The organism is Thermosynechococcus sp. TG215 (assembly GCF_031583455.1).
In the GTDB taxonomy this organism is placed as follows: domain Bacteria; phylum Cyanobacteriota; class Cyanobacteriia; order Thermosynechococcales; family Thermosynechococcaceae; genus Thermosynechococcus.
The window spans coordinates 345,515-401,314 of record NZ_CP134178.1 but is presented as its reverse complement, the minus strand read 5'-3'; the positions used below and the strand labels follow the sequence as shown (position 1 = coordinate 401,314).

The window sequence follows — 55,800 nt, the reverse complement described above, 5'->3', positions numbered from 1 at the left end:
TTTTGAGCGCCTTTAGTCGCCAAATTACGCCGATTTTCTCGCCAATGGGGATTCAGTCCGACAACTGGCCAGCAACCGTAGGACTCTTTACGGGGATCTTTGCCAAGGAAGTGATGGTGGGAACGATGGATGCCCTCTATACAGAGTTAGCTCGCCAAGAAGCCCAAAGCACTGAAGCTGGGGATACACCAGAAGAACCCTTTTCAGTTTGGGGGGGATTAAAGGAAGCAGTGCTCAGCATTCCCAAAAATCTCAGTGAGCTAGGGCAACGGGTGCTTGATCCTTTAGGGTTCCATGTGTTGCAAGAGGCAGATAACCCCGAAGCCGCAGCTGAACTTCAGAGCGTGCACTACACAACATTTGGCCAGATGGCACAACGGTTTGGCACGACAACGGCAGCGATCGCCTTCCTGCTCTTTGTTTTGCTCTACTTTCCCTGTGTATCGGCCACTGCCGCCGTCTATCGAGAAACCAATTTGGGCTGGACTATCTTTGTAGCGGCTTGGACAACGGGATTGGCCTACTGGGTCGCCACTGCTTACTACCAACTCATGACCTTTGCGGCGCATCCGATGTTCTCGCTAATTTGGTTACTGGCTCTAGGGGCAGTGATGGGGATGGTAATCATGGCCTTGAAATATTGGGGCGATCGCCAGCGGTTTTCCTCGCCACAGGGGACATAATTATGCTCTTGCAACTGCAGGACTATATTCAGAAGCACCACGTGGTTTCCTTGGAAGAATTGGTTGCCCATTTTCAGGTACCGCCAGCGATGATTGAACTGATCCTTAGCCAACTCATCCGCAAAGGACGGGTGAAAAAAATCATCCCTAGCCACTGTGGCGGCTGTCATCAGTGTGGTTTTTACCCTCTTGAACTTTACGAATGGAGAATCAACAATGCTATCCCAAGCAATGACCAACCGGCTCAATGAGCAAATCAACCTTGAGATTTATTCAGCACATCTCTACTTGCAGATGAGTTCCTGGTGTGCCCACAAAGCCCTTGAGGGTTGTGCGGCGTTCCTCAGTCAACATGCTGATGAAGAAATGGCACACATGCGGCGGCTTTTGAACTACATGCATGAAACCGGTGCCTTGGCAATCCTAGGCGGTATGGAAGCTCCCCCACACACATTTCAGTCCCTGCGGGAGATGTTCAGTAAAGTTTATGAGCATGAACAGTTTGTAACTCACAAAATTAATGAGTTAGTGCAGTTAGCGGATACGGAGCCTGACTATGCGACGTTGCAATTTTTGCAGTGGTATGTGGCCGAGCAGCACCAAGAAGAGTTTTTGTTCAAGAGTATCCTTGACAAGATTGAACTGATTGGCACGGAGGGGCAAGGACTCTTCTTTATTGATCAGGAAATTGGCAGGCTTGCCCAAACCAAAGGAACCACGACAATGCAGTCAACGCCCGCAGCCTAAAGCCAAAAGGGTGCCGCTTCAGAAAGTGTCATGTGTCGCTACAGGAGTTCCCAAGGACTCAGAGTATCTTGTAGGTAGTGAGGAGTGATTCGCAAACAAAAGTCCTGGGGTCGAAACACGGCAAGACTCCCGGGGCTTTTTATTTTGGGCGAAAGCCGTTACCTTAAGCGTATGCCTCTGCGAATTTCTGGCCAGCGATCGCTCAAAACCCTTTCCGGTCACAGTACCCGTCCCACCCGTGCCAAAGTTCGCCAAGCCATTTTCAATATTTGGCAGGGTCGCCTCCAAGGATGTTGCTGGCTGGATTTGTGTGCTGGTACCGGTGCCATGGGAGCAGAAGCCCTGCTGCGGGGTGCCCAGTGGGTGGTGGCGATCGAACAGTCTCCCCAAGCCTGTCAAGTCATCCGCCAAAACTGGTCAACCCTTGCCCAGCCCCATCAGCACACTTTAGTTTTGCGGGGAGATGTGCGCCAGAAATTGACCCAAGTCCCTGTGCCTCAGTTTGACTTCATCTACTTTGATCCTCCCTATAATAGTGACTTATATCTACCCGTTCTCCAGTTAATTTGGCAGCAAAAGTGTCTTAGCCCTGAGGGAGAAATTGCTGTTGAGTGTCGCACAAAAAATCCACCAGATTTAGAGGCGATCTTGGCGATCGGCTGGCAGCAGCAACGCATTAAAATCTATGGCAGCACGACAGTACTCTTCTTGGTTTGTCACAAAAATTGACATTTACAGACATTGGTGGTGCGGAGTTGGTGGCGTGGCAGTTGCAGGAGGCGATTCAAGCGAGATACATTGTCCATGAATATTCTTCAGCGGGTTGCTGTGGGAGACTGAGCTTTGGGGTGGCCTTACTGATTCCGCGGGGAAATGATTCCCCCTTAGAGCTGTTTAATGCAGCGGATTAGGCGCTTTATGAAGCCAAGCACCAAGAGCGCAATCACGTCATCGTCAAACCCATTGTGCAGTCTCCCACCATCCCCCCTAGCTGTTCCTTTAAGAGAAGGATTGTATGCAAACTCGTCCCCTTGGTCGTACAGATATCCAAATTACGCCACTCATTCTTGGCACGTGGCAAGCGGGCAAGCGTTGGTGGGTCGGTATAGAAGATGAGATGTCCATTCGCACGATCCGCACGGCTGTGGAAGCAGGGATGACTACCATTGATACGGCTGAGGTCTATGGCGATGGGCATTCAGAGCGGATTGTGGCCGCAGCGGTCGGTGATTTGCGCGATCGCTGTGTCTATGCAACAAAGGTGTTTGCTAACCACTTGCGCTACAAGGAGGTCATTGCCGCCTGCGAGCGATCGCTGCGCAACCTGAACACTGATTACATTGACCTCTACCAAATTCACTGGCCTGCCGGCTCCTTTGGCTCAGAAATCGTGCCCATCGAGGAAACCATGCAAGCCATGGTGGAGTTGCAAGTGGCGGGCAAAATCCGTGCCATTGGGGTCTCCAACTTTTCCCGTGCTCAACTGGCGGAGGCGATGCAGTACGGACGCATTGAGAGTGTCCAGCCCCCCTATTCCCTCTTTTGGCGCTGGGCAGAAACAGAACTCATCCCCTTCTGTATTGAGCATGAGATTACCGTTTTGGCCTACTCCTCTCTCGCCCAAGGGTTGCTCACGGGTCGCTTTGGTCCCGGCCACCAGTTTGACCCTGAGGATAACCGTGCTAAAAACCAGCTCTTTCAGGGAGAAACCTACGACCGTGCCCTTGAAGCGATTGAGTTGATGAAACCGATTGCCCAGAGCTTGGGCAGCAGTGTCGGGAATTTGGCGTTGGCTTGGCTACTGCATCAACCGCAAACCTGTGCCATTGTTGGTGCCCGCCATCCGGAACAAGTGCTAGAAAATATCAAAGCGGCTGACCTTCAGTTAGATAAGTCCATTTTGGCCATGCTCGATGAAATTAGCCGGCCGGTCATTGCTACCCTTGATCCGGAGAATCCAGTAATGTGGAAGTGGTAGTTCAGATCCACTAACGTCTTTATGGAACTCCTCGGTCTGGGTGCAATTGTTCTCTACTTCTTGATTGCGCTGCGCTTTTGGCAAGGGTTTCACCGCACCTACTACACACAATCGCGCTTTGTTCTCAGCGTGCTGTGGCTACCGCTACTGATGAATAAGTCCTATCGAGAAAACTTTCGCCGAGCGTTGCTGGGCTAGGTGACTGGAGCGATTTGGCTGATTGGCGGCACCCAAGAGAGTCGCTGGATTGCCCAATTAATTGTCTGCCAAGGGTTTCCCTGCTGGGTGAGCGTGACCACAGCGGCGGCCTGCCATCTTTATGACGCGCATCCGTTGTTGAGTTGCCATATCGAGCGCTTGACCCCTGAGCGTGCCCGTGAGTTTATCGAGCAACATTCGATTCAAGCCGTGGTGGATGCGTCCCATCCCTTTGCGGTGGCAATCTCTGCCCTTGCCATTGCCATCAGCCAAGAATTTGGCTTGCCCTACCTGCGCTTTGAACGCCCAGCATTTCCGCCAGCTCTTGGCATCTATACTGATTTGCCAACACTGCTGCAAGGGGATCTCCTCATGGGTGAGCGGGTGTTGCTGACCCTAGGAGTCAAACATTTGGCAGCTTTTGCGCCCCTCCAGCGTCAGGCTACCCTCTTTGCACGGATTTTGCCCACAACAAGCGCACTGGAGGCTGCCTTGGCGGCGGGGTTCGATCGCCAGCGCTTAATTGCCATTTTCCCCCCCGTATCGCGAGAGTTAGAGCGCGCCCTCTGGCAACAGTGGCAGATTACAACGGTGGTGACCAAGGCCTCGGGTACCGAGAGTGAGCAGATCAAGCAGACCCTTGCCCGTGAGCTGGGGGTGAAGCTGATTACCCTGCAACGCCCTGCTCTGGTCTATCCGCGCCAAACGAGCGATCGCGCCGGTATCGAGGCCTTTTTGCAGGAATTAGCCACCTCTAAACAAAGCGATCAGTCACTGCCCCCAGACTACTAGAAGACACGAGTTTGGCATACTTGGCCAATACCCCACGGGTATAGCGAGGTGCCGGGGGCTGCCATTTAGACCGCCGCGCTGCCAGTTCTTCCTCACTGACATTCAGTTGCAGCAGCCGCTGATGGGCATCAATGGTGATCGAGTCTCCTTCTTCCACAAGGGCGATCGTGCCACCTACTGCCGCCTCTGGGGCAACGTGACCCACGACCATGCCATAGGTTCCACCAGAGAAGCGACCATCGGTAATGAGGCCAACACTATCCCCTAAACCGGCACCAATAATGGCAGAGGTGGGAGCCAGCATTTCTCGCATCCCCGGACCACCCACAGGGCCTTCATAGCGAATGACAATGACATCGCCGCGGTTGATCTTACCGGCCAAAATGGCCTCTAAACAGGCCTCCTCAGAGTCAAAGACCCGCGCCGGACCGGTAATCTGCGGATTTTTTACCCCAGAGATTTTGGCGACAGCGCCCTCAGTGGCTAAATTCCCTTTGAGAATGGTCAGGTGGCCGGTGGCGTAGAGAGGCTTGTCAAACGGACGAATCACCTCTTGGTTGGGGTCGGGGGTATCGGGCACATCCCGCAGCCGCTCGGCAATGGTTTCCCCCGTAATCGTGAGGCAATCCCCGTGGAGTAGGCCAGCATTGAGGAGCATTTTCATTACTTGGGGAATGCCCCCTGCCCGATGTAGATCCGCAGTCACGTATTTACCCGAGGGCTTGAGATCGCAGAGGACGGGCACCCGCTGGCGAATGGTTTCAAAGTCATCAATGGTGAGGGGAACCTCGGCACTGTGGGCGATCGCCAGAAAGTGCAGCACGGCATTTGTCGAGCCACCGATCGCCATAATCACACTGAGGGCATTTTCAATGGATTTGCGGGTGATAATATCACGGGGTCGAATATTCTTACGAATCGCCTCCACCAGCACCTTGCCCGCCAACTCTGTATTGTCGGCTTTTTCAGCATCCTCCGCTGTCATTGTTGACGAGTACATTAGGCTCATGCCCATGGCTTCAAAGGCTGAGGACATTGTGTTGGCCGTGAACATACCGCCGCAGGAACCCGCCCCCGGACAAGCATGGTGCTCGATGGCATGGAGCGTCGCCTCATCCATTTTGCCGGCACTAAACTGACCCACCGCTTCAAAGGCGCTAACCACCGTCAGGTCTTGACCCTGCCAATGACCGGGCTTAATCGTGCCCCCATAGACAAAAATGGCGGGAATGTTCATCCGTGCCATGGCAATCATCGCGCCGGGCATATTTTTGTCGCAGCCACCGATCGCCAGCACCCCATCCATACTTTGGGCATTACAGGCGGTCTCAATCGAATCAGCAATCACATCCCGCGAGACGAGAGAGTATTTCATCCCCTCCGTGCCCATGGAAATACCATCGCTGACCGTAATTGTGCCAAACAACTGCGGCATTCCCCCCGCTGCCCGAATGCCTGCTTCGGCACGACTGGCAAGGGCAGCAATCCCCATATTGCAGGGGGTAATCGTACTGTGGGCACTGGCCACCCCAACAATCGGCTTGTTGAAATCCTCATCGCCAAAGCCCACGGCTCGCAGCATGGCTCGGTTGGGGGTGCGTTGAACGCCTTCTGTAATGATGCGACTGCGCCAGTTTTCTGCCATAGTGTTCTCGCGATCGGCCTAAACGTCAATAAAGCATCCTTCTATTTTCCCTCACCCGTGGGCGATCGCTCTAGCGGCCAAGCCAAATAGAGCACTAAAGCCGCAAATAACCCTAAGCCAGAAAGATATTTAACGCTGTTGGGAATTAGCGGATTGGGCGACCAAAAGCCCTCGATAATACCGGCAATCACCAAGAGGGGAACAATGCCAAACATCAGTTGTGCTGCCAAGGCGCCATTGCCTTTGAGTGCGCTCAGGCGACGGTAACGCCCCGGCAAGAGAATCGCTTGCCCCAACAACAGACCCGCAGCACCGGCCAGAAAAATTGCAGGCAGCTCCAAAGCACCATGGGGACTGACAAAAGCCCAAAAGGGATACCCTAGATTGTTTTGAGCCACTAAGGCAGCGATCGCCCCCATGTGCAGACCGTTATTCCAGAGGATATAAAGCGTCCCTAGCCCCCCTAGGATACCTCCCGCTAGCATTGCAAAAGCCACACTCAGGTTATTGGTCATAATGGCACTGGAGGCTAGGGGTTCAACCCCGACGATCGATCCCATCCAGAGCTTGCCCTCCTCTTCCACAAGGGAAAGGATGTCTGCGGGTACCACTAGTTCCAAAAATTGGCGATCGCTCCACGCATACCACCAAGCGATCGCCGCCGCCACCAGAAATACCCCCAAGGCAAAGGCCGTATAGACCCATGTTTGCTGGACAACCGCTGGGAAGCCCCGCTGGAAAAACCACCAAACTTTGCGCCAATCTTGGGAGCGCTGACCCTGATAGACTTGGCTGTAGCTCCGCAAGGTGAGACCCTGCAAATAGTTGACGATGCTACTGCCCAAGCGGCGAGTTTTTGCCCGCGCTAAATCCGCACTAACCAAGCGGTACAACTGACTGAGGCGGCAAATCTCCGTTGCCGATAGCGCTTGAATCCCCTCTGTCTCAGCACGGTTGAGGAGGTGTTCTAGCTCTAGCCACTGCGGCTCTTGGCGGATCAGCCAGCGTTCAACATTCATGACTATCTGATTCCTCTTGAATTGCCCCCAAAAAAGACTCTAGGCGTTTGCGGGGAATGTAGGGCCAGCCGCCATTGGTTTCAATATCCCGCAGTAGTTGATAGAGCGCTTGGCGGTTGGTGGGCAAGGCCGCTTGAAACTGATTGTCACAAATTTCGCGATGCAATTGCTCTAAAAGCCGCAGCAATGCCAACAGGTCATGGACATTTCCATTGGCTCGCTCAGCCGCGATACGGATCCGTTCAGCAAGGGCGTTGAGGTCGGTTGTACTTAAAGAGGATGGCGAGGAAATCATCTTTTCTATAAAGCTTTTTGAATTGGGAATAACGATTTTCTACCACAGTTGCTACGATCGTGTTAGCAAAAAAAGAGGTTTTGTGACCATGTTTCGGACACCTGTTGCCCTTGTGGGGGCAGCAACGTTGAGCCTCAGTCTGGCGATCGCCCCGCCTGCTTTCGCAGAAATGGAAGTGGAAGTGGCTCGCGACAGTAGAGGCCGTGTTTACACTGTGGATATGGATTCCCGTCGCTTTTATAGAAATAGGAATGGCATTATCCAAGTGGATTTTAGCCTCTCGACCCTTGGCGACGATTACTGGCATCGGGCAACGGCGTCCTGTAATCCCTACGATGTTAAGAGTGATTATTACGGTTGGGATTGGACGGGAACCAAAAGCTATCCTCCCGGTACGATAGCGGGTGATATTGCCCGTGCAGTCTGCCGCCGTTAACCTGCTGCTGCACCAATACCCTGTGCAAGGTCAGCGGGAGCAAAAACCCCTAGCTCCGTAATAATGCCACTAATTAAATGGGCAGGGGTGACATCAAAAGCCGGATTGTAAAAATCTACCCCAGCGGGTGTAATGCGGCTAAACCCCACCTGATAAATTTCTTGGGGGTGGCGCTCCTCAATGGGAATTTCCGCCCCAGTAGCAATTTTAGTATCAATTGTAGAAAGGGGGGCGGCGACAAAGAAGGGAATGTTGTGGGCTTTGGCGGCGAGGGCAACACTATAGGTACCAATTTTGTTGGCGGTGTCCCCATTCAAGGCAATGCGATCGGCGCCCACCACCACCGCATCAATCATCCCCCGCTGCATACAGTGCGCCGCCATCGTATCCGCCAGCAGGGTGACAGGAATGCCCTCTTGCACACATTCCCAAGCGGTTAATTTCGCTCCCTGAAGACGAGGACGAGTTTCATCGGCATAGACTCGCTCCAAGCGACCCGCCGCCCAAGCCGCACGAACCACCCCTAACGCTGTTCCATAGCCTGCTGTCGCTAGGGCACCGGCATTGCAGTGGGTAAGCAGGCGCAACTTCTCGGGCGTTTTCGGCAGGACACTAAGGCCGTTTTCACCAATGGCTTGACAGGTTTGCACATCTTCACGGGCAATGGTTTGGGCGGTTTCAAGAAGGTGCTGCTGCAGTTCCTCAAGGCTGGCTGTGGCTTGCTGGGCTGCCCCAAGCATGCGATCGATGGCCCAAAATAAATTCACTGCCGTTGGGCGGGTTTGCCGCAATTCGGAAGCGACATTCTCTAGGTGAGCCAAGAAGCCCTTGCGATCGCTCCCTGTGTATTCCCGTGCCCCCAAGACCATGCCAAAGGCAGCGGCAACCCCAATCGCTGGCGCACCGCGCACAACCATTGTCCGAATGGCGGTGGCCATCTCCGCTGCGGTGGTGATGTCCTTGAGTTCATACTGTTCTGGCAAGCGGGTTTGGTCAATTAACTGCACGCGATCGCCCGCCCACACCACAGGAAAGATGGTTCCGACATTTGCTGTGACAGCCACAACAGCCTCCGTGCTCACTAAAATTGAATACAAATCATAACCCAAGGGAGAACCTATTCAGGCTAGAATTTAGCCCCCTAGGCAAAGGTCAGTTCACCATTCACCTCGAGACGGGTAAATTGGTTGGGAATCAGAAACTGCTCCCCCAAAGCTTCCGCCACACTGGGAGTAATCCAGCCCAGTTGCTTCAACAATTGAATAGCAACGGCATATTTAGCACGCTTCGCACCATCACTCACCTTAATCGCCAATCCCATCCCTTCGCCCACACGACCCACACACTGAATCCCCTCAGCTCCGGACTTACTGAGGATTTCCCCCTCCGTGAGGCGCATCAGCTCGCTATCAAAGGCACCGGGACCGGCAACAAAATCAGGGTGGTGGGTCATGGCACGAACGACGCGCTCCATTGCCCAGTCATTGCCCGAGGCCAGTTGGCCGTAAAGGGTGGCCATCTGCACCAGTTGCATCAAATACGTGGGCGCCCCACAGTCGTCGTGGGCACAGATAAATTCTGCGGCGGGCATCTTCAGTAGTTCCGCCACCTTGGAGAGGATCAGAGCCTGAACGGGGTGATTTTTGTGCAGATAACTTGCCAATGGCCAATTGCGCTGTTGACAAACCGCCAGCATCCCCGCATGTTTACCCGAACAGTTGTGCTGCAGTGCCCCTTGGCGGCCGGGGGGAACGGGACATTGCAAGGCAGTGGGATCCACATCGGCACGCCAGAGGATGTTAAAGACTTGGCGGACTTGCTCAATACGCCCTTGGTGGGAACTACAGATAATCGCGAGGTCGCGATCGCTCAAGTCAAACCGCTCCATCGTTCCCGTGGTGGTCACTGCCAAGGCTTGAAAGGGCTTGAGGGCAGAGCGGATAAAAGCAGCGGTTTCCGCATTTCCTGCAAGGGCAAGAATTCGGCCACGGGCATCACAGACCACGGCATGGGCATGGTGGCGCGACTCAACAATCCCTTCCCGCAGTAAGCAAACATCGAGCAGAGGGGCTTGGGTGCGTTTGGACATAGGTTCGGTCATGCAGGTCAATGAGCAACAATATCAGCAGCAGCTACAGGAGTGCCCAAGCAAGGGTCAGTCCCAAAGAAAAGATCACGAGCGCCAAAAGGGTTACCTGTAACCGTTGTAAAATCGGGCGCAACTCGTAGGTATAGATCAGGCGATCTTGAGCCAATTCAGTTTCGGGTTTTTGCCACTCCTGACCGTCGTACCAGCCCGTTTCCTCATAAATGACCGTGGGACGGTGCAGCCGATCGCCCACATAAGCCCAACCGAGTACAAGGCGCAAAAGAATCAGCAACAGCAGGAAGTTTGCTCCTAGCACCCCAGCGAAGAAAACATGTAGGGGTGCCTCTTGCACTGAAAAGCTGGCGATCGCCACCGGACCACTAATGAGCCAAGCCATCCCCCACAGCAGTAGCAAACGCCTTTGAAAACGCGGCCGCGGCCAACTCGACCATTCAAAAAACCAAGAGGCTTTGAGGTCACGATATTCGTTGATCGGTCGTTGATCTGCCGGGACAGGACAGAAAATCTGAGACACAGTGGCACAAGTTCAAGGACGCTGTTTCCAGCATACCAGTCTCGCTGAAATCGTGGATCGCCACACCATGCATGAAATCGGGCGATCGCCTCGTACACTAGAGGATGTCACGGCTCCACCTCGCCTAGTGGGGCAGAAATTTTGTTGGTATATTGATTATTCCCTAGCTCCCTTGCGGCACCTTTGATGGAATGGCACCAGTCTGACGTTGCACAACTACGGGTTATTGACCAGTTGCTGGCCGGGCACAACCTGAGTCCAGCACAGTACGATATTACGCGCCGTGTGATTTATGCGACGGGGGATTTAGAGTATCTGAATTTGATTATTTACTCAGAGCAGGCCCTGCAATCCGGTGTGGCTGCCCTTGCCGCTCATACCCCGATTGTGGTGGATGTGACGATGGTGCAGGTGGGGGTGCTCTCCTACACCCAAAACACCTTTGGCAATCCCATTTACTGTGGGGCAGAAACCTTCACCCGTCCGCAGCAGGAAAAGTCCCGCATTGCTTTTGGCATAGAAACCTTGGCACGACGCCATCCCACGGCTATTTTTGTCCTCAGTAGTGATCATTCAGCCCTAGAACCCCTCCTGACTTTAGTGGAGGCTCAGGAAATTCGCCCTGCCTTGATTATTGACGCTGCCCCCAATTTTCTCCCCCCCATTTTGGATCGCCTGCAAAAGTCTTGGGTGCCCCACATCTCCATTAAGGGTTGCAAGGGGGGCGTGAGCGTTGCCACAGCAATTATGAACGGTTTACTCAAGTTGGCTTGGACGGCCTATGGTGACCCCCTTCCCTGAGACAAGTGAATGGCTCTGTATCGGCCAAATTGTCGGTGCCCACGGCCTGCGGGGGGAGGTTAAGGTCAAGCCCTTTAGCGATTTTCCCGAACGCTTTACCGTGGCGGGTTCTCGTTGGTTGCGATCGCCCCGGCAGCCCCAACCCCATGCGGTTACCCTCGTGCGCGGGCGATTTTTACCCCGTGCCGAACAGTTTGTGGTTACCTTTGCCGAAGTCAGCGATCGCACCGCAGCGGAGGCACTCAAGGGGGCAGAAATTTTAGTCCCCGCCAGCGATCGCCCACCCCTTGCCGCAAATGAATACCACCTCATGGACTTGATTGGACTTGCCGTGTATCACCAAGGTGAGCGAGTTGGCGAAGTGGTGGGCTTGGTCAATGCCGGCAATGACTTACTAGAAGTGCAGTTACTCGACCCAGCGCAAGAAGCCCGCCGATCAGTGTATATTCCCTTTGTGCCAGCCATCGTGCCGGTGGTTGATCTAGCAGCCCGCAGAATTGAAATTGATCCCCCCTTGGGGCTGTTGCCCTGATCAATCCCTACCAAAATCGTTAATAATAGGGATACTTCTATTTTTTTAGCCCTGACTCTTGAGATTGTTGTTGAGTGAGTTGCCCCAACCCATCCCTTAAAACCCATTAATTCCACCTTGACGGTAGCCTTTACCTGAGCGATCGCGATCGCCCTACCGTTTGCCCCTTCGTAGAGATTTCAGAGCCTTTGAGAGACAGCATGAGCATTGGTAAAGTTCGCATTTATGACCTATCAAAAGAACTCAACCTAGATAATCGAGATTTATTGGCGATCTGTGAACAGTTGGGAATTGCCTATAAAAGTCACAGCAGCACAATTTCCGATGCCGATGCCGATCGCATTCGCGAAGCGGCCAAAACCTATCAACCCCATAGTGCCTCACCCCGTAAAGTTTCAAAAACACCTCCTCCTGTGAAGAAAGCCCCAGCCCCTCCAAAAACGCAGCAAATTGTTGCTGTCCACACTCAACCCCGCTCTGAGACGCCAGAAGCGCCCAAGCCTCAATTACAACAACCTCCCGCTCGTCCCCAAGCACCGCAGCCCCCTGCGCGACCCACACCCCCTGCACCAGTTGCCACCAAGGCAGTGGAACCTGTGGCGCCCAAACCCCCTACACCTCCCGCAAAACCCGAACCGACACCACCGCGTCCAGCGCCTACTTTAGTCCCTCCGCCCGCCCGCCCCACCAAGAAAGTGGAAAAAGTCGCTGCGGCTCCCCCACCCCGCAAAGAGCTAAAGGAACCCCCCAAAAAAGAAAAGGTGGCGATCGCTCCTGCGAAACCCAGCAGTCAAGATCGCATTGAAATTGTCCAGCGGGCAGTTCCCCCGGCACCCGTCAACCCCCCGGAAATGGCGCCCAAGCCAGCTTTACCAGAGCTACAACCGCCACCCAAACCCGTTGCGCCAGTCCTGCGGGCACCCAATCCACCCAAGCCCGTCACCGAAACCGTTGAGGTACTCGATGACAAGTCCGTTAGCAAAGTCATCAAAGACCGCCACCGTCACAAAGACTTTGATGATGAGGAGAACAAACGGAAATCCTCCCGCGTCGTCAAGTTGCGTGAAGAAGTCATTGACGAAGAGGAAGAACTAGAACTCACCAGCCGTTTGGTCGGGGTACACCAAGTAACCGTTGATGTCAGCCAATCGCTGCAACGGCCACCCAAGCCCAAGGCGCCTCGTCCCGCCCGTCCCGTTACACCAGCGGCGAAAACCGAAAAAAGCAGCGAGAAAAAACAACCCCGGCATCGCGATCGCCGTCACGAAGAGCCAGCCGAAGCACCACCGCCCGATCACATTACGATTGAAGGCCCGATGTCAGTGCAGGAGTTGGCCAGTTTAGTGCGTCGCCCCGAAGCGGAAATCATTAAAATTCTCTTCTTTAAGGGAATTGCCGCCACCATCAACCAAACCCTTGAGGTGGAAACAATTGAACTCGTGGCCAAGGAATTGGGGATTACGGTGGAAACGGCACAGCAGAAAGCCGAGGCCACAAAAGTCACCGAAATGCTGGAGTCGAGCGACCTCGATCACCTGCAACGGCGTCCACCCGTGGTCACGATTATGGGTCACGTGGATCATGGCAAAACCAGCCTTCTCGATGCCATTCGCAATGCCAAAGTGGCTCAAGGGGAAGCAGGCGGCATCACCCAACACATTGGCGCCTACCACGTGGATGTCGAACACAACGGCGAAAAACATCAGGTAGTCTTTCTCGATACCCCCGGTCACGAAGCCTTTACCGCCATGCGGGCACGGGGGGCACGGGTCACCGATATTGCTGTTCTCGTGGTTGCTGCCGATGATGGGGTGCAACCTCAAACCATTGAAGCCATTAGCCACGCCAAAGCAGCTAAAGTGCCGATCATTGTCGCCATTAACAAAATTGACAAAGAGTCTGCCCAACCGGAGCGGGTCAAGCAGGAACTCACTGAATACGGCTTGGTGCCCGAAGAGTGGGGCGGCGACACGATTATGGTGCCTGTCAGTGCCCTGCAACAGCAAAATCTCGATACGCTCCTAGAAATGATCCTGCTGGTGGCTGAGGTGGAGGATCTCTACGCCAATCCCGATCGCCCTGCCAAAGGCACCGTCATTGAAGCCCACTTGGATCGGGCACGGGGACCTGTGGCCACATTGCTGGTACAAAACGGTACCCTGCGGGTCGGCGATATTCTGGTGGCAGGTGCCTGTTTTGGTCGGGTTCGCGCCATGATTGACGATCGCGGGCAGCGTGTCGAGGCAGCAACCCCCTCCTTTGCTGTCGAAGTCTTGGGTCTGGCGGATGTCCCTGCTGCCGGGGATGAATTTGAAGTCCTCAGCGATGAAAAAGCCGCCCGTGCCCTTGCGGAGGAGCGAGCCGCCGCTCAACGCCAATCCCGCCTTGCCCAAGCCGCAGCCGCCCGGCGGGTCTCCCTTACCTCGTTGTCCAGTCAAGCCCGCGAAGGGGAACTCAAAGAACTCAATCTCATTCTCAAAGCCGACGTTCAAGGTTCCGTCGAGGCGATTTTGGCGGCCCTCAACCAACTGCCCCAAGATCAAGTACAGTTGCGAGTCTTGTTGGCTGCCCCCGGCGAAATTACTGAAACCGATGTTGACCTTGCCGCCGCCAGTAGTGCCGTCATCATTGGCTTTAATACCACCCTTGCCTCAGGGGCACGCCAAGCGGCTGAGCAGCACAACGTTGATGTCCGCGAATACAACATCATCTATAAGCTCCTCGATGATATTCAAGGGGCAATGGAGGGGATGCTGGAACCCGAACTGGTCGAGGAAGAACTGGGTCAAGCCGAAGTGCGAGCTATCTTCCCCCTCAGCAAAGGAGCTGTGGCCGGTTGTTATGTCCTCAATGGCAAGCTCGTGCGCAACTGCAAAGTACGGGTGCTGCGCCAGCAAAGTGTCATTCACACAGGCATCTTGAGTTCGCTAAAACGCATGAAGGACGATGTCCGCGAAGTTGCGGCGGGCTACGAATGTGGTGTGCGCTTGGATGATTTTCAACAATGGCAGGAAGGAGATATTATTTACGCCTTCCAAACAGTAACAAAACGTCGTAGTCTTGGCGGCAGTAGCGATAAAAAGTAGCACCCCTTAGCCTCCATGGATTCTCTGGCGGGGGGTGCTGCCTGCCGATGTGCTAAACTGAGTTGGGGTTGAGCAATGGGTAGCCTCAAGCCCGATCAACTGCAAAGATGAAAGTCGGTATGGGATGGCAGCGTCGTACCTTTTTGCGCCATGTCTCTCAAGGAATCGCGATATCTATAATTGCCACAGCCAGCAAGAGCCTGCTGACGGCCTGTGGCGGGAAGGCGGATTCCTTGTCTGGATCTACGGCGACAGGGATCATCTCAAGCAATGGCCTGCTCAGTCCCGGTACATTGACTTGGGGGGCGGATCCGATTGAGGGTGCCCCCTACGTTTTTTACGATCCAGCGGATCGCCGCAGGTTGATTGGCTTTGAGGTGGAAATTGCTGAAGCAATCGCACGCCTGATGGGAGTCAGGGCATTTTTTTTTGAGGTGTCCTATGATCAACTGTTCGCTGCCCTTGCCGCCAATCGCTTTGACATGATTCTTAACGGTTGGGAAATCACCACTGATCGCAAGCGCATCCAATGGTTTTCCCAGCCCTACTACCGCTACGGCCAACAGATTGTAGTGCGAGCAGATGACCCCCGCTTCGAAAAATACACTGCCACCAGTGAAGTTACCCTAGCCAATCTGGCTGGCATGACCGTTGGCACTGGTATGAGCTACAAGGCGCAGGAAATTCTAGAGAAAGACCCCCGCATCAAAACCCGTCTCTATGATGATGCAACGGGGTTTATGAATGCTCTAGCCATCGGGCATGTTGATGCTCTGCTCGTCGACTTCCCGATAGTGGCCTACTACGTTCTTGGTGCCGGTTCGGGGGGCACAGTGAACAATAGCCTGCGCCCAATTGGTGTCCCGATCTTTTTGGATAACTATGTGATTGCCTTTAATAAGAACAACCCCAAAGGAGAAACCCTCAAAACAGAAGTTGATCAAGCCATCGACATCCTCAAGAAGGACGGCACATTACGCCGCATCTACGAAAAATGGAAAATATGGAATGATCAACAGACCCAAATTGGGATTGTGTGACATCCTCCCGACGCTGACCCTACGGTTCTCAACCTCACTTCTCGATTGTGGGGCGAGGGATGACTAAATAAAATTGTGAGGATGGTATTAGGGAGTAGGGCAAGCAGGTTAATCCAGCGGCTCATACTTGGATCCTACTCCCTTGTATCCAGTATTAACCCAGTTGATTGAGGGGAGGCTGGCCACGCATTTGCCGTAGGGCATTTAGACACAGGGGACAATCACAGCCAAATAGCGCGATCGCGGTATTACTTTCTTCCTCAGTAAACTCTAGTACAGGAGGGGGCAGCGAACCATTATCACGGCTAGCTTGCAGTTTCGTTTCCTGAGCGCCTAGGCGAGTACAGACCAGTTGAAACTTCTGGTGGGGATTAGTGACACACTCACTGCTTTCTGGAGGTGGCACGGGAATGGGGGTACTGAGTTGGGCATGGGCAGGTGCAATCAATGGGACCAAGCTCAGGACGGATGCAAAAAAGGTAGGGCTGACTAAAAGAGCGAGACGCAAAGCTGACATAGGGTTTCCTCACAACTTGTTACTTGATTTTGGAAAAGGTCTGTATCGCTAGTCTAACGATGATTGCTTGATTTGGCGCAGCCGCGCAATATTCTGAATGCGAAAGCTCATCTTGCTCTTAGGATTGAGATTGTCGTTGCTGGCAATTTGTCGTAGGGCAGGGGATGCGATCGCCCACAATCAGGGTACGCCACTGTTCTGGTTTTAGGCGGGTTTGTGCCACCCGTTGCAGATCTGCTGCCGTTGCGGCTTTAACGGCTCGCTGATAGCGGAAGATAAAATCCTTGGGCAAATCGTAGTATTCGTAGCGCAGGAGACGATTGAGAATTTGCAGGCGATCGCGAAAATTAAAGACAAAGGAGTTGAGAATACTGTCTTTGGCGTAGTTCAGTTCTGCGGCACTAACGGGTTCCTGTTGCAGTCGCTGGATTTCCTGCCGTAGGGCGCTGAGAAACTTGGCTGTAGTCTGGGTTTGGGTTTGTCCCACCCCATAGAAGACCCCTGGATAGTCAAATTCGGGACTCCAAGCGGCATAGACACTATAGGCCAAGCCTTGGCGCGATCGCACTTCATTGAAAAGACGCCCGCCAAAGCCATTGAGAACCCCATTGAGAACATAGAGGTTAAACACGTCCGGATCTTTGAGCGTCCCCCCCAATTGCCCCGTGTAGATGTAGCTTTGGGAGAGATGGGGGCGATTAATCACCACCGTTGTTGGCGACGTATCAACTGTTACCCTAGGTAAGGGGGGCAAAGGAGGTAAGTTCGGTGGATCTTGCCATGAGCCAAAAATTGTTTCAAGGCGATCGCCCATTTGTGAGGCATCAAAGTCGCCCACCAAGCCCAAAATACAGCGGGAGGGAGCGAGGTACCTGCGGTAAAACTGCTGCACATCCGCCGGTGTGATCTTGGCAAGGGTTTCTAACTCTTGGGTGCGGGCATAGGGACTCTCCGCACCGTAGATCAGCTTGTAAAATTCCCGTTCTGCTTGGGCATTGGGTTGATCATCGCGGCGTTGAATGATCCCCTGTCGGCGCCGAATCGCCAGTTCAAATCGCTCTGGTTCTACTGCTGGCGCTTGGAGCATCTCCGCTAGTTGGCTTAGAACCGCTTCACTGTGTTCCTTGAGGCTGTTGAAATTAATCCGCCCTAAACTTTTGCCGACACCCGATTCAATGGCTGCTGCTCGATCCTCAAGCCATTGGTCAATTTCAGCGGCACGATGAACTTGGGTGCCACCCGTGCGAATCAGGTCGCCACTGACTTCTGCCAAACCCACCTGAGCCGGCGGATCCCAACGACTACCTGCCCGAAAGATTAAGGTGCCTCGCACCAAGGGCCACTCGTGATCCTCTAGGAGATAGACCACCATCCCATTGGCCAACTGACGGCGTTCATAGGCCGGCACTTGAATTTCCGGTAAGGGGGGAAATGTCAGCTCAGTGTAGTGCTTGGGGGTCATGGCTGCTGCCAAAGAGGGTGGGATCAACCATAGCAGGAGAGCCGCTACGAGTCCAAGGCAAAGCGATCGCCCCACTGGACGGCGTCTTTGGAGCCAGACAGCCATCGAGAGAAAAAGAATAAAAATAATCCGATAGGATGAAGCCAACATATAACGGTTTTCCAAATTATGGGATATGTGAGGGGGATATCATCCTCTCCCAGAGCAGCTTTCACAGTTTTAAGTGTGTTCCATCGATGTGAAAAAGACTGCCACCCATGAAAATCACATTACACTGTTAAGAAATGCTTAACTTATTCTAAGTATTGTCAGGATAAAGACTGCACTGCAACCCAGTAAATTTTCTGTAAACAGGATAAAATCTCACGTCCTAGAATAGCAAGTGAGTCTCTTCATCAATACCGGTTTGATTGAGGAGTTTCTAGTGAAAACCGTTTCCTCATGACAATTTGCCGAGGCCATTGATGTGAAGTCTGATCCGCCGAAGAAGTGGCGCCATCTCCTCGTTATTGAGGATCAGGAGGGTCGGCGTACCATTCCCTTGGAAGCCAGTACCTATACAATTGGGCGACATCCTAGCAATACGATTGTTCTTAAGTCGCCAATGGTTTCCCGTCAGCACGCTGTTTTGCTACGGGTTTTGGATCCCAGCAGTGGTAATTTTTTCTTTCGCCTCATTGATGGCGATTTACAAGGGAAGCGCAGTGTCAATGGTCTGACGGTCAATGGCAAGCCCTGTCAATCCCACATTCTTCAGCATAAGGATTTGATCGTCTTTGGCGGTGATGTGCGCGCCCGCTACCACGCGATCGCCAATATTTCTGACTCCGGGTTCAATCGCTACACCCGCGCCCTCGAAGCATCAAGTATCTCAGATCAAGACGTGGCCTCTTGGGGGGGTGCCTTCGTCAGCAGTGAAATGTCTGAGGTGACCGAAATCCAACTGCTGCGGTTGTCCTCCTTTCCAGAGTTAAGTCCCTATCCGATCATTGAACTGGCCCCCAATGGCCAAATTACCTATCTCAACCCAGCGGCCATTCAGGAATTTCCCGATCTTGGGGAACCAGATGTGCAGCATCCGCTGCTATCGCGCCTCAAAAGCTGGTCGTTGCAGGAAAAGCGATTTTCTGTTGAAGAAATCAACGTTGGCGATCGCACCTACGAAGTGACAATCCATCTGCTGCGGGAGAGCCAATTAATTCGCTGCTACATTACTGACATTACTGAACGCAAACGTTCTGAACTCGCCCTGCGCATTAGTGAAGAACGCTATGCTCTGGCAGCTGAGGGCGCCAATGATGGCCTTTGGGATTGGCAGATTAGCGATCGCTCGATGTATTATTCTCCCCGCTGGGAACTGCTGGTTGGCGAAACCCCCGGTACCCTACAACCCACCATCGAGGAATGGTGGCGGCGTGTCCACCCCGATGACCTAGAGCGGCTACGCCAGAGCATGAAGGAGCATCTTCTCGGTACCCGTCCCCATTTTGAGTGTGAGTTTCGGATTAAACACGCCGATGGCAGTTACCGTTGGATGCGATCGCGGGGCAAAGCCCTGCGCAATGAAGAGGGACAGCCCTATCGCATGGCCGGTTCGATGACCGATGTCACAGAGTACCACTTGATTCAGGAGCAAATTCTCCACGATGCCCTCCACGATGCCATGACGGGGCTACCCAACCGGGTGCTCTTTATGGATCGGCTGACGCAAGCCATTACCCGTCGCGTGCGGCGCCCCAACTCCCTCTTTGCGGTGCTGTTTTTAGATGTGGATCGCTTTAAGGTGATCAACGATAGCTTGGGGCACTTAGCTGGGGATCAACTCCTGATTGGCATTGGCCAGCGACTGACGGCCTGTACCCGCGCTGAGGACACGATCGCCCGCCTTGGGGGTGATGAATTTGCCATTCTCTTGGAGGAGTTAACGACTCCCGCCCAAGCGATCGAAGTGGCAGAACGAGTGCTAGTGGCTCTGAGCCGTCCTTTTCTCCTTGAGGGGCATGAAGTCTTTACCAGTGCCAGTATTGGCATTGCCTTCCCCAGCGAGGAAAGCAAAACGGCTGAGGACTTGTTGCGGGATGCGGATACCGCCATGTACCGCGCGAAATCCTTGGGCAAAGCTCGCTATGAAGTCTTTAGCATGACGATGCGTGCCCAGAGCATTGCCCTGATGCAAATGGAAACTGATCTGCGACGGGCGGCAGAGCGCGATGAATTTTTGGTGTACTATCAACCGATTGTTGATCTATCAACGCTCAATATTGTCGGCTTTGAAACGCTGCTGCGCTGGCAACATCCCGAACGGGGAATCGTCTCCCCCGGTGAATTCATGACTGTCGCCGAAGAAACGGGTCTGATCCTACCCATTAGTTGGTGGGTGATGGCAGAAGCCTGTCGGCAAATGCAACGCTGGTCAAAGGTGTTTCCCCGCAGTCGCAGTTTAAGCATTAGTGTCAACCTCAGCGGTCGTCATTTCCAGCAAGCGGATCTGCTGCTCAACTTAAGATCAATTTTGTCAGAAACAGAATTTCCCGCTGAGCGATTGCGCCTTGAGGTGACCGAGGGCATCTTGATTGACAACAAGGAGGTGGCGATCGCCACCCTTGAGGAAATTCGCGCCATGGGCATTGGCCTGTATATGGATGATTTTGGCACGGGCTATTCTTCCCTGAGTTATTTGCACCGTTTTCCCATTGATACACTAAAAATTGATCGCACGTTTATTTCCGCCCTCAATAGTGAGGAATCTTCGGCGACAATTGTGCACACGATTCTCATGCTGGCGCATTCTTTGCGACTAAAGGTGGTGGCGGAGGGCATCGAAACCCGTCAACAATATCGTGTGCTCCAAGCCCTCGGCTGTAACTATGGCCAAGGTTATTTCTTTGCCCGCCCCCTCTCAGCTCAACAGGTGGAACAGTTATTTGCCAGCCAATTGTTGCCGCACCTAATACGCCCCACTACCAAAGAGCACAATGTGCACGGTCTCCACTAGAATTTCCAAATCCAGATTCAAAGACCAGTTATCGATGTAGTAAAGGTCAAGGCGGGCGGCTTCATCAAAATTGCCAATTTGAGAGCGGCCAGAAATTTGCCACAGCCCGGTAATCCCCGGCATCACCTGATGGCGAATATGGTGCCAAGAATGAAAACGGGCAACATCCCGCAGGGGTAGCGGACGCGGCCCCACTAAGCTCATATCTCCCCAAAGGACATTAAACAGTTGCGGCAGTTCATCAATGCTGGTCTTGCGCAGGAAACTGCCGAGGCGCGTGCGGCGAGGGTCGTTTTTTACCTTGAAGAGAATGCCATCGGCGGATTCATTTTGCGCTTCCAACTGCGCTTGGAGTTGCGGGGCATCGGCACGCATGGTGCGAAATTTCCACATCTGAAAGACTTGGCCGTGGAGTCCTACCCGCTCTTGGCGGAAAAAGACAGGCCCTGGGGAGGTGAGTTTGATGGCGATCGCCACCACAATAAAGAGGGGTGCCAGCACCACGATGCCAAAGAGTGCCAAAATCACGTCCAAATAGCGCTTCAGCCGATATTCCCAACCATTGAGATACGTCATATCTACCCGCAGGGTGGGCAAAGCCGCCACAATTTCCGGGGTGCCGCGGCGGTAAAGCATTTCCAAGCTGGAGGGAATCAACCGTAGGGCAATGCCATGTTGGCGTAGTTGCCAATAGAGGGCTGAAGCGAGATGGGCTGGGGGGAGGCCTTCTACAATCACCTCTTGGGCTTGACAGTTGAGAATCTCGGTCAGGGTTTCCGGTTCATTGGCCATGGTGGCGATCGCCCTGCCGACAATCTTATAGTTCGAGCGTTGCTCTAGTAGGCGGCTGAGATGCTCCTGTCGCTCCGGGGGCGCCACCAGAAAAGCGCGAATCGGTTGCCGTAGGGTGCAAATTTTGAACGCCAGACTCACGGCTAAGCGCAAGATCACCGCGAAAACCACACTGAGACCCCAAGCACTAAAAAACAGCGAGCGGGGTAAATCTACGGTGGGGTCATAGAAGTAGGCGATCGCCAGCGCCAACAAATAGCCCAAGCTCAGCACCTTGGCAAGGCGCAGATAATTTTTCCAATGGCCGCGCGGGTGATACAGCCCACTCACAGCAATCAAAAACAATAGACCAGTGGCAAAGAGCCAAAAGACACTGGGCAATCCCAGCCAGTACCACGCTGCTAAATCAGGGGGCAACGGCGCATAGAAGCGATTGAGTTGTAAGCCCAACTTCCAAGCCAACACCAACCCCACGAGGTCACTGGTCAATAGCAGCAGGGCAAAGACCGTTTCTGAGCGCAACCACATCCGACGGCAGCGGGGTGCCCGAATATCGCGGGGAGACGTGTGAGACCGCATCATGGCGCAACACAACAACAATGGCTAGGGTTTAGTATTCCGCAGAACCCCAAGGGGCGATCGCGGTGCAATATCTCTTTGCAGACCACAACAAATCCTCGACAATGAGGGTAGCAAGCCCATCCGTTCAGACCCCCTCAACATGTCCAGCGATTTAACTTATCCTTCCACTCTCTTACTCACGAGTCTCTTGGCCGTCGGCTTTGTGTTTTTTATTCGTGCCTCCACCAAAGAACGCATTGAAACCAAAGAATGGCTCATTGCCCAGCCCATTGCCGAACTGGCTCCCCGCCTCAAGCAGTATTTCCAGCAGCGGGGCTACCGCCTGCACAGTGTCAGTGCTGATGGCAGTGAAGTGACGTTTCAGGGAAATGTTGCTGCTAGTCCCTTTTTGGCCGCATTGCTTTTTGGCCTTGCCGTCTCCGGTGCCACAGCGATCGCCCTTGTGTTGACCGTCCTCTTTCCCGATCGCGGTATTTTGGCCTTTGGTCTCATTGGTCTAACCCCCATTGCCCCTTGGTTCTATTGGCGAGGTGCCCAGCGGCTCGAAACCGTCAAACTCTCTTTGCAACCCCATGCGATCGGTACCCAAGTCACCCTAGAGGGACACCGCGATGAACTAATGACTTTCGAGGACACGGTGTTGGGAGCTTTGTAGGCTGCCTTCTTGGCTGAGGTGCATAACGGAAAAAAGATCACAGGATAATCTTTTGACGACCTGTGAGGGACTTCGCGATGACCTACTCGCAAACCACCACCACCACTGATGAGCGTACCTTTGGTCAACTCCTGCTTGAACTCGACATCCACCTCAGTCCCAAGGAAGTGGATTGTTTAGAGAAAAACTTTCGGGTGTATCTCGCCTGTGAAGGCTACCCCCTCACTAAAGTTCCCCACTGCGCTGTCGAGCGTCAGGTAGATAGTCATGGTCGCTTGATGGCTGAAACGGTCAAGCCCAGTTCCCTAGAGACCAACGCCGCCTTTGAGCGGGCTTGTCAATGTGCTCAGATGTCCCTGAGTCACCTCAGTGCGATGACCGAATGCTTCCTAGGGGATCTCCAAGACTTGGCCACAAGCCACGGTTACCCCAAACGGTTGGGAACTGACCTTGCGCGGGGAATTCTCGCCAACTATTGGCAACAGTGGGGTCGGGAGCGATTTTACCAATGGGTGATTTGGTTGGTGGAAAATTACACCAATGAATCCACGGAAGAAATTCGTGAATTGAGCGAACTCTATGAAACAGCGTTAGAAATTTATGATCAACTGTTTCGGGATTATTGCGGCTTTTCACCGCGTCTAGGGGCGAAATAATGCCCAACTTCGGTCGGGGACTTTGCTAGAATCAGTCAACAGATAGTTTTTCTGTGGTCAGCGGTAGGCTATCGCTCCTAGGTATCTTGCGAGGTCGGGTTTCTATGCACTTAAGTGAACTCACCCATCCCAACCAGTTGCATGGGTTGTCCATTGCCCAATTGAGTCAAATTGCCGCCCAAATCCGCGACAAACATTTGGAAACGGTGGCGGCCACGGGAGGACACCTTGGGCCAGGCTTGGGGGTTGTCGAACTCACCCTCGCACTCTACCAAACCCTTGACTTAGATAAAGATCGCGTGATTTGGGATGTGGGGCACCAAGCCTACCCCCACAAAATGTTGACGGGTCGCTACAACAACTTCCATACCCTACGGCAAAAGGGAGGAATTGCTGGCTATCTCAACCTCCGCGAAAGTCCCTTTGATCACTTTGGCGCTGGTCATGCCTCCACGAGTATTTCGGCAGCTTTGGGGATGGCGATCGCCCGCGATCTCAAGGGAGAGAAGTTCAAAGTCGTGGCCATTATTGGTGATGGTGCCCTAACTGGGGGGATGGCGCTAGAAGCGATTAACCACGCCGGCCACTTGCCCCACACCAACCTGATGGTGGTGCTGAACGACAATGAGATGTCCATTTCCCCCAATGTGGGCGCGATTCCCCGCTATCTGAATAAAATCCGCCTCTCACCGCAGGTGCAATTTATTACTGATAACCTCGAAGAGCAGTTCAAACATATCCCCTTCTTTGGTGAAAACCTAACCCCGGAGATGCAGCGCATCAAGGAGGGCATGAAACGCCTTGCGGTTCCTAAGGTGGGCGCCGTCTTTGAGGAACTGGGCTTTACTTACGTTGGTCCGGTGGATGGCCACAATTTGGAAGAACTCATTACCACATTCCAACATGCCCATACGATTCCCGGTCCTGTCTTGGTTCATGTGGCAACGGTTAAGGGCAAAGGCTACGCGATCGCCGAGAAAGACCAAGTGGGCTACCATGCGCAAAACCCCTTTGATCTCGTCACTGGTAAGGCCAAACCCTCCAGCAAACCCAAGCCCCCCAGCTACTCCAAAGTCTTTGGCGAAACCCTGACTAAACTCGCAGAAAACGATCCGCGCATTGTTGGCATTACAGCGGCGATGGCCACGGGTACAGGGCTAGATATCCTCCAAAAACGGGTGCCCAACCAATACATTGATGTCGGGATTGCCGAGCAGCACGCCGTAACAATGGCCGCCGGCATGGCCACCCAAGGCATGCGCCCCGTAGCGGCGATTTACTCCACCTTCTTGCAGCGCGCCTACGACCAAATTGTTCACGATGTCTGCATCCAAAAGCTACCCGTCTTCTTCTGCATGGATCGAGCGGGGATTGTCGGTGCTGATGGCCCGACCCACCAAGGGATGTACGACATTGCCTATTTGCGCTGCCTACCCAATATGGTGCTGATGGCACCCAAGGATGAAGCGGAATTGCAACGCATGATTGTAACGGGCATCAACTACACCGATGGCCCGATCGCCCTACGCTATCCCCGGGGCAATGGCTATGGTGTCGCCCTCATGGAGGAAGGCTGGGAACCCCTCGAAATCGGCAAAGGGGAACTCCTGCGCCCCGGTGAAGATATTCTCTTGGTGGCCTACGGCTCAATGGTTTATCCGGCGATGCAAGTGGCAGAAATCCTCAAGGAACACGGCATGAGTGCCGCAGTGATCAATGCCCGCTTTGCCAAACCGCTAGATACTGAGTTGATTCTGCCTTTGGCGAAACAAATTGGCCGCGTGGTCACCTTAGAAGAAGGCTGCCTGATGGGGGGCTTTGGCTCGGCGGTACTCGAGGCACTCCAAGAGGCGGATATTCTGCTGCCTGTGTTGCGTTTGGGGGTACCGGATATCTTGGTTGAGCACGCTAGTCCTGAGGAATCAAAAGCTGACTTAGGACTCACACCCCCACAAATGGCTAAAACGATCATGCAAAAGTTTGGGGTTGCTCAACCAAGGGTGGTCACTGCCTCCTAGGGATGCGCTAGAACAATCACGGCATTCTGACCACCAAAGCCGTAGCTACAGCAGAGAATGTGGCCTAAAGGGGCAGTGCGGCTGTGTTGGACAATGTCGAGGTCAAAGTCGGGAGTCTCACAGCCAACACAGGGGGGAATCTCCTGTGCCCGTAATGACAGACAGGAGAGGGCGATCGCGATCGCGCCAGCAGCACCTAGGGTATGCCCAAGGGCACCTTTGTGACTGGTGACCGCAACCCCTTGACCAAAAAGGGTTTGAATCCAAGTGGCTTCAGCGGCATCGTTACGCCGTGTGCCCGTACCGTGACTATGGATACAGTCGATCTGGTGCGGTGTTAGCCCCGCCTGAGCCAAGGCCTTTTGAATGGCTAGGAGAGCACCGGTTTGCTGGACACTGGGGGCAGCCATATGCTCGGCATCGGCACTGAGACCTACCCCAGCAATTCGCGCATAGGGTGTAACAGCCCGCGATCGCGCCCGTGCCTCGGATTCTAGGACGACAATGGCACCACCGGCCGCTAAGCCAAATCCCTGCCGCTGGCGATCAAAGGGAGCCGCCCGCGCCTGAGCCAACACCCCTAACTGGCGGAACCCGGCCAAGGTTAAGGGCGAGACGGCGGACTCGACCCCTCCCGCCAACACCAGATCACAATAACCCTGCTCAATCAACAGTGCCCCTTGGGCGATCGCCCATAGTCCCGTCGCGCAGGCCGCTGTGGGGTTGAGAACTATCCCTTGGGTGCCGGCAATTTGTGCCACTTGCTGGGATACAGTGGCGGGTAAGGTTTGTAACCATGTTTGTCGCGAAAGAGAAGGCTGCCGTAACCATGTTTCCCACTGTGCTTGAAAGCCACGGCTTGACCCGACCACTACCCCAGCACTGTCTAGAGGAGGGGTTAATTTTGCATCGTTGAGCGCTTGAGTCGTTGTCGTTGCAATAATTTTCTCGACTGGCAAGGTCGTTGCTCCCACCAGTCCGTCAGGCGTGGCGATGAGTGCCGTTTTCCCCTGACAGTAGCGCTGCCACGTGGCGATCGCGCTCTCCCCCAGAGCTGTCCACAGCCCAATACCGGTAATAACAACATTCACTGCACGATTTTATTCAAGATTTGTTCAGGATATGATCGACATCATCAAGCGTGACGTGAGGACAGCGGGCTTGGAAACGGCAACAGAGTACTGTGTGGTGATGGTTACCACTGCTACGGAAACTGAAGCACTCTCTTTAGCCGATCAACTCGTGGCTGAGCACCTCGCTGCCTGTGTGCAAATTCTGCCTATTCAATCAATATACCGCTGGCAAGGAACCGTACATCGCGATCCCGAATGGCAACTGCTCATTAAAACCCGCACTGCCCTGTTTGAGCAAGTGCGCGATCGCCTGCTGGCATTACACAGTTATGAAGTTCCAGAAATCATTGCCCTACCCATTATTGCCGGTTCTCCTGCTTACTTGAGTTGGGTCAAAGAACAAACTCAAAAAATCTCTAGAGGTTAAGAATGCCTGAACCCAAGATCAAAAGCTTATATTACATTACCCATGTGAACAACCTCTCCTCTATATTCCAACACGGCATTCTTGCACATGAGCAAGTCGTAGAACGCGGTCTTTCCCCGACACCTATCTATAACGCAGACATCGTTGTGCGTCGGCAACACCGCCTCGCACCAAATGGTCAGAGTCTATGGCAATATGCCAACCTTTATTTTCAACCCCGAAATCCCATGCTTTATAAAGTATTAAGTGAAATCAATAAAAACAATGTTGTCATTTTAGGAATTAAACCCCGTGTCCTAGATATCAAAGGAACCTTCATTGCTTTAGGGAATGCAGCCCACTCCGTTACTGAAATCCGCGATGCTAAAACTGGACTACAAATCATCCATCGCGATTATTGGAGCATTCTCAATAATGACTGGTGGAAAACTGAAGATGGTACAAAGCGAAAAATTATGGCGGAATGCTTGGTTCCAAAAGTGGTTCCCCCCACTGAGATTCATTCTATCTATGTTGCAAGTCAGGAGATGGCAGAGCGCCTTCGACAACAGTTCAGTTCTGTTGAAGTCGTAGTTGAACCCCACATGTTTTTCCAACCCCGACGACGTGCTGCAATTACGAGTCATCTATCTTGGGTGGATGGAGATATGTTCTTCTCCCAAATGCAAACCTTAACAATCAGTGTCAATACCGTCGGTGTAATGGGTAAGGGATTAGCCTCACGGGCAAAATATCAATTTCCGGATATGTACGTCGTCTATCAAGATGTCTGCAAGAAAAAGCAACTTACAATGGGGAAACCATATTTGTATAAACGTGAAGCTTCTCTAGACAGCGATCTAGCGGATGAACCTTTGAGCTTACCCAACTTGAATGCCAATAAATGGTTTTTACTCTTTCCGACTAAAACTCACTGGAAACAATCGTCTGACATTACAGGAATTGAGCGAGGTTTGCAATGGTTAGTGGATAGCTATCAAGCAGAAGGCATTCAATCTCTTGCTGTTCCCGCTCTTGGCTGTGGCTTGGGGGGTCTAGACTGGAGGGAAATAGGACCACTGATGTGTCGTTATCTTTCACAAATGCAGATTCAAGTGGCTATTTACTTGCCCCAAGAACAAGAGGTACCAGCAGAGTTTTTAACTAGGGATTTTTTACTAGCCGCCTAAGGTGGCCGTTTTTTCCCCAACTGCCTAGCACGGTCTAGACATGCCCCCATCGCAAACTTAAGATAGAAAAATGGTTTCCCTTGCCCGCAAAAATCTCTTAGAAGACTTTAGCCGCTTTCTCGTGGCTCAACTAGGCATCACGTTTGCCGTCAGTCTGGTCACAGTTCAAACTGGACTCCTTGAGGGCTTTGGGCGATCGGCCACACTCTTGGTGAACAAAAGTCAAGCGGATTTCTGGATTGCCTCCAGTGAGTTGCGCTATTTTGGCTTAACGTTGCCTATTGAGTATCAAGTTGTCCTCGATGCCCAGGCAGTTGCAGGGGTTGCAGCCGCAGAACCTCTGTTGATCCAGTCAGCGATGTGGCGCCGTTCAGAGACAGAGGCGATCGATCCAGTGCAGGTGGTGGGTATTGAACCGACAGGCACCTTGCTGCCCTTGACGACAGTTGCTGGTGCAACCCTGACGGAGCTAGAAGAACCCTACAGTGTCATCGTGGATCGCATTGACCTCAATGCCCTTTCCCTTACGGCTCTAGGGGAGCAAGGTCGCGTGAATAACTACCCAGCGACGGTCATTGGCTGGACGCGCGGTGTCAAATCCATTGTCTCTAGCCCCTATGTCTTGACTTCGCTGGAAACTGCGAACCTTTACTTAAACTTCCCTCGGTTTGATACCAGTGAGCCGGTACCCGAATTTCTGCCGTTGGTGTCCCCCAGTACCCGCATCACCTATGTCATGGTGAAAGCCAAGTCGGGGGAGGATTTAGCAAAGGTGCAGGAACGCTTACGGGCAGCCTTTCCCAACTATCAAGTGCTCAGTCGTGCTGCCCTGACTGAAATGACGCGGCGCTATTGGCTAGCCAGTACCAGTGTGGGGTTTATCTTAGGACTGGGGGCAGGGGTTGGCGTGGTTGTAGGGGTGGTCATTGTCAGTCAAATTCTCTATTCTTCGGTGAGCGATCGCCTACAGGAGTATGGCACCCTCAAAGCAATGGGGGCTTCTGACGGGTACTTGTATCGCATTATTATTGAGCAAGCCCTGTGGATGGCCGTACTGGGTTATCTGCCCGGTTTAGGCCTGTGCTGGGGACTGGGGATGTGGACCATGCAAGCCCGTGCCATCCAAATTATCATTACTCCCCAACTTGCCCTCGCCGTTTTTAGTGCCACCGTCGCCATGTGTGTCAGTGCTTCCCTATTGGCGATTCAAAAAGTGATGCGCCTTGATCCCGCCCAAGTTTTTCGAGCTTGAATCATGCCCCGCCCTACCCTCCCTTGGTCAACCTGTCCGCCTCAAGGAGAACCTGTCCTCAGTGGTTGGGAACAGGCGTTGAGTGAAGTGCCCCGTTGCCCCCCCTTGCCCCCCCAAATGCTCCCCTCTATTCGCGCCGCCTTTGCCTGTGCCCTCCATATGCACCAGCCGACCATTCCAGCGGGGGAGGGCGGCAGCCTCATCAGTCACTTGCAGTATATGCTGATGCATCCCCACGAGGGGGACAATCACAACGCGACCCAATTTCTCTGGTGTTATCGGCGCATGGGGGACTGGATTCCCCAGTTGGTGGCTGAGGGCTGTCAACCGCGGATTATGCTCGATTACTCCGGCAACCTCCTCTGGGGGCTGGAGCAGATGGGACAGGAGGAGGTACTGGACGCCCTGCGGCGGATTACTGTGGATGCCTATGCTCCCTACGTGGAATGGCTGGGCACCTGCTGGGGACATGCGGTGATTCCCTCCACTCCAATCGCTGACATTGAGTTGCATATTCGCGCTTGGCAGCATCAATTTGTGGCCCTCTTTGGCGTTGAAGCGCTGCAAAGGGTACAGGGCTTTTCACTGCCAGAAATGCATTTGCCCAACCATCCGGATACGCTCTTTACCTTGGTGACCTGCCTCAAACGCTGTGGATACAGTTGGTTGCTGGTACAGGAGCACAGTGTTGAACAGTTGGATGGGTCGCCGCTACCCTACGCTGCCAAGTATGTACCGAATGTCCTTGTGGCGCGCAACTCCCAAGGAGAGGTGGCGGAAATAACGGTGCTGATTAAAACCCAAGGCTCGGATACGAAACTTGTGGCGCAAATGCAGCCTTATCACGAAGCTAAGCATCTGGCCACTCACTGGCAGGCTCCCCTCAGTCCCCCCTGTGTGAGTCAAATTGCCGATGGTGAAAACGGTGGTGTGATGATGAATGAATATCCCCGCGATTTTATGCCGGTGTGGCATGAGATAAAAGCGAATCCGCAGGCAGGGGTGGTGGGTCTCAATGGCAGTGAGTACCTTGCCCTCTTGGCGGCTCAGGGGGTGACTAGCGATCGCTTTCCTCGCTGTCAGGCGGTACACCAACATCTACTCTGGCAGACCTTAGGGGATAACCCGATAACGCCAGAAAGGGTTGCGGCAGCGATCGCCCACCTTGAACAAACCAATCCCCACTTCTCCATGGAGGGTGCCTCTTGGACGAATCACCTCAGTTGGGTCAAGGGCTATGAGACCGTTCTGCAACCGATGGAACGCCTGAGTGCCGAGTTTCACCGCATCTATGATCCTTTGGTGGCGGCTGACCCGCAAGTGACCCAAAGCCCTGCCTACCGCGAAGCGCTCCTCTATGTGCTGACATCGCAAACCAGTTGTTTTCGCTACTGGGGCAGTGGCCGCTGGACAGACTATGCAAAAACGATTTGCGATCGCGGGATGGCACTGTTGCAAGAAACCAGCGTTTGAGAGGGAGTTTTCCAAGAATTCGTAAAATAAGTTATGGCATGGCAGAACTGGTGCATACCTCCTTTAGGAGCGATTGTGGCGGGTTCCCTCGCCGTCGCCCTTACCCGTGAACCGCTTCCTGTGGTGGCGGTCAGTTCTGCGGGGGCATTGGTGGGCACTTGGGTGCAAGATCGTCAACGTCATTCCCTAACCCCCCAGATCGAAGACCTCCTCCAACGTTTAGAGGAAAGACTGCAACACCTTGAAACCCGCACTTCTGGGAATGGCTCGCGTCGTACCGCTATTTTCTACGACATTGAAAACCTGATCAAAGGCTACAACATCAAAGCCGCAGATGTGGCCAAAATTTCCCTCGCTGCCATCCAAGCCCATATTCGCCAAGCCTACCCCATCGAGCGGGTGCTGCTGCAACGTGCCTATGCCAACTGGAGTGATGCTCGCCTTGGGTCACTGCGCCGGGAAATGCACCAATTGGGCATTGAGCCTGTACAGGTCTTTGGTTTTTCCTACGAAAATCGCAAAAATGCTGCTGATATTCAATTGGCGATTGATGTGGTGGATTTGATTTTTCAAGATGACCGCTTTGATACGTTTGTGATTGTCTCCGGCGATGGTGGCTTTGGCTCCCTTGCCAAGAAGTTACGGCAGTACGGCAAAACAGTCATTGGCTGCGCCTACGAAGATGCGGCTGGCAAGAGTTTTCAGGCCATTTGTGATGCCTTTGTCCACATCCCTGATCCAACCGTAAAACCCCGCCCACCTGTCGCCAGTCCCGCTCCCCCCATTGAAGCGCCGCCGCCCAGCATCCCACCCTCCGCCATTCCCTTAGATCCTGATAATCGTCGTTTGTGTGCGGACTTGAGTGTCAGTTTGGCTCGCCATGCCGAGGGGGCGATCGCCAAAACGCGGCAGATTCTCGATTGGTACCGCCGTGATTCGGAGTGTGGCAAGCTCCTGCGGGAGGAAGGGCTACCCATTAGTAAAGTCCAAGGGGCGGTACAAGCCCTGCTGCCCAACTTTGACATTTTGCAGTTGGGGATGGTCAAGTTCTCGGAATACTTGCGCTACGTCTGTAAAAACACGATCTTCTGCGTCTTTCATCGGCAGGGCAGTGCCAATCAACTGCGTCTTGGCCTACGGGAGCATCTTCCCCCCAGTGCTGTGGTGATGGCCAATTTTGAAAAGCGTCCCCTCCATAGTCTGGCAACCTATCGCGCTTTGCTCAGTCACGAACGGGTGGCGATCGCCCAACCCCCAGCCTTAGCCTATGTTTTAGCGTGGCTCCTTGACCATCGCGATTGCGCTGCCACCCTAGAAGAACTGGCCGCCATGATTGAGCAAACCGCCCCAGCGGAGATTGGTCGCAGTCAAATTGAAAGTGCCTTGAATAACTGCCAAGCGGCCAATATTCTTGTGCCAGCTCCCCACAGTGGCGATCGCTATTTCGTTGCTGCGAAAATCACAACCCTTCCCGCAAGCTATGCAGCACTGGCGCAGTGGCTAGATCAGACCCTTCAGGTGTTTTTTGAACGGGTAGGGGCGCATCCGAAACCAGAACTGTTGCGGGCACTCGTTGAGCCATCTGTTTCTGTACCCAAGTAAGCGATCGCCATGGAGTTTCCTTGGTTGGTGTGGCTAGAGACCTGTGAGAGCACGAATACCTGGGCATTGCACCATGCCGATCAACTCTATGGGGGTCAAGTCATCTACACTCAGGCACAAACACGGGGGCGAGGTCAGTACAACCGTACTTGGCAATCCCCAAAGGGGGTGTTGACAGCCTCCTTTATCCTGCCGCAGTCGCCAGCGATCGTTGCGCCCAGTGTCCAAGCCGGGATAGCCGTGATGCGGGCGTTGAGTGGGCTGCGACCAACGGTGGAACGCCATCTGCAATTGAAGTGGCCCAATGATGTGATGGCTCAGGGCAAGAAACTGGCGGGAATTCTCTGTGAAGGCCGTTCCCCTTGGCTGGTGGTGGGGCTGGGACTGAACCGCTGTGTTGACGTTGAGGCAATGGGTCTTCCCCAGGCCATTAGCCTCCACACGCTGCTTCATTCTCCCCAAGCGGTGCCTACGGATCTGGAACTGCTAGCGGCGATTCGCGCTGAGCTTCTGTGGTGTTGGCAACAGTCCCAGGGGGTTCAGATCACGGCGCAGCAGGATTTTTTGCGGGGGCGATCGCTCACTCTTGTCCAAGGAGAACAAAGGTGGCAGGGCATCGGTGTGGGCATTAGCGATCGCGGGACGTTGCAAGTACGTCTGAACAATGGGGAGTTGCGAGAATTTAGCAGTGGCCATGTCCTCTACAGCAGCGATCGTGCTCCCTAGATCTGGATTGCTGAAGTGGGTAGCCCATCTGCGAAAATTGTCCTTGGTACTACAACCATCTGAGGTGTGCATGAAGGGTTGGCAGGTCTGTTGGCAACGGGCGATCGCTTTCGTTCTCAGCATTGCTCTCCTGTGGTCAGTGGGGGACATCGCCGCGGCAAAAGCCAGTGGCTCGCTGGCAGAGGTGGCGGCTCCTGTGGCCATTGAGGATATGAAGGATTGGTTCGATCGCTATGAACCGCGGCTGAAAATTCTCACCCCCGAAGCCAACCAAACCCTCCAAAGCCGCAACGTCACCGTCAAGCTAAGTGTCCAAGGGCTACGCCTGTTTCAAGATCAGCGCACAGGGTTAGGCCCCCATGTGGAGGTGGTGCTCGATGATCTGCCCAGCCGCAGTGTCTATGACCTGAACACCCCCATTGAATTTACGAACCTTGAGCCGGGAACGCACCTTCTCCGTGCTTTTGTTGTGTACCCTTGGGGTGAAAGTCTGAAACATCCCCTTGCCTATGCTCAAACGGCCTTTCATCTCTATACTGCAGATGAGGACACTCGATCTGCTAGTCTTCCCCTGATCACCTACAATCAGCCCAGCGGCACCTATGGCGCTGAACCAGTGCTCCTTGATTTTTATCTCAGCAACCTGCCGTTGGATCAACAATTAAACAATGAGAAAGTCTGGCAGGTGCGCTGCACGATCAATGGTCAATCCTTCACGGTCGATCGCTGGCAGGCCTACTATCTCACTGGACTCCAGCCGGGGGATAACTGGGTACGGCTCGAACTTCTGGATGGCAATGGTCAGCGTATTCCCTCTCCCTACAATCCCATTACCCGCCTCGTGACCTATCAACCCAATGGCAAGGATGTCCTCTCGCGCCTGCTGCGGGGAGAACTGGCCGCCAAAAATCTTCAAAGTAGCCTCAGTCCGGATCTCCCCAGCAACCTCCCTCCTGAACCGACCCCAGAGCCAACACCTGTCGTTGAGGAATCCGCCGCTCCCTCCGAGCCGACCCCAGAGCCAACAGCTGTTGTTGAAGAATCTGCCGCTCAGACCTCCGTTGCTGAGGAACCTACACCAACGTCGGCAGTAGAGGCACCAACACGCACCGTTGAACCTGTAGAGGAAACGCCCGTTGCACCAGAGCCAACCCCAGAACCCACCGTCAAAGCAGCTGAAGAGACACCGCCCCCCACGCCGCAAAAGCCCTTCTGGCAGCGCCTGAATCCCTTCAAGAAAGCAGAAAGCCCGACTCGTTCTGTTCTCGTTAGCCCGCGAGTTCCATCCAAGCCGTCCCCACCTTTGGAGCAACCGACTCTAGAGACCACTGCACCTGAGGTCACTGAACCGGAGGCTGCTCCCACTCCAGAGGATTTGCCACAATTAGAAGAACCGACGACCCCTCAGGAGTAGAGTAAAACCATGCAAGGAACCTCACTGGCCACAGTACGTCTTCAACCCTCATTTGCTGTTCCTCTGGGGGTTCTGCTGTTAAGTCTGCCCCTGTGGTGGCTGCGCTGGTGGCTGGGCTTGCCCATCTCCCTGTTTGCGCTATTCTTGGCTGTGCAGGCGGCTACCCTGCGACTAGAATTTACGGCAACAGCACTAGATGTCTATCGCGGCAGCCGACAAATTCGCCACTTTCCCTATCAGCAATGGCAGCATTGGGAGGTCTTTTGGCCAGCCTTTCCCGTGCTCTTTTATTTTCGGGAGGTCAAGAATATCCACTTTCTGCCGATTCTGTTTGACGCCAAAACTTTAGTACAATGCCTCCAAGAACGCTGCCCACGCACAGCCTTTATTTCCACGGTTCGCAATGACGGATGACCCTACGGTGACTGATGCCTCTGAACCTACCCCAGAGGAACTAACTGCCCTCAAAGCTCAACGGGATGCCCTCAAAGCTGAAATTCAAGCCCTTGATGCTGAGTTTCATCGTCTTGTGCACGATCGCCTCAAGTCCCTTGAAGAGCGGCAACAAAGTCTGCAACTCACCATTGAGCAACTAGAACGGCGCAAGGAACGCATCGAACAGGAGCTCCGCCGCAACTTTGTGGGTGCCTCCCAAGAACTCGCGATTCGAGTGCAGGGGTTCAAGGAATTTCTCGTCAAGAGCATGCAGGAGTTGGCAGCCACCGTTGAGGAAATGGAATTGCTGCCCCCGACGCCCGCTGTCGTGGAAACTGCCTCTGCCCCAGCAGCAACAGCGACAACGCCGCCCAAGTTAGTTCTTGATGAGGGATTTCAGGAGGAAGCGGATCGGATTCGCCGTTTGCTAGAGCAATATCGGAGTAGCCCCAATTACTATGGCCCTCCTTGGCAGTTGCGACGTACGTTTGAGCAAGTTCATGCTGAGCGGGTAGAAAGTTGGTTCTTTGATCTCGGGGGACGGGGTGCCCTGCGATCGCTCCCCAGTCGGTTGCAAAATATCCTTGTTGCCTCGGCAATCATCTCGATTCTACGGGACTTCTATGGCGATATGTTGCGGGTTTTGGTTTTGGCTGATTCCCCTGAGCGACTGGGGGACTGGCGACGGGGATTGCAGGACTGCTTAGGGATTAGCCGTCAAGATTTTGGCCCTGATCAGGGGGTGGCGCTCTTTGAATCTGCGGATGCCTTGGCCTTTCGTGCCGATCGCCTCGAGCAGGAGGACTACATCCCTCTAATTCTTATTGATGATTCCCAACCCCAAGTCAGCCTTTCACTACTGCAATATCCCTTGCTCTTGGGCTTTGCCCCTGAACCCCAGTTGCGTCCTAGCCGTAGTTCTGATTTCTTTGAGTAGGGAGGCTCCTGTGACCACTGCACTCATCCTTGGACTGCTGGCGCTCGCTAGCTACCTGCTCGGCTCAATTCCCACGGGCTACCTCTTGGCCAAAGCGCTGCGGGGGATTGATATTCGTGAGCATGGCTCTGGCTCAACAGGGGCGACCAATGTGCTGCGGGTGGTGGGCAAAGGCCCCGGACTGGTGACGTTTTTAGTCGATGTGGGCAAGGGACTAGGGGCAGTTCTTTTGGCGCGATGGGTTCTGGGGCAATCTTGGAGTACAGTACCGACCATTTGGTTGGAATTTGTCCTGCTGGCGATCGCCTTCATTGCAGTTTTGGCTCACAGTAAGCCGATTTGGTTGGGCTGGCGCGGCGGCAAATCCGTTGCCACTGGTTTAGGGGTGCTCCTTGCCCTCAATGCCCCCACTGCCTTAGCCACCTTTGCGGTGTTTCTGTCGGTCTTGGCGGCCAGCCGCATTGTCTCCCTGAGTTCAATCACTGCTGCTATCTCCTTGCCCTTCTGGTTTTGGCTCTTTACGCAGTCGTGGCCGTTTGTCGGTTTTAGTGTGATTGCAGGTGCTTTTGTGATTTGGCGACACCAGAGTAATATCCAACGCCTCCTTGCAGGGACAGAGCCACGGTTGGGCGCCTCGGAAGGATAGACCTCTTAGAAGGTGACTTTTGGACGGGTTCGGCGTTCCTTAATGCCCCCCATATTTTAGAAAAGGGTTGTATTTGTACATTTGGAAGGCCTCTGAGGTTGCTACCATGAGTGGATACCAGTTTTGGTGGGGAGATTTGTGATGGAAACACTGCGGGGGCGTGATTTGCTGAGCATTGCCGACCTCTCACGGGCAGAGGCGGAATATCTGCTGGATTTAGCAGCACAGATGAAAATCGGCAAGGTGGCTCCCCAGTGTCCTAAGGTCTTGGGGCTGCTGTTTCAGAAGGCTTCGACCCGTACCCGTGTCAGCTTTACGGTGGCGATGTACCAACTGGGCGGCCAAGTCATTGACCTGAATCCCCAATCCACACAGGTGGGGCGTGGTGAACCGTTGCCCGATACAGCACGGGTATTGGATCGCTATTTGGATGCGGTGGCGATTCGCACCTATGGCCAGGCAGAACTGCAACTGTTTGCTGACTATGCACGAATACCGGTGATTAATGCCCTCACTGATCGCGAGCATCCCTGTCAGATTTTGGCGGATCTGCTGACGCTACGGGAATCCTTTGGCACATTGGCGGGACTGACCCTCTGCTACATTGGCGATGGCAATAATGTGGCGCATTCCTTACTACTGGGCTGTGCCCTCTTGGGGGTGAATATTCGTGTGGCTTCGCCACCGCCGTTTGCGCCTTTGCCCGATATTGTGACGCAAGCCAAGGCATTGAGTGGCGGTAAGAGTGAAGTGACTGTTCTCACGGATCCGCAGGCCGCGGCTAAGGGTGCCCATGCGCTTTACACGGATGTCTGGGCGAGTATGGGACAGGAAGCAGAAGCGGGCGATCGCCAGCCCATTTTTCAGCCCTACCAAATTAATGATCAACTGCTAGCCCTTGCGGATCCACGGGCGATCGTTCTTCACTGTCTGCCGGCTCACCGTGGGGAGGAAATTACCGCCAGTGTCCTTGAAGGGCCGCAGTCTCGCGTTTGGGAGCAGGCGGAAAATCGTCTCCATGCGCAGAAAGCTTTGCTAGCCAGTTTGTTGGGATAGGGCATGCATGAATAGCCTCTCGGATCGGCTGTTGCTGGTGGGGGCAATGATTTGTGGGGGGTTTCTGCTGCTGGCGGTTCTTGCTCCCCTTGCTCAGGCTCTTGGTTGGATTGCCAATCCCCAAGAATTTCTTGACTTTCCGATTCACGCGCCGCCTTCGCCGCAGCACTGGTTTGGCACGAATCGCTTGGGCTATGATGTCTTTTCCCGCACGATTTTTGGTGCCCAAGCAGCCTTGCAGGTGGTCTTGGTGGCAACGCTGTTGAGCTTGGTGGTGGGGGTGCCCTTGGGATTATTGAGTGGCTACCGCGGGGGCTGGCTCGATCGCGGGTTGCTCTTTTTGATGGATACGATTTACACGTTGCCGGGGCTACTCCTAGCGGTAACGGTGGCCTTTGTGGTCGGCAAGGGGGTGCTTAATGCAGCGATCGCCCTTAGTGTCGCCTATATTCCCCAGTACTATCGCGTTGTGCGCAACCACACGGTGAGCCTAAAAAATGAGGTCTTTATCGAAGCTGCCCGCGCCCTTGGTGCCTCGACCCCCCGCATTCTACAGCGGTATCTTTTGGTGAATGTGCTTCCCAGTATCCCCGTGCTCTTTACCCTCAATGCTGCCGATGCCATCCTGACCTTGGCAGGGCTGGGGTTCTTGGGCTTAGGGTTGCCGCCGCAGGTACCCGAATGGGGGCAGGATCTACGACAGGCCTTGGATGGGTTGTCGGTGGGCATCTGGTGGACGACGCTCTTTCCGGGTCTAGCCATGACATTGCTGGTCGTGGGTCTGTCGCTCCTTGGTGAGGGCTTGGGAGAACGTCTTGATCCCCGACAGTTGAGTTAACCAACAGTGCCTAATCATGCCTGATCATGTCTTGGTGACCGGTCCGAGTCGCAGTGGCAAGAGTGAATGGGCAGAAGCCGTTGCTACCCACAGCGGACAAGCAGTGATTTATGTTGCGACGGCGATCGCCCCCCCAGAGGATACAGAATGGTTGCAGCGGATTGCACAGCACCGTGCTCGCCGCCCCGCTGAGTGGCAATTGCGGGAGTGCCCCCTCGAACTAGCTGCCCTGCTGCGTGACCTGCCGCCTGATCATTGCGCCCTTGTGGATTCCTTGGGAACATGGGTGGCCAATTGCCTAGATCAATCTCAAGATCAATGGCAAGCAACCGTTACTGAATTCCTAGCGAGTGTGCAAGGGTGTGCCGCTCAACTCATTTTTGTTGCTGAAGAGGTGGGCTGGGGAGTTGTTCCTGCCTATGCCAGTGGTCGCTGTTTTCGCGATCGCCTTGGCGAACTGTGTCAGCAATTGAGTCCGTTGATGGCGGAAGTGTATCTTGTCACAACTGGCTTTGCACTGCCGCTCCACCAATGGGGTATCTGTCTCAGACATCTTAGGGATAAATTGGACTCGCAAGGATAGCCCTCAGGGGGATTCCTCAGTGGTCATAGGGGCAAGGGCAGCCACAATGGCATCGGTGACACGACGTACAGGATAAATCTCTAGCCCCGCGATCGCACAGGCTTGGTTTTCGGGAATAATGGCACGGCGAAATCCCAACTTCAGCGCCTCCCGCAGCCGTACTTCTAACTGGGAAACCGCTCGCACTTGCCCCCCTAAGCCCACTTCGCCAATGATCACGGTTTGGGGGTGCACCCAGCGATCGCGAAAACTAGCCACAACAGCCACTGCCACCCCCAGATCAGCAGCGGGTTCCGCCACATTCAGCCCGCCAGCGGACGCCACATAGGCATCTAGCTTCGAGAGGGGCACCCCTAGGCGTTTTTCTAGGACGGCGAGAATTTGCAAAAAGCGATTGTACTCAATGCCCGTGGCCGTGCGGCGTGGAGAGGGATAACTGGTGGGGCTAACTAAACTTTGCAACTCAACCACAAGCGGACGGGTGCCTTCACAGGCCACAATGGTGGCGGTACCGGGGGTTGGCTCGCGATCGCCCAAAAACAGCGCCGAAGGATTTGTGACCTCGGCTAAGCCCTGCGCGCCCATTTCAAAAACGCCAATTTCTTGACTAGCACCAAAGCGGTTTTTGACAGCGCGTACGAGGCGGTGACTGGCAAAGCGATCGCCCTCAAAGTAGAGCACGGTATCCACCAAATGTTCCAGCACCTTCGGACCGGCGATCGCCCCCTCCTTTGTAACATGCCCCACAATAAAGAGACTCATCTGCTCCCGCTTGGCTAAGCGCATCAAGGCGGCTGTGCCCTCACGAACCTGAGACACCGAGCCGGGGGCAGCCGTCAATTGGGGCAGATACACCGCTTGGATGCTATCAATAATCGCCAGATGGGGTTGCAGATGGGTCAGCTCCTGCAGGATCACCTCCAAATTCGTCTCCGCCAAAAGATAGAGCGAGGGGGAGGCGGCAATGCCCAAGCGTTGCGATCGCAATTTCACCTGCTGCACCGATTCCTCTGCACAGACATAGAGCACCCGCTGCTGTTGCCCTAAGGTGGCTGCCATCTGCAACAAAAGCGTGGACTTGCCAATTCCCGGTTCGCCGGCCACCAACACGAGGGAGCCAACCACAATCCCCCCTCCCAAAACCCGATCCAACTCGGCAAATCCGGAGGCAGAACGGCTCTGTGTCTGTTCGCTAATCTCTCCTAGAGCCTTGGCACTGCGGGGGTGGGGAGTGGTCGATTTTCGGGGGGTTGTGGGTCGAGCAGCGGTCTCTACAGGGCTAACCACCTGCTCATCAAGGGTATTCCACTGACCACAGTTGGGACAGCGACCAAAGTATTGCACAGACTCGGCACCACACTCGCGGCAGATGTACAGTACCTTGGCCTTGGGCATCCCTTGCCGAGTTCAATCCTATTGCACACCCAAAAGTTCAACGTCAAAAATCAGCGTCGCATTGGGAGGAATGACCCCGCCGGCACCGCGTGCACCATAGCCTAGGTTCGGGGGAATAATCAGCCGCCGCTGCCCCCCGACGTGCATTGAGCCAACTCCTTCATCCCAGCCTTTGATGACTTGACCGACACCAATTTGAAATTGGAAGGGCTGACCGCGATCGCGGGAGCTATCAAAAATGCGGCCATCGGTGAGCATTCCTGTGTAGTGCACCGTTACCCGATCGCCCACTTGAGGCTGCGCCCCTGAGCCGACAACCATATCTTCGTATTGCAAACCTGAAGGAGTGGTCACCACCTTTGGATTCCCCATAAGTCCCGCAGCCTCCGTTGACGCCTCTAGCGGCACACTGGCGATCGCGATCGGAGCGGCCACCAACCATACCACTACTAGGACAATACCACAGAGGAGCCAGCCGTAGGCTCGATGCACCCGTTGTCTTACCATGAGCGATTTTTTAACTCCCTAACATCCCGTTCTAGGCGATCAATGCGTCCCCGCAGTTCATCAATTTCTGACTGTTGTGGCACACCCAAGCTCTCTAGAAACTGGCGCGTTTGTCGTTGCACCGCTTCATCGAGGGAGGCGGCATCTTCTTTGAGGTGAGCAAGGACTTCATCCACCATTGCCTTGGCCTGATCGGCATTGAGGCGTCCCTCTTTCACCCATTGGTCGCTCACTTGACGCAACTTCTCGGCCACAAGGGAGGTGGTGCCAACACCAATTAAAAGCAATTGCTGAAGCAGATTTTGCTGGTTCATGGGGCACGTTCAAAACGCCTATCTTGTATTGTGCCATTGGCTCCTAGGCTTGCGGTAAGATGAGGGAGAGGTCAAGTTGTATAGATTCGCATCGCCAGCGAGGTTAAGGATGATTGAAAAAATTGCCATTGGTCTGTGGGCATTTTCAGCAGTTGGCCTGATTGTATTGGTCTTGCTCCACAGTCCCAAGGGGGATGGCCTCGGTGGTATTGGCGGTCAAGCCCAGCTCTTTACCAGCACCAAAAGTGCAGAAGCGACCTTAAACCGTGCCACGTGGACTTTGACAGTGTTGTTTATGGCGCTTACCGTTGCTCTGAGTGCCGGTTGGCTGCGCTCAATTTAGTTTGGGTTAGCGTGTCTTTCTCCTTTGCGATTCGTGCAGCGACCCCGGCGGATGTTCCAATCATCTTCCAACTGATCCAAGCGCTTGCGGCCTATGAAAAGCTCAGCCACGCAGTAACGGGCACAGAGGAGGCGCTACGGCAGCATTTGTTTGGCGATCGCCCCTACGCCGAGGTACTTCTTGCCCATACCCCCACAGACGTTATTGGCTACGCCCTGTTTTTCACCACCTACTCCACATTCCTCACCCGCCCCGGCCTTTGGCTAGAGGATTTGTTTGTCCTTCCTGCCTATCGGCGTCAAGGGGTGGGCACTGCTCTGCTGAAGGCATTAGCCCGGCTAGCCAGCGATCGCGACTATGGCCGTATCGAGTGGAGCGTCTTGGACTGGAATACTCCTGCGATTCAATTCTATGAGCGCATGGGTGCGACTGTGCTACCTGACTGGCGTATCTGCCGCCTCAGTGGTGATGTTCTCAAGCACTTCGGACATCCTGACAAGCCTGTGTGACCCGTCGCCCCAGATAGCGGCCAAGGGTGTAGGCCAACCATTCCAGATCCCTTGAGGTCACGCTAAGGGCATTTTCAGTCAGTTCGATCGCTTGGCTACCGGCACGAATCACCAGTTTGCTCGATAGCTCTTGGCGATCGCCCTCGCGATCGCGGTACGTGCTGTGGGGCTGAAATTCAATCTGTTCAATCACTTCAAGCGGCAGGACTTTAGGACGACGCCAGCGGAAACCAAGGATATGTTCATAGAAGCGCAGATCCTTACGGGTGACCATCAACACCTGCCATCCCAATAGCATGTAAAGAATGCCGCCAATGAGGCCTAAACCGACAGCAAGATGACCAGTAGCAAAAACAGCCATCAGCCAAAAGCCAGAACTAATCGCTAGACTGTACCAGACGACCAAGAACCCATTCCAAGCCACTGCAAAGGGAATCAGGAAGAAGAGACTGACATTAAATCCAACGGGGGGAATTTGCACCAGTAGCCCTTGGGGTGTTTCTCTCACCTGTAGGCGGGAACCGTAGGGCGGCGTTTTTGTTATGAGTGAGGCCTCGTGGGGTGATGTGTCCAGTTGCTTTAGGGCTTGGCGAGCCGCAGTCGCAGAGTCAAATCGCTCCTCAAGGGCGGGCGCGACCATTTTTTCGAGCCAGCGGATAAAAGGGGGACTCAAGGAGACCAAGGGTTGAAATTGAACCCGCAGTTCCTTTTGCGGCAGCTCATCGGGGGGAGTGCCGGTTGCTAAGTAGATGAGGGTCATGCCCAAGGCGTAGAGATCACTGGCGGGTAGGGTTTTACCGCCGAATTGTTCCGGGGGCATATAGCCATAGGTACCCACCACGGTTCGGGTGCTGCCTGCGATCGCGGTTTGTACCGCCCCAAAGTCCACAAGATAGACCTTGCCAAGATCATGACCGGAGCGATCGCCCAAGAGAATATTTGTCGGCTTAATATCGCGGTGAATCACCGGCGGTTGACGGCCATGGAGATAGATCAAAATATCCAGCAGGCGATCGGCCAGTAACCGCAAATCCTCTTCACTAAACACTCTCCCTTCTGCTTGCCATGTGGCGAGGGATTTTGCCTCAATGTAGGTTTGCACCAAAGCAAAGCCCTTGAGATCAGGGGTATTGATTTCAAAGTAGTCGAGATAGCGGGGAATGGCCGGATGATCCAAGGGTTGCAGCACAGCCGCTTCCCGTTCAAAGAGCTTAAAGTCGTCCCATGTCATGCCGCCACCAAAAAGCAGCAGCTTCAGCACCACCTGTTCATAGCGCCGCCGATCCAACGCCAGATAGGTGCGCCGCCCCGGATGAGACCCCAGTTCGCGCAGGAGTTCATAGCGATCGCCCAAAATTTGACCAATAAGCTGCGCCACAGCGTTCTCCAAGCTGGCTACCCCTATCTTAGCCATTGAGTTGCTGCACAATCTCTGGGGCAATTCTTGTGAGCACCTTGAGGGCTTTGAGGCTACCTTGAATCAAGTGTGCCGCCGCACGGGGGTTGCGGAGCATTGCGATAGCCAGTGGCCCCGGCCGCAAATTGCCTTGAGCATCAAAGGCTTGACTCAAATCGGGGAGGTCGCGATCGCCACCATCACTGATCACCCGCACCATCACCACCGGCATTCCCGCTAAAGCCTTGAGGAGTGGCACCCCTTCCATATCCACCACCTCCACCCCCCCGCGAGCCGCAAGGGTTTGTTTTTCCTGGGCCTTAGAAACGGTTTTCGCCGTTGTGATGCCTTTCACCCGTCGCCACGCAGGCGCCAATTTTGCCGATAACGTCTGGTCTAAAGAATACATTTGCCCTGCTTCATCCTGACAAGTAGTATAGACAACCACTTCACCCACCCGATCATCGGGATGCAAGCCCCCACAAACCCCCAAAATGAGAACCATGGCAGGCGATTCCTCAAGGGCACTGATCAATGCCGGTGTGGTCACTGTGGCTGCCCCTGCTCGGATCGGAATAATCACCACATTGGACGCCTGTAGCCCTCGTTGTACCGCTTGATATTCTGCCCCTTGGGGCACAAGGACGAGGCATGGAGTCATTGTTAATGAACTTTGCTGTGCTGGCCTGTTGACACAACCGCTACGCTGGGAGTACACATTTTCGAGCTGATTACCGTCTTAACTTTTGGATAGACCGATCGCGGGCAATTTAGAAACTGACCAATGGAAAGAGTGTCACACTCAAGCGTCCGCTATGGTGGACGAGAGGCATTTTCCGCCAAATCTGATACCGTTGTTAATTGTTGAAGCTATGTTATTGTTCTGGCAAATTGTGAGCTATCCACCATTGTACCTCAGGCAATCTCGGCAACTGTCACAGGCCACCTAGACAAACAAAAATGAGTATGATAGCTATAGATTTTGCTCAATCCTTGTTTGTGGAAGTCGTCCCCTGCTGGGTTGCGATCGCGAGACCCTTTTGGAGAATCGTGAATTGACTGCCCTAGAGTGTTGGCCTGAGGAACGGTCGAGGATTGACTCAACTATCGATCAATGCGTGTAGGAGTGAACCCCCATATGATTCAAATGGTGCTGGAGAACCCAGTTTCCGTCAAGGATGCTGAGCGCTTTTGCCAAGAGATACTCCCCCAAGTCTCGCGCACATTTGCCCTCAGTATTCGCTTCCTCCCCGGAAATTTGGGTCGGGCGGTTCTGGTGGCCTATCTCATCTGTCGCATTGCCGATACCGTTGAGGATGATCCGGTTGCCAGTATCCCCGCAAAAACCGCTCTCTTGGATCACCTGCTGGAGTGTTTTGACAGTGCCGATCTAGCCAATAGCTATGGTGAAACCGCACGGGGGGTTCAGGGGGAGCCAGCCCATGTGCAACTGGTGAAAAATACGGGACTCGTCTTTGCCCTCTACCGTTCTTTGCCCCTCACGTCCCAACAGCACGTCCAACGCTGGGTGAGCGAAATGGTGCATGGGATGAAAAAGTTTATTAACCTCTATCCCAATGGCATTCGCATTCAAACCCTCGATGAATATAAAGAGTACTGTTATTACGTCGCGGGTACCGTTGGCTATCTCCTGACGGATTTGTGGTACGAGCATTCCCCCAGCATTGGTGCCGATGAATACCAAGTACTCCTCAAGCGCTGCGCTGCCTTTGGTGAAGCGCTGCAAACGGTGAACATTCTCAAGGATATTGCTTGGGATGCGGAGCACGAAAACTCGATCTATATCCCCAATGAATCTCTGCTGCTCCAAGGCAGTAGCCACCAGTCCATCCTCAGTGCTGAGCATCTTCAGCAAAATCATGCCGCCATTAAGGAATTGATTGCCCTTGCTTGGCATGATCTCGATGAAGCTCAAGCCTACTTGCTATCCGTGCCCAAGGCGGCAATTCCGATTCGCCTCTTTTGCGTGCTGCCGCTGCTCTTTGCCTATGCCACCCTGCGGGAACTCACTCACTCGACGGCGATGCTGCAACCGGGAGGGGTAGTTAAAATTAGCCGTGCAGAGGTGAAATCCCTGATGGTCATGGGGCCTTTATCGATTCTCAGTAACCACAGTCTGCGCTGGCTGATTGGCCAAGTACGGCAAAAGCCTTTCATCCTTGGCGGACTTTAGGGAAATGTGCCAAAAAAGCCAATGGTTGGGGGAACCAGAATTCGTTAGGATAGGGGGAGATTGCTGAATTGTTGCAAATCTTCATAACTTGACATGAATTGTATTATTCACCGCCGTGCTGAGTTTGCCGCCAGTCATCGCTACTGGTTGCCAGAATGGTCTGAAGCAGAGAATTTGGCTCGGTTTGGTGCCAATAGTCGCTTTCCCGGCCACGGTCATAACTATGAGTTGTTTGTTTCAATGGGCGGCGTTGTTGATGACTTTGGCATGGTGTTGAACCTATCGGATGTCAAGCACATCATTCGCCGTGAAGTCATTGAACCCCTGAATTTTTCCTATCTCAATGAGGTGTGGCCAGAGTTTCAAGCCACATTACCCACGACTGAACATATTGCACGGGTGATTTGGGATCGACTCTCTCCCCATTTACCCCTTGTGCGCATTCAACTGTTTGAACACCCCCGCCTTTGGGCGGACTACACGGGAGACCCTATGGAAGCCTATCTTTCTGTTGGTGCTCACTTTAGTGCGGCGCATCGTCTAGCCCTTGAGGATCTCAGCTACGAAGAAAACTGCCGCATCTATGGCAAGTGTGCTCGCCCCCACGGCCATGGCCACAACTACCACGTGGAGATTACGGTCAAGGGGGCAATCCATCCGCGGACGGGCATGATTGTTGATTTGGTCAAGCTCGAGGAGGTGCTCAAGGAACAGGTGATTGAACCTTTGGATCACACGTTTTTGAATAAAGATATTCCCTATTTTGCGACGGTGGTGCCCACAGCAGAGAACATCGCCATTTACATTGCCCAGTTGTTACAGGAACCGATTCGCCAGTTGGGGGCGACGCTGCATAAGGTGAAGTTGATTGAAAGTCCCAATAACTCTTGCGAAATTCTCTGTGAGGAATTGCCCCCTCGCGATGGGGTGCTCAGTGGTGCGCTGCCAGTGTTGGAGCGAGTCTAGGTGATGTTGAGCAATATCCCTTGGCTACTAGCCGCCAGTTTACTGACAGCAACGCTGCTGATCTATTTCCCCTACATTTTTGTTGTGGTGGGGCGCTGGCAGGCGGGCTTTGATATGGCGGCTCCCCGTGCCCTCTTTGAGAAACTGCCCCCCTTTGCGCAGCGGGCAGTGTGGGCACACGAAAATAGCTTTGAAACCTTTATGCCCTTTGCAGCAGCAGTGTTGCTGACCCTTTTTGCCGGGGTGGATAATGCAACGGTGGCGATCGCCAGCCTGAGTTTTGTCGCGGCTCGCTTTTTGTACAGCATCTGCTACATTGCCAACTTTCCCCTTGGTCGCTCCCTCATGTTTGGTGTCGGCACAGCAGCCACCTTGACGCTTTTTTGGCAAAGTCTCACCGCCCTTAGCCGTTAATATAGTTTATAAAATCCTTGAGGAAATGCACTGAGCATAGAGTATTCTAAATGTCTCTTGATCATCTCCGCACGCTCTACCAGCAAGTCATCCTAGAGCACTACAAGAAACCTCGCCACCGTGGCCGCACGCAGCCTGTGGATCGTCAGCAGCGGGGACATAACCCCTCCTGTGGCGACACCATTGATTTAACCGTTGCCCTAGGCACCAATGAGCAGGGGGAGACAATCATTCAGGATATTCAGTTTGAGGGGGAAGGCTGCGCGATCGCCATGGCCTCAGCGGATTTGATGGCCGATGCCCTGCGGGGGCAACCCGTGAGTCGTGCCCTACAAATGGTGGAGCAGTTCCAAGCGATGATGAAGGGGCAGTTTGAGTTCCCTCGAGAGTTTCGCAAGCTCAATGTCATGCAGGGGGTGGCTCAGTTCCCGGTGCGGATTAAGTGTGCGACATTGACATGGCATACCCTCCGGGCAGCGTTGCAGCAGGATCAAACCCCTGTGAATGGTTTTGTCAGTAATGAGGAGGAAGAGTAGTGCTGACCCCCGCCGATTTTGCCACCTATAGCCGCTGGGCTGGCATTGCCACCCTTGTCATGGCTGGCTTAACCGCACTCACATTTGTTTTTCGCTGGGGTGTGCGCTTTCGCTTTGTTGGTATTACGGGGTTTCTCGGTGTTGTGACAGTGGGACTCTTTGCCCTGAGTATTGTACCGATTGTGCACTCCCCAGTGCCCGGTGCCGGCAAATACACCCTCGTCTATGACAACGGGGCAACGCAAGTTGTGATCACAGTGCCCCCGGACATTGAGAGCAGTACCCTTGAGGCAACGCTGGTACAGGCAGCGAATGATTTATTTTCCTTGGGACGGCTCGGCCGAGGGAGCGATCGCCTGACCGTGATTGCACGAACCATCGAACATCCTGAACCGGGGGTGACTGAGCCAGTGGTTTTAGGGGTGGCCACTCGTTCGTTGAGCGATCGCACCGATACAAATGTGACGGTCAAACTACTTAAAGGTTAGCCTTGTGTATGCTATATTAGGAATTCCGAGGACGCATAGCTCAGTTGGTTAGAGCACCACGTTGACATCGTGGGGGTCACTGGTTCGAGTCCAGTTGTGTCCATCCTCCTAAAATCTTCACTTCAAAGAAAAACATCCCAGTTAAGTCCCCAAAAAGATCTAGGGAAAGGTTTTTGCCAATGCTTTCTTGGCTGCGAACTGCAAACTGTGCCCTCAATTGCTAAGCTTTTGAATGCGGACGGAGGGACTTGAACCCACACACCTTGCGGTACTAGAACCTAAATCTAGCGCGTCTGCCAATTCCGCCACGTCCGCAGCAAACTTAGTTTAGCGCACTTTGAGTAGGGAGTGCCCGAGTTTAGTAATGGTTCCCCACTTTGCGATGGTGCACAGCAGTCATGCCATCGGGCTTTGAGACGCGACCATTATCCACAGTACTATAGACAATCCAGTGATCGTGGGCATCCAGACGGCTGACAACGGTACATTCCATATAGGCAAGGGCATCGGCCAAAATGGGACTGCCATTACTGGCTGGATAGGTTTTCACATGGGCAAAGCGATCGGCGCCCGGTGGGAATCGCTTTAGGAAATGGCGCATCAGGGGCTGGTAGTTCCCTTCTTCAAGAACATTGAGGACAAAGGTATCCCCCACGTGTAGAAAGGACTCAATGGCCCGATCCTTGGCCACCGCAATGGAAACCCCAAGAGGTTCGGTACTGGCCTGGGCCACCCAAGAGGCCAACATGGCACTGTTAATGGCACCTTTTTGGGCGGTGATAATGTATAGCCCACCGCTCAGGCGACCCAAGGCTTTATCGAGGTCAGTATCCAAGGCTTTCATCTGCTTGACGGTGCGATCGCGCAACAGCCATTGACCCATGTCAGTACCCGCTTCTTCCGCCTCTTGGAACAGTGCCTCAGTGGGCGCTGCTGTGACCCGAATCACAGGAAATGAAGGCGTCAGTCCCGCATCCCGAAACTGATTCAGCAGGGGATAGGCGGGTTCAGCGTCGGCCACACCACTTTCAAAGACCCCAATGGCCTGTTTGGCATGGGCAGCCGCACGAATCGTACTCAGGGCAGTTTTAGCAACGGCAGTGGTGGGCGGTGTACCGATAATGATCCCAGCAGCAATCTCGGTGAGTTCGCGAATATCTTGGGGTTCAGCGGTGAGCAGATCCATTTTTTCAACAACAACCCCAGTTTTGGCGGCTCCCCGTTCGATCGCCTCTGCCAGAGCATTGGCATAACCATAGTTAGCAGCATAGAAAATGGCCACCGTTGTTGCTGCTTTGGCCTGCTCTTGACTCCAGTTGCGGTAGGAATCTAGCCACTGCGGGAGATGATGGCGCAGCAGTGGGCCATGACCGGTGGCAACTAGTTGCACGGGGGGCAGGGGTTCCAAGCGCTTGAAGGCGGAGAGGACGGAGCGGGCATTGGGTCCCATGAGGCAGTCGTAGTAAAACTTGAAATCTGGCGCTAGCAGTTCAGGTTCTGTGTCAAAGGGATCATCATTGCAGAAGTGGGCACCAAAAACATCACAGGTAAAGAGGGTCTGGGTGCCGTGATCATAGGTGAGGATGGTGTCGGGCCAGTGGAGATTGGGAGCCATCACAAACTCAAGGACATGCCCTTTCCCCAAGTCAAGGCGATCGCCATTTTTCACCTGTCGCTGACTAAAGGGCTGATGGATCAGATCCCCCAGAAACTGTAACGCCACCTTTGAGGCCACCACGGTTACATGGGGGGCTTTTGCCAATACGTCCTTGACGAGGCCACTGTGGTCAGGTTCGGTATGGCTGACGATGAGATAGTTCAAGTCACTGGGGTTCACCCGTTGCCAGAGTTGCTCGAGGTAGCGATCGCCAAACTTGGCATGGGACGTATCTACGAGGGCAATCTGTTCCCCTTTGATCAGAAAGGAATTGTAGGTGGTGCCATTTTCAAGGGCAAACTCAATATCAAAGCGATCGCGATCCCAATCTAGGCAGCGAATTGCCGTCGTATCAGCGGCGATCTCCAACACCTGCAGGGTTAAGCGCGGCGGACGCTTGGCAGTCGTGACGGCCATTGGCAGTTCCTCAACCTTATGAAACTACCTTTTATAGTGACACATGAAGAAAGGTAACAGGATTCAAAGTTTTTAATAGCGGTGATAACAGGCTTTACAAAGGGCAATGCCTATGCGGGTTCAAGGGGTGCCATTGTCAGCCCCGCCCGCAAAAGTTGCTCATGGTACAGTTCCGCCTGTTCTTGGGGCCCCACCCAAACAATGGCTTGGCCTTCGTAATGAACTTGATTCGTTAATTCCCACGCGCGATCGCTGGTCATGTTGGGAATATATTTCATTAAACAGTTAGCAACGTGCTGAAAGGTATTGAAGTCATCGTTGAGGACAATGACTTTGTAGTTGGGGTAGTGCTTGCGAATAACCTGTTGCCGCTCTTGGGGAACAACGCTAGGCATAGGCCAAACAAAACAACAACAATACTATTTCTGAGTTTTAGTTTAGCGCATTGGCCGGGGACTGGCTGCAATAGGCCTCTTGGGCACAGGCTTATGCTATAGCTAGACTTAGGGTGAAAAACTTGGGGGCATCAATAATGACGGCAATGAATGTGTTGGGAACACCCTTGGTGTGCTGCTGTCAAAATCCACTCACAGGATTCTATCGCGATGGTTTTTGTCGGACGGGGGCAGGAGATGTCGGTGCCCATGTGGTCTGTGCGCAAATGACCGCCGAATTTCTCACCTTTACCCGTTCGCGGGGCAATGATCTTTCGACGCCAGTGCCCGCCTATCAATTTCCGGGGCTGAAACCGGGCGATCGCTGGTGTCTGTGTGCCTCCCGTTGGCGGGAAGCCCTAGAGGCTGACGTAGCTCCCCCAGTAATTCTGGAAGCAACCCATGTCAGTGCCCTTGAGTATGTCTCCCTAGAGGATTTGAAAGCCCACGCCCTTGGTGGTAACCAGCAACCGTGATCTGGGGAATACTCAAGTATGCCCGATCCAGAATCCGATTTTCGCTTAGATCCTCGCTATATTGCGGGTTTAGCGGCCTTTAATCGCGGAGATTATCAACTGGCGATCGCCGCCTTCAAAGCCGTCATTGCCAGCCACGGTCAACGCCGCGAAGGTCTCAAGGCTCATCTGCACCTGATTAAAGCCTATGCCCACACCCGCCAGTGGCAAGAGGCCATTGATCTGTGTCAACTCCTAGCGCGATCGCCCCTCCCCTCCATTCAGGCTTGGGCGCAAAAACATCTGCCAGAGTTAGAACGCTATTTGGATGAGGAACCCACTTCCTCCTACCTTGAGTGTGTTTCAGCGCCGAGTTCAAGGCCGCCTATGCAACTGCGACCGGTGCCTCGCATTTATCTCTGGCTAAGTCAGGGGGCAACACTGCTGCTGATCGCGTGGCTACTCCAAAAACCGCTACAGGTTTTGATTGCAGGCCTCCTCAACTACGCCAATGATCCACTGGCACTCCTGCGGGGCTGGGAAGGGGTGATGGCGTGGTTTTTGCTGGGCTGCTTGGGATTGGGGTTACTCAGTGGTGGCAGTTGGCTGTGGTCATGGCGATTGCGAGCTGGCTATGGTTTGCGCCCTCTGAGTCTTGGCGAACTTGAGGAGTATAGCCCCGAAACGGTGATGCTCTTGGGGCGTTTGTCGTGGTCGTGGTGGCAACCCCGTCCCCAAATAGGCTGCTTGATGACGGCAGCACCGATCATTTTTAGCTATGGACGCTGGCAGCGCCGCATTATTGTCAGCGAAGGTCTATTGCGATCGCTCTCTGGCGAGGAACTGCTGGCTTTAATAGCCAGTGAAATTGCCCAACTACGGCTGGGGCTGAATACCCTAGTGACCCCCCTTGTACTGCTATTGCAACTGCCCTATGACTTGTACTGTTGGTGCAGCCGTTGGGGCGATCGCTTTGCCCCTCCCTATGGCAAGCACTGGAGACGGCGGATCATCAGGGGTACCCTCTATCTCCTCTGTGCCATGGTGGGTCAGGGGAGTTATCTTCTCTTCCGCGGACTAGAGATGCTCTGTTTCTGGAGTAATCAACTGCGGCAGTATTATAGCGATCGCCAAGGGGCAGCCTTGATCGGTAATCCCAATACCCTTGTGATGGCTTGGTTTCGCCTCATGGCAGCCACAGCAACGACGGTGTGTGCCCAAGGGGAAATCGGTGCCCCCCTAGAATCCTTGCGCCTGCTTCTACCCCTAAATCCAACCCAAGCTGCCCTGTGGGGCAATCAACCCCTCGATTGGCCAATGCTGCTCCGCTGGGATACCGCCCATCCCCTGCGGTATTGGTTTCGCTTGACCTCCTCCCATCGTCCCCTTGGACTACGCCTGCAAGCCCTGATGACCTATGCGCGGCAATGGCGACTGGAACCCCTGCTTTCCCTGCCCTCGACTTCCTCCCTTCGCTGTCAACGGGCTGGGCAACAACTGGCTCCCTTCTGGGGGGCGATCGCGGGAGTCATCACGACGATTATCCTCACGGGCGTTGGTCAATTTGCACTGCGGGCGGGGACGATCGCCTTTCCTCTGTGGTGGTTGGCGGATTGGTCTACCTTGGCACGGGGCTTCATTCCCATTGGCCTTGGGTTAGGTCTCTTTTTACGCCTGAATGCCTACTACCCGCCTCGGCCTCCGCAAACCTACACCTTGGGTCAGCTTCTTCATCGTCTTTTGCCCCTTGATAGTCCCGTTGCCGAGCTAAAGGGGCATTTACGGGCAGTGACGGGCTTGCGCAATGGTCTAGGACAGCACCTGTGGCTGGAGACGGATCAGGGCTTGTTTCCCCTGCGCTGCCATCGAGCTTGGGGGCCGATTTGGCCAATCCTTGAGCCAGCCTATCTGAAAACCTTGGCGGGGCGATCGCTGGTGGTACGCGGCTGGTTTCGACGTGGGACAGTTCCCTTTGTTGAGCTGAGTGAGTGGCACTCCCCGGATTTACAGCAAAAGCAATCTTGGGCTGCCCCCTATTGGGCGATCGCCATTGCCACGCTCTGGATTCTCTACGGCCTCATGACACTATTGGGTTGGATCTAGACGATGCAACTTTCCCAAGCCCATCTGCGCACCCTGCAAACCTGTGCACGGCAATATCAGTACCGCTATCTTGACAGCTTGATGCTGCCAGAGGCCACACAATTAACGGAAACCACTGCCCAAAAGCAGGGTCGCGACTTCCACCGCCTGATGCAACAGCACTTTCAAGGACTCGATATCCGCCCAATTCTTGAGGCGCAGCCCGAATTACAACCGTGGTTTGCGGCCTTTCAAACCATGCCACCGCCCATGATTGAGGGTCAAGGGGAAGCAGAGCATGTCCGCAGTCTGGGCTGGCAGGAATTCACCCTTGTGGGCGTGTATGACTACGTGATTTTTGGCCAAGGGCAAGCGCAGATTCTCGATTGGAAAACCTATGCCCACCCACCCGCCCCAGACACCTTAGCCCGTCATTGGCAGACTCGCCTTTACTGTTATCTCCTAGCAGCCACTAGTCCCTACCCCCCCAGCCAGATTTCCATGACCTACTGGTTTGCCCAAGGAGAGAAGGGAGCAAATTTCTACGCCTTTCCCTACAGTGAGGCCATCCACGAGCAAATCCACCACACCCTAGAGCAGTGCCTTAACCAACTGCGCCAATGGCTGCCAGCCTATGAGCAGGGGCAGAATCTCCCTCAAGTTTCCGAGACCCAAGTGTCGAAATACTGCTATGAGTGCCCCTTTTGTGAACGGTGTCAGCGTGGCCAGCCAACTTCTGTTTCGACCATTGACCCGTTCCTAGCCGTGCTCAAAGACTTGGGTGTACCCCGCTAAATCCAGATCCACAATCGCGGGCAGGCAACTCAGTGCCGTTTGCACTAACTCAAAGCGTTCTTCCCGTTTCAGCATGGCTGTGAGCTGCTGCCGCAGGGGAATCAGATAGCGCACATCATTGGCCGCATACCGCAGTTGATCTTCCCGCAGGGCCATGGCATTGCCCCAGTCGGAACTTTGGGCGGATTTATCAATTTCTATGCCCAACAAATCCAAGACCAAGTCCTTGAGGCCGTGGCGGGGGGAATAGGTACGGGCAATCTTGCTGGCAATTTTGGTGCAGAAGACAGGGTGAACCCGAATCCCCAAGTGGTAGCGCAACGTGGCCAAATCAAAGCGGGCATAGTGAAAGATTTTGGTAATGCAGGGGTGCTCGAGGAGTTGCTGCAGGTGGGGAGCCTCTTTCTGGCCACGGGCAATCTTGATCACTGCTACTTGTCCCTCTGGGTCGCACACCTGCACCAAGCACAGGCGATCGCGGGGAATATTCAAGCCCATGGTTTCCGTATCCACGGCCAACTGATCCGCATTCAGAAAGTGCGCTAAGGCCGTCGCACTTAAATCGTGGTCAAAACACTCAAGGGGAAAATCCAGCTCCATGATTCGCTCGCAAACTACGTCGGGGGCAATTCTGAGGACTGCTCTTTGGCGACATCAATGCGTTCCAATTGCCAGAGAATTTGGTTGCTTTCACGGCGCACCCGCGAGATCTGCCAATTGCGCCATGTCCATTCTTCACCGCGACTGGTGACGGCACTGGCGTGCACATCCATCAATTCTGCCAATTCACCACTGGTAATCAAGTATTTACCAGCCGCCAATTCATCGGCAACCCGCAGTGTCACAATTAATTCTTCAAGGCGGGCGCGGCGCTCAGACCACTGGGGCGATTTTCCCCCCAACCATTCACCGTCACCATCGACCCCTAGGGATGGTTGCACCATGGCTTTCTTCTCGCGATCAACATTGCTCCAAAAATCTTAGCGAGAAACGATGTGATTTTTAACCCACCTAGGCGATCGCCCACCACGCCGAGGATAGGGCTAGAATAGTTTTAAGATTTGTTAATGCACTGATCCGAACACCATGACGGTAACCCTGACCCCTGCCTTAACCCTCCATGAGCGGGTAGCCACGATCGCCCGCCGCCTTGGCATTGAAAAATTTGACCTTGGTGGCTCCCATGTGGATGAGGTGAGTGTCCAAGTACAGCAGGGGGAACCCAAACAGGTGAAGGCCTCGCAGCGATCGGGGATTACCGTGCGGGTGTGGAACTCAACGGGTCGCCTAGGGGTAGCCAGCACCACCCAATTGGACGATCGCGGTCTGGAAACAGCCCTAGAAATGGCCAAAGAAGCCAGTGCCTTTGGCGTCACCGAGGACATTCCCGACTTTAGTCCCTTGGCCACAGCGCCCCTTGGGGAGACGACGCTAACGACGGCTGATGTGCCCCTTGCCCCGGCGAAAACCCTCTTGGATCAACTGATTGCTGCGGAACGGGAGCTGTTGGGACGACATCCAGCGATCGCTAGCGTTCCCTACAATGGTCTCAGCCAGCGGCGCATAGAACGGTTTTATCTCAACAGCGAGGGAGCCGATCGCCAGCAAACCAGCACCACAACCACGCTCTATCTCTACAGCAAAACCGATGAGGCGGGTCGCAAACCCCGCAGTGCGGGTGCCATTCGCATCAGTCCCGATCTTGAGCACTTAG

The 55,800-nt window shown here is 54.0% G+C and carries 61 protein-coding genes and 2 tRNA genes (2 of these 63 only partly in view); 43 read left to right on the top strand and 20 right to left on the bottom strand.

The window, feature by feature from the left end; all coding sequences use genetic code 11:
- The 8 genes from feoB to RHJ02_RS01840 all read left to right on the top strand — a co-directional run.
- Positions 1-683 carry the 3' end of a Fe(2+) transporter permease subunit FeoB gene (feoB, locus tag RHJ02_RS01875; protein WP_302677156.1) on the top strand. It extends 1,615 nt beyond the left edge of the window, so only the last 683 of its 2,298 coding nucleotides appear in the window; its start codon lies off the left edge, out of view; it ends in the stop codon at positions 681-683.
- A 2-nt stretch (positions 684-685) separates the two neighbouring features.
- Entirely contained in the window at positions 686-934 is a 249-nt protein-coding gene (locus RHJ02_RS01870) for a FeoC-like transcriptional regulator (RefSeq protein ID WP_206200830.1), read from the top strand.
- Complete coding sequence (gene ftnA, locus RHJ02_RS01865; protein WP_206200829.1) at positions 900-1,430, top strand: non-heme ferritin; 531 nt, start codon at positions 900-902, stop codon at positions 1,428-1,430. Before RHJ02_RS01870 ends, ftnA begins: the two co-directional genes overlap by 35 nt.
- Positions 1,431-1,601: 171 nt before the next feature.
- A complete protein-coding gene (gene rsmD, locus RHJ02_RS01860; protein WP_310453186.1) occupies positions 1,602-2,159 on the top strand; it encodes a 16S rRNA (guanine(966)-N(2))-methyltransferase RsmD in 558 nt (185 codons plus the stop codon).
- Positions 2,156-2,341: a hypothetical protein gene (locus RHJ02_RS01855; RefSeq protein ID WP_206200827.1), complete on the top strand. Its 186-nt coding sequence runs from the start codon at positions 2,156-2,158 to the stop codon at positions 2,339-2,341. The genes rsmD and RHJ02_RS01855 overlap by 4 nt, the downstream gene beginning before the upstream one ends.
- A 104-nt stretch (positions 2,342-2,445) precedes the next feature.
- A complete protein-coding gene (locus RHJ02_RS01850) occupies positions 2,446-3,408 on the top strand; it encodes an aldo/keto reductase (protein WP_206200826.1) in 963 nt (320 codons plus the stop codon).
- A gap of 21 nt (positions 3,409-3,429) precedes the next feature.
- Positions 3,430-3,606 (top strand): hypothetical protein, encoded by a 177-nt coding sequence (locus tag RHJ02_RS01845; RefSeq protein ID WP_206200825.1) that lies wholly within the window; start codon positions 3,430-3,432, stop codon positions 3,604-3,606.
- Complete coding sequence (locus RHJ02_RS01840; RefSeq protein ID WP_206200824.1) at positions 3,607-4,398, top strand: cobalt-precorrin-6A reductase; 792 nt, start codon at positions 3,607-3,609, stop codon at positions 4,396-4,398. It abuts the gene before it with no gap.
- Here the strand turns inward: RHJ02_RS01840 and ilvD are convergent.
- The 3 genes from ilvD to RHJ02_RS01825 are packed head-to-tail and all read right to left on the bottom strand — an operon-like array spanning position 4,361 to position 7,357.
- Positions 4,361-6,043, bottom strand: coding sequence for a dihydroxy-acid dehydratase (ilvD, locus tag RHJ02_RS01835; protein ID WP_310800395.1), 1,683 nt, complete (start codon positions 6,041-6,043; stop codon positions 4,361-4,363). The genes RHJ02_RS01840 and ilvD overlap by 38 nt on opposite strands.
- 41 nt (positions 6,044-6,084) lie before the next feature.
- Positions 6,085-7,062, bottom strand: a complete 978-nt coding sequence (locus RHJ02_RS01830; protein WP_206200822.1) for a stage II sporulation protein M — start codon at positions 7,060-7,062, stop codon at positions 6,085-6,087.
- Positions 7,052-7,357 carry a hypothetical protein gene (locus RHJ02_RS01825; protein WP_206200821.1) on the bottom strand — a complete coding sequence of 102 codons (306 nt, stop codon included), beginning with the start codon at positions 7,355-7,357 and terminating at the stop codon, positions 7,052-7,054. The genes RHJ02_RS01830 and RHJ02_RS01825 overlap by 11 nt, the downstream gene beginning before the upstream one ends.
- Positions 7,358-7,445: 88 nt before the next feature.
- Between RHJ02_RS01825 and RHJ02_RS01820 the strand changes: the two genes are divergently transcribed.
- Positions 7,446-7,793, top strand: a complete 348-nt coding sequence (locus RHJ02_RS01820; protein ID WP_310800394.1) for a hypothetical protein — start codon at positions 7,446-7,448, stop codon at positions 7,791-7,793.
- On the opposite strand, the gene mtnA is transcribed toward RHJ02_RS01820, so the two are convergent.
- The 3 genes from mtnA to RHJ02_RS01805 form a co-directional block, all read right to left on the bottom strand.
- On the bottom strand, positions 7,790-8,857 hold the full coding sequence (gene mtnA, locus RHJ02_RS01815; protein WP_310743287.1) for an S-methyl-5-thioribose-1-phosphate isomerase: 1,068 nt from the start codon (positions 8,855-8,857) through the stop codon (positions 7,790-7,792). The genes RHJ02_RS01820 and mtnA overlap by 4 nt on opposite strands.
- Positions 8,858-8,934: 77 nt before the next feature.
- A complete protein-coding gene (locus tag RHJ02_RS01810; protein ID WP_255451666.1) occupies positions 8,935-9,882 on the bottom strand; it encodes an asparaginase in 948 nt (315 codons plus the stop codon).
- Between the two features lie 43 nt (positions 9,883-9,925).
- Positions 9,926-10,417, bottom strand: a complete 492-nt coding sequence (locus RHJ02_RS01805) for a CGLD27 family protein (protein ID WP_310437936.1) — start codon at positions 10,415-10,417, stop codon at positions 9,926-9,928.
- 1 nt (position 10,418) lies between these two features.
- Between RHJ02_RS01805 and RHJ02_RS01800 the strand changes: the two genes are divergently transcribed.
- From RHJ02_RS01800 to RHJ02_RS01780, 5 genes are all read left to right on the top strand, one after another.
- Positions 10,419-10,604: a hypothetical protein gene (locus RHJ02_RS01800; RefSeq protein WP_302677145.1), complete on the top strand. Its 186-nt coding sequence runs from the start codon at positions 10,419-10,421 to the stop codon at positions 10,602-10,604.
- Entirely contained in the window at positions 10,604-11,218 is a 615-nt protein-coding gene (locus RHJ02_RS01795) for a precorrin-8X methylmutase (protein ID WP_302677778.1), read from the top strand. The genes RHJ02_RS01800 and RHJ02_RS01795 overlap by 1 nt, the downstream gene beginning before the upstream one ends.
- The gene (rimM, locus tag RHJ02_RS01790) at positions 11,199-11,750 is read left to right on the top strand and encodes a ribosome maturation factor RimM (RefSeq protein ID WP_310800393.1); all 552 of its coding nucleotides are present in this window, start codon (positions 11,199-11,201) and stop codon (positions 11,748-11,750) included. Before RHJ02_RS01795 ends, rimM begins: the two co-directional genes overlap by 20 nt.
- 200 nt (positions 11,751-11,950) lie before the next feature.
- Positions 11,951-14,836, top strand: a complete 2,886-nt coding sequence (infB, locus tag RHJ02_RS01785; protein ID WP_310743286.1) for a translation initiation factor IF-2 — start codon at positions 11,951-11,953, stop codon at positions 14,834-14,836.
- Between the two features lie 119 nt (positions 14,837-14,955).
- Entirely contained in the window at positions 14,956-15,876 is a 921-nt protein-coding gene (locus RHJ02_RS01780; protein ID WP_310800392.1) for an ABC transporter substrate-binding protein, read from the top strand.
- Positions 15,877-16,030: 154 nt separating this feature from the next.
- Here RHJ02_RS01780 and RHJ02_RS01775 read toward each other — a convergent pair whose 3' ends face one another.
- Both RHJ02_RS01775 and RHJ02_RS01770 read right to left on the bottom strand, forming a co-directional pair.
- Positions 16,031-16,333, bottom strand: coding sequence for a hypothetical protein (locus RHJ02_RS01775; protein WP_310800391.1), 303 nt, complete (start codon positions 16,331-16,333; stop codon positions 16,031-16,033).
- 178 nt (positions 16,334-16,511) lie between these two features.
- Complete coding sequence (locus tag RHJ02_RS01770; RefSeq protein WP_310800390.1) at positions 16,512-18,005, bottom strand: pitrilysin family protein; 1,494 nt, start codon at positions 18,003-18,005, stop codon at positions 16,512-16,514.
- A gap of 316 nt (positions 18,006-18,321) precedes the next feature.
- Between RHJ02_RS01770 and RHJ02_RS01765 the strand changes: the two genes are divergently transcribed.
- The gene (locus RHJ02_RS01765) at positions 18,322-20,850 is read left to right on the top strand and encodes an EAL domain-containing protein (RefSeq protein WP_302678694.1); all 2,529 of its coding nucleotides are present in this window, start codon (positions 18,322-18,324) and stop codon (positions 20,848-20,850) included.
- On the opposite strand, the gene RHJ02_RS01760 is transcribed toward RHJ02_RS01765, so the two are convergent.
- A complete protein-coding gene (locus RHJ02_RS01760) occupies positions 20,803-22,221 on the bottom strand; it encodes a sugar transferase (protein WP_399378980.1) in 1,419 nt (472 codons plus the stop codon). The genes RHJ02_RS01765 and RHJ02_RS01760 overlap by 48 nt on opposite strands.
- Positions 22,222-22,363: 142 nt before the next feature.
- On the opposite strand from RHJ02_RS01760, the gene RHJ02_RS01755 reads away from it, so the two are divergent.
- The 3 genes from RHJ02_RS01755 (at position 22,364) to dxs (ending at position 25,553) form a co-directional block, all read left to right on the top strand.
- A complete protein-coding gene (locus RHJ02_RS01755) occupies positions 22,364-22,879 on the top strand; it encodes a cofactor assembly of complex C subunit B (protein WP_206200811.1) in 516 nt (171 codons plus the stop codon).
- Between the two features lie 77 nt (positions 22,880-22,956).
- The gene (locus tag RHJ02_RS01750) at positions 22,957-23,535 is read left to right on the top strand and encodes a hypothetical protein (protein ID WP_310800389.1); all 579 of its coding nucleotides are present in this window, start codon (positions 22,957-22,959) and stop codon (positions 23,533-23,535) included.
- Between the two features lie 104 nt (positions 23,536-23,639).
- A complete protein-coding gene (dxs, locus tag RHJ02_RS01745; RefSeq protein WP_206200809.1) occupies positions 23,640-25,553 on the top strand; it encodes a 1-deoxy-D-xylulose-5-phosphate synthase in 1,914 nt (637 codons plus the stop codon).
- Here the strand turns inward: dxs and RHJ02_RS01740 are convergent.
- Positions 25,550-26,644, bottom strand: a complete 1,095-nt coding sequence (locus tag RHJ02_RS01740) for a beta-ketoacyl-ACP synthase (protein ID WP_206200808.1) — start codon at positions 26,642-26,644, stop codon at positions 25,550-25,552. The two genes, dxs and RHJ02_RS01740, sit on opposite strands and share 4 nt — an antisense overlap.
- Positions 26,645-26,675: 31 nt before the next feature.
- On the opposite strand from RHJ02_RS01740, the gene cutA reads away from it, so the two are divergent.
- The 13 genes from cutA to cobU all read left to right on the top strand — a co-directional run bounded on the left by cutA (position 26,676) and on the right by cobU (position 39,184).
- Complete coding sequence (cutA, locus tag RHJ02_RS01735; protein ID WP_206200807.1) at positions 26,676-27,053, top strand: divalent-cation tolerance protein CutA; 378 nt, start codon at positions 26,676-26,678, stop codon at positions 27,051-27,053.
- 2 nt (positions 27,054-27,055) lie between these two features.
- A complete protein-coding gene (locus RHJ02_RS01730; RefSeq protein ID WP_310800388.1) occupies positions 27,056-28,222 on the top strand; it encodes a DarT ssDNA thymidine ADP-ribosyltransferase family protein in 1,167 nt (388 codons plus the stop codon).
- A gap of 70 nt (positions 28,223-28,292) precedes the next feature.
- Positions 28,293-29,474, top strand: coding sequence for an ABC transporter permease (locus RHJ02_RS01725; RefSeq protein ID WP_310743284.1), 1,182 nt, complete (start codon positions 28,293-28,295; stop codon positions 29,472-29,474).
- Between the two features lie 3 nt (positions 29,475-29,477).
- On the top strand, positions 29,478-30,947 hold the full coding sequence (locus tag RHJ02_RS01720; RefSeq protein ID WP_206200804.1) for a glycosyl hydrolase family 57: 1,470 nt from the start codon (positions 29,478-29,480) through the stop codon (positions 30,945-30,947).
- Positions 30,948-31,022: 75 nt separating this feature from the next.
- Complete coding sequence (locus RHJ02_RS01715) at positions 31,023-32,549, top strand: NYN domain-containing protein (RefSeq protein ID WP_206200803.1); 1,527 nt, start codon at positions 31,023-31,025, stop codon at positions 32,547-32,549.
- 9 nt (positions 32,550-32,558) lie between these two features.
- A complete protein-coding gene (locus RHJ02_RS01710; protein ID WP_206200802.1) occupies positions 32,559-33,275 on the top strand; it encodes a biotin--[acetyl-CoA-carboxylase] ligase in 717 nt (238 codons plus the stop codon).
- A gap of 70 nt (positions 33,276-33,345) precedes the next feature.
- A complete protein-coding gene (locus RHJ02_RS01705; protein WP_206200801.1) occupies positions 33,346-34,689 on the top strand; it encodes a hypothetical protein in 1,344 nt (447 codons plus the stop codon).
- 9 nt (positions 34,690-34,698) lie between these two features.
- On the top strand, positions 34,699-35,103 hold the full coding sequence (locus RHJ02_RS01700; protein ID WP_206200800.1) for a DUF3119 family protein: 405 nt from the start codon (positions 34,699-34,701) through the stop codon (positions 35,101-35,103).
- Positions 35,093-36,061 (top strand): DUF3086 domain-containing protein, encoded by a 969-nt coding sequence (locus tag RHJ02_RS01695; RefSeq protein WP_206200799.1) that lies wholly within the window; start codon positions 35,093-35,095, stop codon positions 36,059-36,061. Before RHJ02_RS01700 ends, RHJ02_RS01695 begins: the two co-directional genes overlap by 11 nt.
- Before the next feature lie 10 nt (positions 36,062-36,071).
- Complete coding sequence (plsY, locus tag RHJ02_RS01690; RefSeq protein ID WP_206200798.1) at positions 36,072-36,707, top strand: glycerol-3-phosphate 1-O-acyltransferase PlsY; 636 nt, start codon at positions 36,072-36,074, stop codon at positions 36,705-36,707.
- 141 nt (positions 36,708-36,848) lie between these two features.
- Entirely contained in the window at positions 36,849-37,763 is a 915-nt protein-coding gene (gene argF, locus RHJ02_RS01685) for an ornithine carbamoyltransferase (protein WP_206200797.1), read from the top strand.
- 7 nt (positions 37,764-37,770) lie between these two features.
- Positions 37,771-38,601: an ABC transporter permease gene (locus tag RHJ02_RS01680; protein ID WP_206200796.1), complete on the top strand. Its 831-nt coding sequence runs from the start codon at positions 37,771-37,773 to the stop codon at positions 38,599-38,601.
- A 16-nt stretch (positions 38,602-38,617) separates the two neighbouring features.
- Positions 38,618-39,184, top strand: a complete 567-nt coding sequence (gene cobU / locus RHJ02_RS01675; protein WP_310743282.1) for a bifunctional adenosylcobinamide kinase/adenosylcobinamide-phosphate guanylyltransferase — start codon at positions 38,618-38,620, stop codon at positions 39,182-39,184.
- Between the two features lie 3 nt (positions 39,185-39,187).
- On the opposite strand, the gene radA is transcribed toward cobU, so the two are convergent.
- The 3 genes from radA to RHJ02_RS01660 are packed head-to-tail and all read right to left on the bottom strand — an operon-like array spanning position 39,188 to position 41,400.
- The gene (gene radA, locus RHJ02_RS01670) at positions 39,188-40,579 is read right to left on the bottom strand and encodes a DNA repair protein RadA (protein ID WP_310800387.1); all 1,392 of its coding nucleotides are present in this window, start codon (positions 40,577-40,579) and stop codon (positions 39,188-39,190) included.
- 18 nt (positions 40,580-40,597) lie between these two features.
- Positions 40,598-41,086 carry an FKBP-type peptidyl-prolyl cis-trans isomerase gene (locus RHJ02_RS01665; protein ID WP_149821090.1) on the bottom strand — a complete coding sequence of 163 codons (489 nt, stop codon included), beginning with the start codon at positions 41,084-41,086 and terminating at the stop codon, positions 40,598-40,600.
- The gene (locus RHJ02_RS01660; protein ID WP_149821092.1) at positions 41,080-41,400 is read right to left on the bottom strand and encodes a phasin family protein; all 321 of its coding nucleotides are present in this window, start codon (positions 41,398-41,400) and stop codon (positions 41,080-41,082) included. The genes RHJ02_RS01665 and RHJ02_RS01660 overlap by 7 nt, the downstream gene beginning before the upstream one ends.
- Positions 41,401-41,509: 109 nt before the next feature.
- On the opposite strand from RHJ02_RS01660, the gene secG reads away from it, so the two are divergent.
- Both secG and RHJ02_RS01650 read left to right on the top strand, forming a co-directional pair.
- Positions 41,510-41,743: a preprotein translocase subunit SecG gene (secG, locus tag RHJ02_RS01655; protein WP_149821094.1), complete on the top strand. Its 234-nt coding sequence runs from the start codon at positions 41,510-41,512 to the stop codon at positions 41,741-41,743.
- An 11-nt stretch (positions 41,744-41,754) separates the two neighbouring features.
- Positions 41,755-42,252, top strand: coding sequence for a GNAT family N-acetyltransferase (locus RHJ02_RS01650; RefSeq protein WP_206200793.1), 498 nt, complete (start codon positions 41,755-41,757; stop codon positions 42,250-42,252).
- Here the strand turns inward: RHJ02_RS01650 and RHJ02_RS01645 are convergent.
- Together RHJ02_RS01645 and RHJ02_RS01640 are read right to left on the bottom strand one after the other, a co-directional pair.
- The gene (locus tag RHJ02_RS01645; protein ID WP_225901616.1) at positions 42,218-43,630 is read right to left on the bottom strand and encodes a serine/threonine-protein kinase; all 1,413 of its coding nucleotides are present in this window, start codon (positions 43,628-43,630) and stop codon (positions 42,218-42,220) included. The two genes, RHJ02_RS01650 and RHJ02_RS01645, sit on opposite strands and share 35 nt — an antisense overlap.
- 28 nt (positions 43,631-43,658) lie before the next feature.
- Entirely contained in the window at positions 43,659-44,309 is a 651-nt protein-coding gene (locus tag RHJ02_RS01640; protein WP_206200791.1) for a phosphorylase, read from the bottom strand.
- 477 nt (positions 44,310-44,786) lie between these two features.
- Here RHJ02_RS01640 and RHJ02_RS01635 point away from each other — a divergent pair, with 477 nt between their 5' ends.
- The 6 genes from RHJ02_RS01635 to RHJ02_RS01610 all read left to right on the top strand — a co-directional run bounded on the left by RHJ02_RS01635 (position 44,787) and on the right by RHJ02_RS01610 (position 48,349).
- The gene (locus RHJ02_RS01635) at positions 44,787-45,842 is read left to right on the top strand and encodes a phytoene/squalene synthase family protein (protein WP_206200790.1); all 1,056 of its coding nucleotides are present in this window, start codon (positions 44,787-44,789) and stop codon (positions 45,840-45,842) included.
- A 93-nt stretch (positions 45,843-45,935) separates the two neighbouring features.
- On the top strand, positions 45,936-46,808 hold the full coding sequence (locus RHJ02_RS01630) for a 6-carboxytetrahydropterin synthase (RefSeq protein WP_206200789.1): 873 nt from the start codon (positions 45,936-45,938) through the stop codon (positions 46,806-46,808).
- A 3-nt stretch (positions 46,809-46,811) separates the two neighbouring features.
- The gene (locus RHJ02_RS01625) at positions 46,812-47,222 is read left to right on the top strand and encodes an MAPEG family protein (protein WP_302677119.1); all 411 of its coding nucleotides are present in this window, start codon (positions 46,812-46,814) and stop codon (positions 47,220-47,222) included.
- A 50-nt stretch (positions 47,223-47,272) separates the two neighbouring features.
- Positions 47,273-47,758, top strand: a complete 486-nt coding sequence (gene sufU / locus RHJ02_RS01620; RefSeq protein ID WP_206200787.1) for a Fe-S cluster assembly sulfur transfer protein SufU — start codon at positions 47,273-47,275, stop codon at positions 47,756-47,758.
- A complete protein-coding gene (locus RHJ02_RS01615; protein ID WP_206200786.1) occupies positions 47,758-48,246 on the top strand; it encodes a Ycf51 family protein in 489 nt (162 codons plus the stop codon). Before sufU ends, RHJ02_RS01615 begins: the two co-directional genes overlap by 1 nt.
- A 29-nt stretch (positions 48,247-48,275) precedes the next feature.
- Positions 48,276-48,349 (top strand) — tRNA-Val (locus tag RHJ02_RS01610).
- A gap of 130 nt (positions 48,350-48,479) precedes the next feature.
- On the opposite strand, the gene RHJ02_RS01605 is transcribed toward RHJ02_RS01610, so the two are convergent.
- The 3 genes from RHJ02_RS01605 to clpS all read right to left on the bottom strand — a co-directional run bounded on the left by RHJ02_RS01605 (position 48,480) and on the right by clpS (position 50,715).
- A tRNA-Leu gene (locus RHJ02_RS01605) sits at positions 48,480-48,561 on the bottom strand.
- A 43-nt stretch (positions 48,562-48,604) separates the two neighbouring features.
- Complete coding sequence (locus RHJ02_RS01600) at positions 48,605-50,320, bottom strand: diflavin flavoprotein (protein ID WP_302678679.1); 1,716 nt, start codon at positions 50,318-50,320, stop codon at positions 48,605-48,607.
- Between the two features lie 110 nt (positions 50,321-50,430).
- A complete protein-coding gene (gene clpS, locus RHJ02_RS01595) occupies positions 50,431-50,715 on the bottom strand; it encodes an ATP-dependent Clp protease adapter ClpS (protein WP_206200784.1) in 285 nt (94 codons plus the stop codon).
- A gap of 134 nt (positions 50,716-50,849) precedes the next feature.
- On the opposite strand from clpS, the gene RHJ02_RS01590 reads away from it, so the two are divergent.
- Genes RHJ02_RS01590 through RHJ02_RS01580 form a run of 3 tightly spaced genes read left to right on the top strand, consistent with a single transcriptional unit; the run spans position 50,850 to position 54,086 of the window.
- Entirely contained in the window at positions 50,850-51,230 is a 381-nt protein-coding gene (locus tag RHJ02_RS01590) for a DUF2237 family protein (RefSeq protein ID WP_225901683.1), read from the top strand.
- Positions 51,231-51,248: 18 nt separating this feature from the next.
- Positions 51,249-53,312, top strand: a complete 2,064-nt coding sequence (locus RHJ02_RS01585; RefSeq protein ID WP_310800386.1) for a zinc metalloprotease HtpX — start codon at positions 51,249-51,251, stop codon at positions 53,310-53,312.
- A 3-nt stretch (positions 53,313-53,315) separates the two neighbouring features.
- Positions 53,316-54,086, top strand: coding sequence for a PD-(D/E)XK nuclease family protein (locus RHJ02_RS01580; protein ID WP_310743279.1), 771 nt, complete (start codon positions 53,316-53,318; stop codon positions 54,084-54,086).
- On the opposite strand, the gene RHJ02_RS01575 is transcribed toward RHJ02_RS01580, so the two are convergent.
- Both RHJ02_RS01575 and RHJ02_RS01570 read right to left on the bottom strand, forming a co-directional pair.
- A complete protein-coding gene (locus RHJ02_RS01575; protein WP_310743278.1) occupies positions 54,051-54,686 on the bottom strand; it encodes a ribonuclease H-like domain-containing protein in 636 nt (211 codons plus the stop codon). The two genes, RHJ02_RS01580 and RHJ02_RS01575, sit on opposite strands and share 36 nt — an antisense overlap.
- Positions 54,687-54,700: 14 nt before the next feature.
- Complete coding sequence (locus tag RHJ02_RS01570) at positions 54,701-55,030, bottom strand: hypothetical protein (protein WP_310743277.1); 330 nt, start codon at positions 55,028-55,030, stop codon at positions 54,701-54,703.
- Positions 55,031-55,172: 142 nt separating this feature from the next.
- Between RHJ02_RS01570 and RHJ02_RS01565 the strand changes: the two genes are divergently transcribed.
- A protein-coding gene (locus RHJ02_RS01565; RefSeq protein ID WP_310800385.1) for a TldD/PmbA family protein crosses the window boundary here: on the top strand, positions 55,173-55,800 show its beginning. Its footprint extends 713 nt past the window's final position; only the first 628 of its 1,341 coding nucleotides appear in the window; its start codon is at positions 55,173-55,175; the stop codon falls past the right edge of the window.

What these genes read in the sequence shown, in the direction of transcription:
- ilvD (WP_310800395.1), bottom strand. Translation starts at nt 6,043, where the DNA reads ATGGCAGAAAACTGGCGCAGTCGCATCATTACAGAAGGCGTTCAACGC.
- RHJ02_RS01640 (WP_206200791.1), bottom strand. Translation starts at nt 44,309, where the DNA reads ATGACTCCATGCCTCGTCCTTGTGCCCCAAGGGGCAGAATATCAAGCG.
- RHJ02_RS01850 (WP_206200826.1), top strand. Translation starts at nt 2,446, where the DNA reads ATGCAAACTCGTCCCCTTGGTCGTACAGATATCCAAATTACGCCACTC.
- argF (WP_206200797.1), top strand. Translation starts at nt 36,849, where the DNA reads ATGGAAACACTGCGGGGGCGTGATTTGCTGAGCATTGCCGACCTCTCA.
- sufU (WP_206200787.1), top strand. Translation starts at nt 47,273, where the DNA reads ATGTCTCTTGATCATCTCCGCACGCTCTACCAGCAAGTCATCCTAGAG.
- RHJ02_RS01710 (WP_206200802.1), top strand. Translation starts at nt 32,559, where the DNA reads ATGGAGTTTCCTTGGTTGGTGTGGCTAGAGACCTGTGAGAGCACGAAT.
- RHJ02_RS01825 (WP_206200821.1), bottom strand. Translation starts at nt 7,357, where the DNA reads ATGATTTCCTCGCCATCCTCTTTAAGTACAACCGACCTCAACGCCCTT.
- RHJ02_RS01625 (WP_302677119.1), top strand. Translation starts at nt 46,812, where the DNA reads ATGTTGAGCAATATCCCTTGGCTACTAGCCGCCAGTTTACTGACAGCA.
- RHJ02_RS01660 (WP_149821092.1), bottom strand. Translation starts at nt 41,400, where the DNA reads ATGAACCAGCAAAATCTGCTTCAGCAATTGCTTTTAATTGGTGTTGGC.
- RHJ02_RS01845 (WP_206200825.1), top strand. Translation starts at nt 3,430, where the DNA reads ATGGAACTCCTCGGTCTGGGTGCAATTGTTCTCTACTTCTTGATTGCG.
- RHJ02_RS01600 (WP_302678679.1), bottom strand. Translation starts at nt 50,320, where the DNA reads ATGGCCGTCACGACTGCCAAGCGTCCGCCGCGCTTAACCCTGCAGGTG.
- cobU (WP_310743282.1), top strand. Translation starts at nt 38,618, where the DNA reads ATGCCTGATCATGTCTTGGTGACCGGTCCGAGTCGCAGTGGCAAGAGT.
- RHJ02_RS01680 (WP_206200796.1), top strand. Translation starts at nt 37,771, where the DNA reads ATGAATAGCCTCTCGGATCGGCTGTTGCTGGTGGGGGCAATGATTTGT.
- RHJ02_RS01770 (WP_310800390.1), bottom strand. Translation starts at nt 18,005, where the DNA reads ATGTTGGCTTCATCCTATCGGATTATTTTTATTCTTTTTCTCTCGATG.
- infB (WP_310743286.1), top strand. Translation starts at nt 11,951, where the DNA reads ATGAGCATTGGTAAAGTTCGCATTTATGACCTATCAAAAGAACTCAAC.
- RHJ02_RS01730 (WP_310800388.1), top strand. Translation starts at nt 27,056, where the DNA reads ATGCCTGAACCCAAGATCAAAAGCTTATATTACATTACCCATGTGAAC.
- rimM (WP_310800393.1), top strand. Translation starts at nt 11,199, where the DNA reads ATGGTGACCCCCTTCCCTGAGACAAGTGAATGGCTCTGTATCGGCCAA.
- RHJ02_RS01780 (WP_310800392.1), top strand. Translation starts at nt 14,956, where the DNA reads ATGGGATGGCAGCGTCGTACCTTTTTGCGCCATGTCTCTCAAGGAATC.
- RHJ02_RS01700 (WP_206200800.1), top strand. Translation starts at nt 34,699, where the DNA reads ATGCAAGGAACCTCACTGGCCACAGTACGTCTTCAACCCTCATTTGCT.
- RHJ02_RS01580 (WP_310743279.1), top strand. Translation starts at nt 53,316, where the DNA reads ATGCAACTTTCCCAAGCCCATCTGCGCACCCTGCAAACCTGTGCACGG.
- RHJ02_RS01820 (WP_310800394.1), top strand. Translation starts at nt 7,446, where the DNA reads ATGTTTCGGACACCTGTTGCCCTTGTGGGGGCAGCAACGTTGAGCCTC.
- radA (WP_310800387.1), bottom strand. Translation starts at nt 40,579, where the DNA reads ATGCCCAAGGCCAAGGTACTGTACATCTGCCGCGAGTGTGGTGCCGAG.
- RHJ02_RS01665 (WP_149821090.1), bottom strand. Translation starts at nt 41,086, where the DNA reads ATGGTAAGACAACGGGTGCATCGAGCCTACGGCTGGCTCCTCTGTGGT.
- dxs (WP_206200809.1), top strand. Translation starts at nt 23,640, where the DNA reads ATGCACTTAAGTGAACTCACCCATCCCAACCAGTTGCATGGGTTGTCC.
- ftnA (WP_206200829.1), top strand. Translation starts at nt 900, where the DNA reads ATGCTATCCCAAGCAATGACCAACCGGCTCAATGAGCAAATCAACCTT.
- clpS (WP_206200784.1), bottom strand. Translation starts at nt 50,715, where the DNA reads ATGCCTAGCGTTGTTCCCCAAGAGCGGCAACAGGTTATTCGCAAGCAC.
- secG (WP_149821094.1), top strand. Translation starts at nt 41,510, where the DNA reads ATGATTGAAAAAATTGCCATTGGTCTGTGGGCATTTTCAGCAGTTGGC.
- RHJ02_RS01705 (WP_206200801.1), top strand. Translation starts at nt 33,346, where the DNA reads ATGAAGGGTTGGCAGGTCTGTTGGCAACGGGCGATCGCTTTCGTTCTC.
- RHJ02_RS01635 (WP_206200790.1), top strand. Translation starts at nt 44,787, where the DNA reads ATGATTCAAATGGTGCTGGAGAACCCAGTTTCCGTCAAGGATGCTGAG.
- cutA (WP_206200807.1), top strand. Translation starts at nt 26,676, where the DNA reads ATGATCGACATCATCAAGCGTGACGTGAGGACAGCGGGCTTGGAAACG.
- RHJ02_RS01720 (WP_206200804.1), top strand. Translation starts at nt 29,478, where the DNA reads ATGCCCCGCCCTACCCTCCCTTGGTCAACCTGTCCGCCTCAAGGAGAA.
- RHJ02_RS01725 (WP_310743284.1), top strand. Translation starts at nt 28,293, where the DNA reads ATGGTTTCCCTTGCCCGCAAAAATCTCTTAGAAGACTTTAGCCGCTTT.
- RHJ02_RS01795 (WP_302677778.1), top strand. Translation starts at nt 10,604, where the DNA reads ATGGAATGGCACCAGTCTGACGTTGCACAACTACGGGTTATTGACCAG.
- RHJ02_RS01570 (WP_310743277.1), bottom strand. Translation starts at nt 55,030, where the DNA reads ATGGTGCAACCATCCCTAGGGGTCGATGGTGACGGTGAATGGTTGGGG.
- RHJ02_RS01870 (WP_206200830.1), top strand. Translation starts at nt 686, where the DNA reads ATGCTCTTGCAACTGCAGGACTATATTCAGAAGCACCACGTGGTTTCC.
- RHJ02_RS01750 (WP_310800389.1), top strand. Translation starts at nt 22,957, where the DNA reads ATGACCTACTCGCAAACCACCACCACCACTGATGAGCGTACCTTTGGT.
- RHJ02_RS01695 (WP_206200799.1), top strand. Translation starts at nt 35,093, where the DNA reads ATGACGGATGACCCTACGGTGACTGATGCCTCTGAACCTACCCCAGAG.
- RHJ02_RS01575 (WP_310743278.1), bottom strand. Translation starts at nt 54,686, where the DNA reads ATGGAGCTGGATTTTCCCCTTGAGTGTTTTGACCACGATTTAAGTGCG.
- RHJ02_RS01810 (WP_255451666.1), bottom strand. Translation starts at nt 9,882, where the DNA reads ATGTCCAAACGCACCCAAGCCCCTCTGCTCGATGTTTGCTTACTGCGG.
- RHJ02_RS01755 (WP_206200811.1), top strand. Translation starts at nt 22,364, where the DNA reads ATGTCCAGCGATTTAACTTATCCTTCCACTCTCTTACTCACGAGTCTC.
- RHJ02_RS01760 (WP_399378980.1), bottom strand. Translation starts at nt 22,221, where the DNA reads ATGCGGTCTCACACGTCTCCCCGCGATATTCGGGCACCCCGCTGCCGT.
- RHJ02_RS01830 (WP_206200822.1), bottom strand. Translation starts at nt 7,062, where the DNA reads ATGAATGTTGAACGCTGGCTGATCCGCCAAGAGCCGCAGTGGCTAGAG.
- rsmD (WP_310453186.1), top strand. Translation starts at nt 1,602, where the DNA reads ATGCCTCTGCGAATTTCTGGCCAGCGATCGCTCAAAACCCTTTCCGGT.
- RHJ02_RS01630 (WP_206200789.1), top strand. Translation starts at nt 45,936, where the DNA reads ATGAATTGTATTATTCACCGCCGTGCTGAGTTTGCCGCCAGTCATCGC.
- RHJ02_RS01585 (WP_310800386.1), top strand. Translation starts at nt 51,249, where the DNA reads ATGCCCGATCCAGAATCCGATTTTCGCTTAGATCCTCGCTATATTGCG.